Source organism: Paenibacillus gansuensis, assembly GCF_042684925.1.
Classification (GTDB): Bacteria; Bacillota; Bacilli; order Paenibacillales; family DY6; genus Paenibacillus_N; species Paenibacillus_N gansuensis.
On sequence record NZ_JBHUME010000011.1, the window covers coordinates 115,344 to 173,014 of the forward strand.

General features: G+C 53.4%; 47 protein-coding genes, 1 pseudogene and 1 riboswitch (2 of these 49 cut by a window edge). Of the genes and pseudogenes, 20 read left to right on the forward strand and 28 right to left on the reverse strand.

Going from position 1 to position 57,671, the window contains the following annotated elements:
* The 6 genes from ACFSUF_RS17870 to ACFSUF_RS17895 form a co-directional block, all read right to left on the reverse strand.
* Positions 1 to 802: the 5' portion of a hypothetical protein gene (locus ACFSUF_RS17870; RefSeq protein WP_377604976.1), read on the reverse strand. Its footprint begins 371 nt before the window's first position; 802 of the gene's 1,173 nt are visible here — the first part of the coding sequence; the start codon lies at positions 800 to 802; its stop codon lies beyond the left edge, outside the window.
* 113 nt (positions 803 to 915) lie between these two features.
* Entirely contained in the window at positions 916 to 2,430 is a 1,515-nt protein-coding gene (locus ACFSUF_RS17875; RefSeq protein WP_377604978.1) for a glycosyltransferase family 39 protein, read from the reverse strand.
* Position 2,431: 1 nt separating this feature from the next.
* Positions 2,432 to 3,244, reverse strand: a complete 813-nt coding sequence (locus ACFSUF_RS17880) for a glycosyltransferase family 2 protein (protein WP_377604980.1) — start codon at positions 3,242 to 3,244, stop codon at positions 2,432 to 2,434.
* A complete protein-coding gene (locus ACFSUF_RS17885; protein ID WP_377604982.1) occupies positions 3,241 to 4,713 on the reverse strand; it encodes an alkaline phosphatase family protein in 1,473 nt (490 codons plus the stop codon). Before ACFSUF_RS17885 ends, ACFSUF_RS17880 begins: the two co-directional genes overlap by 4 nt.
* Positions 4,710 to 5,642 (reverse strand): lysylphosphatidylglycerol synthase transmembrane domain-containing protein, encoded by a 933-nt coding sequence (locus tag ACFSUF_RS17890; RefSeq protein WP_377604984.1) that lies wholly within the window; start codon positions 5,640 to 5,642, stop codon positions 4,710 to 4,712. Before ACFSUF_RS17890 ends, ACFSUF_RS17885 begins: the two co-directional genes overlap by 4 nt.
* 185 nt (positions 5,643 to 5,827) lie before the next feature.
* On the reverse strand, positions 5,828 to 6,607 hold the full coding sequence (locus ACFSUF_RS17895) for a C40 family peptidase (protein ID WP_377604986.1): 780 nt from the start codon (positions 6,605 to 6,607) through the stop codon (positions 5,828 to 5,830).
* 443 nt (positions 6,608 to 7,050) lie between these two features.
* On the opposite strand from ACFSUF_RS17895, the gene ACFSUF_RS17900 reads away from it, so the two are divergent.
* Entirely contained in the window at positions 7,051 to 8,184 is a 1,134-nt protein-coding gene (locus ACFSUF_RS17900; RefSeq protein ID WP_377604988.1) for a conserved virulence factor C family protein, read from the forward strand.
* 15 nt (positions 8,185 to 8,199) lie between these two features.
* Positions 8,200 to 8,499 (forward strand): HNH endonuclease, encoded by a 300-nt coding sequence (locus ACFSUF_RS17905; protein ID WP_377604990.1) that lies wholly within the window; start codon positions 8,200 to 8,202, stop codon positions 8,497 to 8,499.
* A 96-nt stretch (positions 8,500 to 8,595) separates the two neighbouring features.
* On the opposite strand, the gene ACFSUF_RS17910 is transcribed toward ACFSUF_RS17905, so the two are convergent.
* Positions 8,596 to 9,306: a phosphatase PAP2 family protein gene (locus tag ACFSUF_RS17910; protein WP_377604992.1), complete on the reverse strand. Its 711-nt coding sequence runs from the start codon at positions 9,304 to 9,306 to the stop codon at positions 8,596 to 8,598.
* Positions 9,307 to 9,581: 275 nt separating this feature from the next.
* A complete protein-coding gene (locus ACFSUF_RS17915) occupies positions 9,582 to 10,328 on the reverse strand; it encodes a YqcI/YcgG family protein (protein WP_377604994.1) in 747 nt (248 codons plus the stop codon).
* Between the two features lie 133 nt (positions 10,329 to 10,461).
* Here ACFSUF_RS17915 and ACFSUF_RS17920 point away from each other — a divergent pair, with 133 nt between their 5' ends.
* Positions 10,462 to 11,196 carry an MOSC domain-containing protein gene (locus ACFSUF_RS17920; protein ID WP_377604996.1) on the forward strand — a complete coding sequence of 245 codons (735 nt, stop codon included), beginning with the start codon at positions 10,462 to 10,464 and terminating at the stop codon, positions 11,194 to 11,196.
* Between the two features lie 37 nt (positions 11,197 to 11,233).
* Here ACFSUF_RS17920 and ACFSUF_RS17925 read toward each other — a convergent pair whose 3' ends face one another.
* The 3 genes from ACFSUF_RS17925 to ACFSUF_RS17935 form a co-directional block, all read right to left on the reverse strand.
* A complete protein-coding gene (locus tag ACFSUF_RS17925) occupies positions 11,234 to 12,355 on the reverse strand; it encodes a peptidylprolyl isomerase (RefSeq protein ID WP_377604998.1) in 1,122 nt (373 codons plus the stop codon).
* A gap of 887 nt (positions 12,356 to 13,242) precedes the next feature.
* Positions 13,243 to 14,499 carry an MDR family MFS transporter gene (locus ACFSUF_RS17930; protein ID WP_377605000.1) on the reverse strand — a complete coding sequence of 419 codons (1,257 nt, stop codon included), beginning with the start codon at positions 14,497 to 14,499 and terminating at the stop codon, positions 13,243 to 13,245.
* Between the two features lie 45 nt (positions 14,500 to 14,544).
* Entirely contained in the window at positions 14,545 to 15,300 is a 756-nt protein-coding gene (locus ACFSUF_RS17935) for a sulfite exporter TauE/SafE family protein (RefSeq protein ID WP_377605002.1), read from the reverse strand.
* A gap of 221 nt (positions 15,301 to 15,521) precedes the next feature.
* On the opposite strand from ACFSUF_RS17935, the gene ACFSUF_RS17940 reads away from it, so the two are divergent.
* Entirely contained in the window at positions 15,522 to 19,046 is a 3,525-nt protein-coding gene (locus tag ACFSUF_RS17940; protein WP_377605004.1) for a PAS domain S-box protein, read from the forward strand.
* A gap of 459 nt (positions 19,047 to 19,505) precedes the next feature.
* On the opposite strand, the gene ACFSUF_RS17945 is transcribed toward ACFSUF_RS17940, so the two are convergent.
* Positions 19,506 to 20,534, reverse strand: coding sequence for a thiazole biosynthesis adenylyltransferase ThiF (locus ACFSUF_RS17945; RefSeq protein ID WP_377605292.1), 1,029 nt, complete (start codon positions 20,532 to 20,534; stop codon positions 19,506 to 19,508).
* 309 nt (positions 20,535 to 20,843) lie between these two features.
* Here ACFSUF_RS17945 and ACFSUF_RS17950 point away from each other — a divergent pair, with 309 nt between their 5' ends.
* The 4 genes from ACFSUF_RS17950 (at position 20,844) to ACFSUF_RS17965 (ending at position 25,725) form a co-directional block, all read left to right on the forward strand.
* The gene (locus ACFSUF_RS17950) at positions 20,844 to 21,083 is read left to right on the forward strand and encodes a hypothetical protein (RefSeq protein WP_377605006.1); all 240 of its coding nucleotides are present in this window, start codon (positions 20,844 to 20,846) and stop codon (positions 21,081 to 21,083) included.
* Positions 21,068 to 22,894, forward strand: a complete 1,827-nt coding sequence (locus tag ACFSUF_RS17955; protein WP_377605008.1) for a CHASE2 domain-containing protein — start codon at positions 21,068 to 21,070, stop codon at positions 22,892 to 22,894. Before ACFSUF_RS17950 ends, ACFSUF_RS17955 begins: the two co-directional genes overlap by 16 nt.
* 93 nt (positions 22,895 to 22,987) lie before the next feature.
* Positions 22,988 to 24,682 carry a M3 family oligoendopeptidase gene (locus tag ACFSUF_RS17960; protein WP_377605010.1) on the forward strand — a complete coding sequence of 565 codons (1,695 nt, stop codon included), beginning with the start codon at positions 22,988 to 22,990 and terminating at the stop codon, positions 24,680 to 24,682.
* A 326-nt stretch (positions 24,683 to 25,008) separates the two neighbouring features.
* Entirely contained in the window at positions 25,009 to 25,725 is a 717-nt protein-coding gene (locus tag ACFSUF_RS17965; RefSeq protein WP_377605012.1) for a class I SAM-dependent methyltransferase, read from the forward strand.
* 93 nt (positions 25,726 to 25,818) lie between these two features.
* Here the strand turns inward: ACFSUF_RS17965 and ACFSUF_RS17970 are convergent, their stop codons facing one another.
* From ACFSUF_RS17970 to ACFSUF_RS17980, 3 genes are all read right to left on the reverse strand, one after another.
* Positions 25,819 to 26,397, reverse strand: a complete 579-nt coding sequence (locus tag ACFSUF_RS17970) for a DUF3895 domain-containing protein (RefSeq protein WP_377605014.1) — start codon at positions 26,395 to 26,397, stop codon at positions 25,819 to 25,821.
* Between the two features lie 14 nt (positions 26,398 to 26,411).
* Positions 26,412 to 26,672 (reverse strand): DUF1294 domain-containing protein, encoded by a 261-nt coding sequence (locus ACFSUF_RS17975; protein WP_377605294.1) that lies wholly within the window; start codon positions 26,670 to 26,672, stop codon positions 26,412 to 26,414.
* A 121-nt stretch (positions 26,673 to 26,793) separates the two neighbouring features.
* Complete coding sequence (locus ACFSUF_RS17980; protein WP_377605017.1) at positions 26,794 to 27,285, reverse strand: pyridoxamine 5'-phosphate oxidase family protein; 492 nt, start codon at positions 27,283 to 27,285, stop codon at positions 26,794 to 26,796.
* Between the two features lie 127 nt (positions 27,286 to 27,412).
* Between ACFSUF_RS17980 and ACFSUF_RS17985 the strand changes: the two genes are divergently transcribed.
* A complete protein-coding gene (locus ACFSUF_RS17985) occupies positions 27,413 to 28,600 on the forward strand; it encodes a M20 family metallopeptidase (protein WP_377605296.1) in 1,188 nt (395 codons plus the stop codon).
* A 1,435-nt stretch (positions 28,601 to 30,035) separates the two neighbouring features.
* On the opposite strand, the gene ACFSUF_RS17990 is transcribed toward ACFSUF_RS17985, so the two are convergent.
* Both ACFSUF_RS17990 and aspA read right to left on the reverse strand, forming a co-directional pair.
* Complete coding sequence (locus tag ACFSUF_RS17990; RefSeq protein WP_377605020.1) at positions 30,036 to 31,340, reverse strand: uracil/xanthine transporter; 1,305 nt, start codon at positions 31,338 to 31,340, stop codon at positions 30,036 to 30,038.
* Between the two features lie 175 nt (positions 31,341 to 31,515).
* On the reverse strand, positions 31,516 to 32,934 hold the full coding sequence (aspA, locus tag ACFSUF_RS17995) for an aspartate ammonia-lyase (RefSeq protein ID WP_377605022.1): 1,419 nt from the start codon (positions 32,932 to 32,934) through the stop codon (positions 31,516 to 31,518).
* 253 nt (positions 32,935 to 33,187) lie between these two features.
* On the opposite strand from aspA, the gene ACFSUF_RS18000 reads away from it, so the two are divergent.
* Positions 33,188 to 34,267: a M42 family metallopeptidase gene (locus ACFSUF_RS18000; RefSeq protein WP_377605024.1), complete on the forward strand. Its 1,080-nt coding sequence runs from the start codon at positions 33,188 to 33,190 to the stop codon at positions 34,265 to 34,267.
* 516 nt (positions 34,268 to 34,783) lie between these two features.
* Positions 34,784 to 34,827: riboswitch (PreQ1 riboswitch) on the forward strand.
* 12 nt (positions 34,828 to 34,839) lie between these two features.
* Positions 34,840 to 35,337, forward strand: a complete 498-nt coding sequence (queF, locus tag ACFSUF_RS18005) for a preQ(1) synthase (protein ID WP_377605026.1) — start codon at positions 34,840 to 34,842, stop codon at positions 35,335 to 35,337.
* A gap of 63 nt (positions 35,338 to 35,400) precedes the next feature.
* Here queF and ACFSUF_RS18010 read toward each other — a convergent pair whose 3' ends face one another.
* The 8 genes and pseudogenes from ACFSUF_RS18010 to ACFSUF_RS18045 form a co-directional block, all read right to left on the reverse strand.
* Positions 35,401 to 35,568 (reverse strand): hypothetical protein, encoded by a 168-nt coding sequence (locus tag ACFSUF_RS18010; protein ID WP_377605028.1) that lies wholly within the window; start codon positions 35,566 to 35,568, stop codon positions 35,401 to 35,403.
* A 59-nt stretch (positions 35,569 to 35,627) separates the two neighbouring features.
* The gene (locus ACFSUF_RS18015; protein ID WP_377605030.1) at positions 35,628 to 36,062 is read right to left on the reverse strand and encodes an organic hydroperoxide resistance protein; all 435 of its coding nucleotides are present in this window, start codon (positions 36,060 to 36,062) and stop codon (positions 35,628 to 35,630) included.
* Between the two features lie 105 nt (positions 36,063 to 36,167).
* Entirely contained in the window at positions 36,168 to 36,611 is a 444-nt protein-coding gene (locus ACFSUF_RS18020) for a Dps family protein (RefSeq protein ID WP_377605032.1), read from the reverse strand.
* A 35-nt stretch (positions 36,612 to 36,646) separates the two neighbouring features.
* Positions 36,647 to 36,916, reverse strand: coding sequence for a hypothetical protein (locus ACFSUF_RS18025; protein ID WP_377605035.1), 270 nt, complete (start codon positions 36,914 to 36,916; stop codon positions 36,647 to 36,649).
* 125 nt (positions 36,917 to 37,041) lie between these two features.
* Positions 37,042 to 37,212, reverse strand: a complete 171-nt coding sequence (locus ACFSUF_RS18030; protein ID WP_377605037.1) for a GapA-binding peptide SR1P — start codon at positions 37,210 to 37,212, stop codon at positions 37,042 to 37,044.
* Between the two features lie 260 nt (positions 37,213 to 37,472).
* Entirely contained in the window at positions 37,473 to 38,471 is a 999-nt protein-coding gene (locus tag ACFSUF_RS18035) for an aldose 1-epimerase (protein WP_377605039.1), read from the reverse strand.
* Positions 38,472 to 38,670: 199 nt separating this feature from the next.
* On the reverse strand, positions 38,671 to 39,180 hold the full coding sequence (locus tag ACFSUF_RS18040; RefSeq protein WP_377605041.1) for a tetratricopeptide repeat protein: 510 nt from the start codon (positions 39,178 to 39,180) through the stop codon (positions 38,671 to 38,673).
* Positions 39,181 to 39,192: 12 nt separating this feature from the next.
* Positions 39,193 to 39,600 (reverse strand): annotated as a pseudogene (locus tag ACFSUF_RS18045) (extracellular solute-binding protein); the annotation flags it as partial.
* 59 nt (positions 39,601 to 39,659) lie between these two features.
* Between ACFSUF_RS18045 and ACFSUF_RS18050 the strand changes: the two are divergent.
* A complete protein-coding gene (locus ACFSUF_RS18050) occupies positions 39,660 to 40,421 on the forward strand; it encodes an oxidoreductase (RefSeq protein ID WP_377605043.1) in 762 nt (253 codons plus the stop codon).
* A gap of 881 nt (positions 40,422 to 41,302) precedes the next feature.
* On the opposite strand, the gene ACFSUF_RS18055 is transcribed toward ACFSUF_RS18050, so the two are convergent.
* Complete coding sequence (locus ACFSUF_RS18055) at positions 41,303 to 45,166, reverse strand: fibronectin type III domain-containing protein (RefSeq protein WP_377605045.1); 3,864 nt, start codon at positions 45,164 to 45,166, stop codon at positions 41,303 to 41,305.
* Between the two features lie 241 nt (positions 45,167 to 45,407).
* On the opposite strand from ACFSUF_RS18055, the gene ACFSUF_RS18060 reads away from it, so the two are divergent.
* The 4 genes from ACFSUF_RS18060 to ACFSUF_RS18075 all read left to right on the forward strand — a co-directional run bounded on the left by ACFSUF_RS18060 (position 45,408) and on the right by ACFSUF_RS18075 (position 50,834).
* Entirely contained in the window at positions 45,408 to 47,474 is a 2,067-nt protein-coding gene (locus ACFSUF_RS18060; protein ID WP_377605047.1) for an alpha-galactosidase, read from the forward strand.
* Positions 47,475 to 47,625: 151 nt separating this feature from the next.
* Positions 47,626 to 49,350, forward strand: a complete 1,725-nt coding sequence (locus ACFSUF_RS18065) for a sugar ABC transporter (protein ID WP_377605049.1) — start codon at positions 47,626 to 47,628, stop codon at positions 49,348 to 49,350.
* A 129-nt stretch (positions 49,351 to 49,479) separates the two neighbouring features.
* A complete protein-coding gene (locus ACFSUF_RS18070) occupies positions 49,480 to 50,319 on the forward strand; it encodes an alpha/beta fold hydrolase (RefSeq protein ID WP_377605051.1) in 840 nt (279 codons plus the stop codon).
* A gap of 5 nt (positions 50,320 to 50,324) precedes the next feature.
* Complete coding sequence (locus tag ACFSUF_RS18075; protein ID WP_377605053.1) at positions 50,325 to 50,834, forward strand: serine/threonine protein phosphatase; 510 nt, start codon at positions 50,325 to 50,327, stop codon at positions 50,832 to 50,834.
* On the opposite strand, the gene ACFSUF_RS18080 is transcribed toward ACFSUF_RS18075, so the two are convergent.
* Positions 50,816 to 52,441 (reverse strand): response regulator transcription factor, encoded by a 1,626-nt coding sequence (locus ACFSUF_RS18080; RefSeq protein WP_377605055.1) that lies wholly within the window; start codon positions 52,439 to 52,441, stop codon positions 50,816 to 50,818. The genes ACFSUF_RS18075 and ACFSUF_RS18080 overlap by 19 nt on opposite strands.
* A gap of 36 nt (positions 52,442 to 52,477) precedes the next feature.
* Positions 52,478 to 54,220: a sensor histidine kinase gene (locus ACFSUF_RS18085; RefSeq protein WP_377605057.1), complete on the reverse strand. Its 1,743-nt coding sequence runs from the start codon at positions 54,218 to 54,220 to the stop codon at positions 52,478 to 52,480.
* Between the two features lie 133 nt (positions 54,221 to 54,353).
* On the opposite strand from ACFSUF_RS18085, the gene ACFSUF_RS18090 reads away from it, so the two are divergent.
* The 4 genes from ACFSUF_RS18090 to ACFSUF_RS18105 all read left to right on the forward strand — a co-directional run.
* Positions 54,354 to 55,313 carry an ABC transporter permease gene (locus ACFSUF_RS18090; RefSeq protein WP_377605059.1) on the forward strand — a complete coding sequence of 320 codons (960 nt, stop codon included), beginning with the start codon at positions 54,354 to 54,356 and terminating at the stop codon, positions 55,311 to 55,313.
* A gap of 17 nt (positions 55,314 to 55,330) precedes the next feature.
* The gene (locus ACFSUF_RS18095) at positions 55,331 to 56,209 is read left to right on the forward strand and encodes a carbohydrate ABC transporter permease (RefSeq protein ID WP_377605061.1); all 879 of its coding nucleotides are present in this window, start codon (positions 55,331 to 55,333) and stop codon (positions 56,207 to 56,209) included.
* A 6-nt stretch (positions 56,210 to 56,215) separates the two neighbouring features.
* Entirely contained in the window at positions 56,216 to 57,226 is a 1,011-nt protein-coding gene (locus tag ACFSUF_RS18100) for a serine hydrolase domain-containing protein (protein WP_377605063.1), read from the forward strand.
* Between the two features lie 363 nt (positions 57,227 to 57,589).
* Positions 57,590 to 57,671, forward strand: the start of a protein-coding gene (locus ACFSUF_RS18105; protein WP_377605065.1) for an MBL fold metallo-hydrolase. 740 nt of this gene lie beyond the right edge of the window; the window shows 82 of its 822 coding nt (coding positions 1-82); the start codon lies at positions 57,590 to 57,592; its stop codon lies off the right edge, out of view.

Consider the following 57,671-nt stretch of genomic DNA (forward strand, 5'->3'; position numbering starts at 1 on the left):
CTTCTTCCCCGCCGGACGAGTCCTCCCCCGGCTGAGCTGGTTGCTCAGCCGGTTTCCCTGCGTCCGGCTTCGCCGCAGGCGCTGGTGCAGGCTTGACGGCCTGCACCGGCTTCCGGACCGGCGCCGGCTTCGGTTCAGAAGCCGGTTTCGTCGCCGTCGTGCCGGAGCCTGCCGCCGGCTGCTTTACTTCCGGCTTCGGCTCCGCTTTCGCCTCCTTATAAGGGAACAGCGGCTTTACTGCAGCATAGATGGAGTCGATCTCACTGCCGAATGTTTTCGGGTCGGCGGCTTTCTCGCCTACTCCGAACAGCCCCGGATTGCCGAGTGCCTCCAATGCTGCATCGAACGAGGCATAAATGCCGGAGGAAGCACCCGGCTTCTTCGATTCCACATAGGTCTCCATCACCGAGAAGGTTCCACGCGCTTTAGCCAGCAGCAGCTTGGCCTGGGCATAATCCGAGATACCCTTCTTGGCGTAATCGAATCTGCGCTTCAGATTCATCACCAGCACGGCCTTGTAATTACCCAGTACAGCCTGCTTATCCTTGCTGCTTATATTCGCATCCAGCGTATTCGCTACCGAAGCGCCGAAGTGAGAAGAAATTTCCGCTCTACGGACCTTATACACTTCTGCAACCTTGTTCCAGTCCACAGGATTGTTGTCTAACTCGCTGCTTAACAGCTTCAGCGTCTCCGCAACATCCTCCTGATTCGGATCCCCGTAAGAGTACCCGAACGCTGTAGAAGGAAACAGAATCGTCAAGGCCAGCAAAAACGCCATTACCATATACCCGCGACGCATGAAGGATCCCCCAATTCATAATAGTCTTTCCATGTCATTTTTTCTCATATCCATGGTAATGATAATCAATCTCAATTAACCTGTCAAGAAAAATCTGACTATTTCTGTATGCTTTATGGAATCCACTCGTAAAGAACAATATAGTGATATACCGGGTCCACCAGTTGATTGGATCGGAATTCACGAATTTTACGGATATTCGGGGCCATATCGATGCCCTGCTCCTCAAATCCGCGTACGACTTCCCCCGTCAGTAAAATACGCGCTTCTTTGCGCTCTGCGGCCTCAGCTTTGAAAAAGTCCCAGGTAAATACTCTCTTGTGCTCAAACCCTGCCTGCAGGTATTTCATCACGCGGTCTTCTTCCCATGCAAAGACGAGAAGATTCCCCTCCTCCGCCTCCATCCGCTCCAGTTCGGCCGTCAACTGATAGGAAGCCGGTTTCTCCGTATACTGTTCGCGGACCAAAGCCGCTCCCGCCCCAAGCTGGCACACGAGGAACAGTGCTGCGGACGCGCCCGCGGCGGTTCTGACCCGCTGCCGGCGGGCTTCCGGGCGATGCTGCAGCCTGCGTAACAGCCATCCCCCGGCAAACCAGACGCCCATGACGACCACAGGCATAATATGGCGGGGCTTGTCTACGTTTTGTGCAAAATAGGCGTATGTCAAATACAGCCCCATGACGGAAAGCATCATCAGGTCTGGCATGTTTTGCTTCACTAAGGCCCGGTTGAAACTCGAATTCTTTCGGATCAGCAGCCCCCCCGTCAGTGCGCACAACAGAAACACGGCACTCCAGACGGATGAGCCGAGAACGCCGGCCCAGATCACATTAACCGCCAGCTGCACCAGCCTCTCTCCTAATCCGTACCCGGAAGAAGTAACCGCTCCGCCCCAATCGTTGAAATGTCCGCCCGTAAACTGAACGGCCAGCTTGAAAAAGGGCAGATACCCCCCCTCGGTATAAGCTAAACCGGTAATCCAGATCAGCTGAAACAGAAGGCCTGCTGCGCCCAAGAAGACAAGACGGACTGCTGCCCGCCCTGCGGTGCCCCTCTTCCATACCGTATAGGCTGGAAACAGCAAACCCGCCCCGAACGCTGCATAAGAGAGGCGCACCCCCATCAGCAGCCCGAACAAGAACAGCGGAAGCAGCCCGGCGGTCCATTTGCGGCTCTCCATTGCTGCAACGAGGCTCCATAAATACCACCATAGCACGGCGAGCGCTGTCCCTTCCGACATCGGTCCCGCCGCCAAGAGGCCATTGTAACTAAGCCCTTGCACGGCTAAGCATAGAAGGCCCGCACTAATTGGCGGAAGCTTTCTCCGGGCAAGCCAATACACCGGTATACAGGATGAAAGGCTCATGAGCACGTTGAATATGGATAACGCCCGCGCCGGATTCTCAACAAAGTTATGAACCAGCATGCCGCCCAGGATGAAATAAGGGTATCCCGGAAAATGCGGCTGCATCTCCAGAAGATCGAATCGGCTGAGTGCCATTGCAAAATCGACCGTATCCCAAGTCCCGGCAAAAGGACCCGCGTAACGAAACCTCCACGCATACATCGCTCCGAACGCCAATAAGACGGCCGCCGCGGCGCCCGCCTTCCCGATTCTTTGTTTCATTTTATAGAGCAACTTCAGGAATTTCCCTGTCACTGTCCCCAAGTCCCTTCAACCCGTCCTCCGGCCTTATGATCTCCCTGTCCATCACATGTGCCTGCTTATCGATTCTAACCTTGTGCGCCGGCTGCCGCATTTCCCGGATCATCGCAGGAAGTACGGCTTTGAAGTAGGCCCGGAATTTAATGAACGATTGTCCCTTCGTCCTTACCCGATAGCGGATCGGCACCTCTGCAAGCCGGAACCCTTTGCGCACCAGATTCAGCGTTAACACCTGGGCATAATTGTAGTCGTGCCGGATTTCCCCGTGCTGCAAAGCCTGGCGCGAGAAAGCCCGCATTCCGGACTGTCCGTCGCGGATCCAGCGCCGGAGCAGGAGGCATTGCAGCAAAGTAAAGGCATAGTTGCCTAACCGCCGATGCAGCTTCATCCCGTGAATCTGCCCTTTGAATCTCGATCCGAACACATAATCCGCAGTCCCGTCCAAAATCGGCTTCAGCAAGTCCGGGATTTGCCCTGCAGGGTACTCGTTGTCAGCATCGATCATGACCCCGATATCGGCACCCAGCCTGAGTGCCTCCCGCATGCCTGTACGGACGGCGTTACCCAACCCCCGGTTTGCAGGAAAGGAAAGGATATGGTCCGCTCCCGCCTCCCTTGCGGCCTCCTCTGTACGGTCCGTGGAGCCGTCATTTATGACCAGCACCTCGACGCGGATACCCGGCATGAAATGACGGGGAACTGCCCGGATCACTTCTCCGACCGACAGCTCTTCATTATGAGCGGGGAGAAATACAATCACTTTCTGCTGCTTCATGCCCGAACCTCTTTCCGGCGTTCGACCGCCTCTGCCAGCACCCGTCCCCTGCTGTGGCTGGGATAAGGAGCCCCCAGCAGATAGGCTAAAGTCGGTGCGACCGATATGAGGCTCTCGCGGGTTTCCACCCTCTTGCCTTTGGCGATGTCGGGTCCATATAGGAAGAACGGAACGAACCGCTCTCCCTCATCCAGATGTCCGTGCCCGCCGATACCGTCCGCTTGTCCATGATCCGCACAGATCAGAAGCGTCGTGTTGTCCATCATGCCCCGCCCCTCCATCCAACCGACGAATTCCTCGATCAGGCGGTCCGCTTCCTCGATTTTCACAATATATTCATCGTATAAGACACCCATGCTGTGTCCTGTCTGATCGGTACCGATCAACTGGGCCACCAGAAGATCCGGGTTCTGCTCGGCCATAATCTTTTTGGCCCGATTTATAATATTACGGTCGGCCAAGTCATTATGCATAACCGCCGTAACGCTTTCCACGTCATCCCCCATAGAGTCAATCAGATGGGCAATCCCCAGCAGGCGGCCTTTCTTCCCTACTTTCCTAAGCGAGTCGAATATGCTCTCCACCTTGATTCCCAGCTTCCACACCATATTGGACTTGATTCCGTGTTCGCGCGGATACGTGCCCGTAAACATAGAGGAGAAGCAGACGACGGTTCTGGCGGGATATACGGTTTCCATCAGCGTGTATTCCGTCCCCTCCAGGCGCAGCTTGTCCAAAAAAGGCGTATTGGCCGCATCATAGCGGTCCTTCCGCATTCCGTCGATGACGATCACGATTACCTTAGTGGAGATCTCTTTTCCGTCGGACGGCTTGTCGGCGGTGTAGCCCTCAGACTCCTTCGGTTTCCAGTCGAACAGATAACGGTGCAAAATCCAGCTGTACAGCCACACTCCCGCAGTGAAGGCGGCTGCAGTACCCACATTGGATGCTGTAAGGAACGACTCCTGGGCAGCAAGCAGGTACTGCGTTTCCCATAACCCAAGCAGCAGCAGGAATTTAGGCATTTGCTCGGCTGCGTTGCCGCTTGTGGAATCGCTGTTCTTCAGCACCAGCTTCCAGAACCTCGTGAAATTCATCCAGGATGTCCCGATGCGCAAGTGATAATAGAACGTCCCCCAGAAAAATACCGTAAAGAAATAGAACAGTCCCAATGCCGTAAAAGAGAGTGCCAGATGGTACTCGTTCCAAATGACCAAATACCCTAACAGGGGGAACCAAAGGTAGTTGCGGAGCAGCAGCGGAAAATCATACCAATAGTAGACAGCCAGCAAGGGCAATATAGAGATCAATCCGGACAATGCCGGCCCCCAAAAGCCGGCCTCCGTCCAATCCCCGGCATGAAATAATAAATAAGTGCCGATAACGAAAATAGGTGTAAAAGGTTTGCCTTCATTGAGCAGATTCCAACAGCGGGCAGCGATGATTTCAAAGCCGGAGGCTTTTTTCATAGAACAGTACTTCCTTTCTTAGATTGAAAAAGACGGTAATCCCTGAGCGGAAGAGGGCTGACCAGCCAAACGGCCAACCCCGCGGCGAAAGAGAACGCAAACTTATATCCATGAGACAGAAGAGCGGCAGCGTACGCCTGCTTCCCTTCCAATCCCGTCTGTACCAACGCAAAGCTCATGACCGCTTCATAGGTCCCCAGGCCGCCCGGCGTCATCTGGAACGATTGCCCTGCGATCGTTACGGCATTAACCCACACCGCTTCCAGTGCAGACAGCGATAATCCTGTAATCTCCACCGTTCCCAGCAGCACCCCTGCCTCGAGAACCCAGCTGGCCGCTGTCAGCAGGAAGAGCCCGATTCCCCTTGGCCCCCGGAAACTCCGGATCATAGACCAAAGAGCCTCGCCCGACAGGAATGAGACCCGCCCGGACCGGATCAGCAGCAGAAGGACGCTGAGAAATGCAATCCCTCCGGCAGCGCAGTAGCCCAGAAACCGGTAGGATAAGTCAAATCCGTACAAAACTGCCCCGCCAGCAGCCATCCCGCCCAGCACCAGGAGATCCAGCACCCGCAATACCACGGTGGATCTTAACGCTTCACCCCACGGAACCCCGTTGCGGGCAATATAGAAAACGCGGAGACCGTCCCCTGCCTTAACCGGCAACAAATGATTGAAAAGCAGGCTGTAGAGCAGCCCGCTCAGGCAGGCGCCAAACGACGCCTTCCCTTTCAAATACAGTTGCCAGGCCCACGCTCTTAACAGGAAAGCTGCCAAATAAGCGGCAGTCATGCCGGCCAGCCCTAACGGCTCACGTAAAGCTTTACGGAAATATGTATCAACCAACGATTTGTCAAAATAGCGAAAGGTAAGCAGCGCGGCAAAAGCCAGCACAGCCAGCCCCGCGCAACGAAATATCCATCTCTTCATGCCTGCATTATAAGGAGAATGAGAATCATTGTCAAAAGAAATTTGCGGGTGGGCAGCGATGAGCCAATAGGAAGGTAATGCGACTGTAGAATTAGGTAATACTAACCCTAACAACCGGAGCGGACCATTGCAACGAAAAAAGACGTTTCTTCATCAGAAGAAACGTCTCACTGTATCATACAGTGTTATGAACTGAACAGGTTATACCAAGGGAAACCATTCAATCCGGCGCCGTTGGCATCGTCCGCAGGCGCGGCTGGTGCTGTTTCGACTGGCTCCGGTTTAGCAGGTGCAGGTGCGACCGGCTCCGGTTTTGCAGGCGCAGGTGCCGCAGGTCCAGGTGTGGCTGGCGCAGAGCCGGATTCAACGGGAGAGGCGTTCTGCGCGGAGCTGTCTTCACCTTGTCCGGAAGACTGTACCGCCTCAGCGGGTTTTGACGTCTGCCGTTCCGAAACCTGCTGTTCCGGCAGCACCCGGCGGGCCGTCACATAGGTGTTGTCCCAAGTGCTGCCGCTGAATTGGGATACGGTTACACCGATCCCTACACGGTAGGTGTGCAGCAACTGATCGTTGCCGATATAAATTGAAACATGGTTCAATTCGCCGTCTTGATCCGTATCGGAAAAGACCAGGTCCCCCGGCTGCAGGGCATTTTTGCTTACGTGTACGCCTGCTTTGGATTGTTCGCGGGAGGAACGCGGAAGATCGATTCCATTTTGCATAAATACGTATTGGATAAAGGAAGAGCAGTCGAAACTGCTGGTGCTCATAGATTCTGCACCAAATTTATAAGGAGTTCCCAGGAACTGTTTCCCTGTGGCAATGATGTTATCGGCAGTAACGGAAGCCGTCGCAGCGGAAGCATGCGCCGCAGGCACGAAAGTCAGAAGACCCGCAGCTCCGGTAGACAACGTAAGGGCGACACCCAGCAGCAAGGCCGGCAGTTGAGTTCTCTTGTTGTTCATGAGTACCTCCGTCGTTTCGTAGTAAGTTTCGTTTTATTTGTTGATTTCACTGTATCACAGCTGACACACCCACCATTTGCCATGGCCTGCAGGTACCCTAGAGCGCCAACGGTTGATACCGCTTTATTAAAAAATGATTAGAATTTCCTTAGCACAGACTCTTGACATTAAGTGAAATTATAATTTTTAGGAATGCCCTCATAATATGCTGTCAAAGAGATCACCATAAAGGAAAAAAGGAAATTCAGCAGCCCCTTCCCACTGCATCATAGCCGTTTTGCTGAGCCGCGTGTCCCTAGTAAACATAGGCGCAGCCTGTACGTTATGCAGAAGTCCCCCTTTTGCTCGGCTTTTCTTTCCCTGAACGGGCGTTTACAATAGGAGCATAGACCACATGTAATGGAGCGTTGTTCCATTTATTATAAAGGAGGCTTTGCTCTACTATGAAAATCGTTTCCATTGAGCCGACACCGAGTCCAAATACAATGAAGCTGAATCTGGACGAGGCGCTGCCTCAAGGCGCCCGGCGCACCTTTACTCCGGATCAGGCATCTGCCGCACCTGAGCTGATCCGCCGGCTTTTGGCCGTCGACGGCGTAAAAAGCGTATTCCAGGCGGCGGATTTCATTGCCGTGGATCGCAGGCCTAACGCCGATTGGCCGGCGATTTTGGCCGCTGCCGGGGAGATTTTCGGCGGCGAAGGCGCCGCAGCAGCAGTCGGCGGATCCGCAGCGGACGCCGGTTACGGCGAAGTGCACGTCCTGCTGCAGACGTTCCGCGGCCTGCCGCTGCAGATCCGCGTACGAAGCGGCGCGCAGGAGGTCCGTGCCGCGATGCCGGAGCGCTTCTCGCAGGCGGTGCACCGCGCGGCCGGCGCGTCCATGATCACCGAGCGGGTGCTTGGCGATCTGGGCGTCCGCTACGGCGAGCTGCAGGAAGTCGCCGACGAGGTGCTGCGCGAGCTCGACGCCGCTTACCCGGACGAGCGACTGGAAGAGCTCGTCCAGCGGGCGCTGGAGCTGGGGCCGCAGGCTTCGGCGGAGGCGCGTCCCGCGCGGGCAAAGGCACTGACGCTTGCGGAAGCCGAGGCTGCCATGGCGCAGCCGGACTGGCAGAGCCGGTACGCGGCGCTGGAGCAGCTGAAGCCGAGCGTCGAGGCGCTGCCTTTACTCGCGGTCGCGGTGCGGGACGAGAACGTCTCGGTCCGCCGTTTGGCGACCGTGTACCTCGGCGATGTGCGCGTGCCGGAGGCGCTGCCGCACTTGTTCGCGGCGCTGCGCGACCGTTCGCCGGCCGTACGCCGGACAGCCGGCGACACGCTGTCTGACATCGGGGCGCCCGAGGCGGCCGGTCCGATGTCCGAAGCGCTGCGCGACGCGAACAAGCTTGTGCGGTGGCGCGCCGCGCGGTTTTTGTACGAACTCGGGGACGAGTCCGCGCTCCCCGCGCTGCGGGAGGCGGCTGAGGATCCCGAGTTTGAGGTAAGCCTGCAGGCGAAGATGGCGATCGAGCGCATCGAGTCCGGCGAAGAAGCGGCCGGCACCGTCTGGCAGCAGATGGCGAAGCGTCAAACCTAAAGGAGTGTGCGCGGCATGGAACGGACCGGCCTATGCGAGCTGTGCGGCCGTGAGGATGTAGAGACCACGAAACATCATCTGACGCCCAAAGAGGAAGGCGGCACCTTCCTGGGCACAGCAGATCTATGTATTCCGTGCCACAAACAGATTCATGCGCTGTATACGAACAAGGAGCTGGCGTTGAGGCTGAACACGATCGAGGCGCTTCAAAGTGACGGGCAAATCGCAAAGTACCTGCGCTGGATCCGCAAACAGCCGCCGGCCGTGCTAATCCGCACCCGCAAGTCGAACAGCCGCCAACATCCTGTGAAATGACACCAACACGGCTAATGCTCATCAAATGCACGAAATAATTCACATGAAAAACACCGTACACCCCTTTAATGGGAAGTACGGTGTTTTCGTGTCCGATTACACTCTCTTCATCCGGTTTTCGTCTGCTTGTCTCTCTCTACGGCTCCGCAGCTTCCGGTAAAACTGGATCGACAGCGCTACATAACATCCGCTGGCCAAAAAGCCGCCAACCACATCGCTCGGATAATGTACGCCCAGATAAATGCGGCTTACTCCAATGCCCGCAATCATCACCGCGCTGATACCGACAATCAGCACCCTGAGCCATACTGAAACGGCATGCTTCCATAATAAGTACGTGATTACGCCATAGAGCGTGAAGGCGGCCATGGAATGCCCGCTCGGAAAGCTGTAACCGGTAATTTCAATCAACCGGTTAATATCCGGCCGTGTCCGCCGGAAGGCAACTTTGAGAATGGTGTTCAGCAGCGCCGATCCCGCAGCGGTGCCCAGCAGCAGGATCAGTTCACGCCGGTGACCCAGGACATAGTACAAGGCTACGGCAGCCACCAGGGTAATCAGCGCTACGCTGCCGCCTGATCCGATAAATGTAAAGCCCTTCATGATTTCCGTAAGCCATGGTGCCTCCGTCCCTTGTACGGCCTCTATGACAGCATGGTCGAACCGGTAAAGGGAGGGCCTGTCGATCAATAACGCCAGCATAATAAATACTGCCGCGCAGGCAAAGCTGACCAGCAAAGCTGCAGTCAGCTTTGTTTTAGGTCCTGGATGCAAGGAGGGCTTCCGGGTAGAGTCCATAGAGTCCATTAGAGTTCGATCCTTTGTGTGTGTTGTGAGAAACCCATTTTGCTTTCCTGGTTCTATGATTATTATAAACAATTTTGTGTACTTCTGAACATCCACCGGAATGCGCTCCACAAACACCAAAACAGGATCTCCGCCGGTTTCCCGGCTAACCCCCATTAACTAGGCTTAACCGTAAGGATTTACTGGGAAGTTAAACCGCCATCGACGAGCTCCAGTAGAGTAAGTGGACTCATCCGATACATACTAAATAAACTTTGTGTTTGCTCCTTTCACTGTTATCCATTCGGTTTATGCAAATGAGCGAAGGGGCAGCCAGCTGCCGGCACGTCATCGTCTCCCAAAAAATACTGTTTCCACTCGAAATTATCCTCGCTCCCGTACAGGTTCAAGTCCGGATGGATGCCAATGTCGTCGTATTTGGCGGTTCGTTCCCGGATGCTGCGTTTGATTTCCTCCGCCCGTTCCGGTTGCGCGTTAAATTCCTGCAGCACCCAACGCGGCGTTACGGCAAATACGAAGTACGGGAAGTACCTGCTCTGCCTCAACCGGTGCGCGGGCGTTGCGCAGTACATGAAATACTGCTCACCGCCAAAGCAATATTCCCAGACATGGTGATTCGGGTCTTGCGGGATATGAGCAGGCCACTCGCTTTCATCCAGCCCGCTTGCCTGATCGAGGAGCCTCCAGAACAAAGAGCGGTATTCCTCTACCGAATATTGATCCGCTACCTCCGCAGGGGTGTGGAAAAAGACGATTAACGACGTATACTTTCCAAAGCTCCTGGACTGCACGCCGTACACTTTAAGTGCTTCAGCCAGTTCTTTCGCGGTTTGTTCAGAGCGCGGGTCGCTAACGTACGCATACCGGAAATGCCGGAGTTGAAATCCGATAGTGGCGGGGATACAGGGAAATTTATGTTTTTTGTCGGAAAGCCGTTGTGCAAATTGCAGGTATGCTTCTTTTTTCCAATCTGAATCATTCGTAAAGCTGCTGTGGATGGTCTCCGTATCCAAAATAGGCATTTGCGGTCCCCTCCTTTTATAACCAAAATATTACAGATGATCCGGATGGGTGAATGTCCTTGATGAATTGGGCGGCGGCCGGGGGCTGTGATATAATTCTGAGAAAATGAACCATGAAGGGGAACTATGCATCATGAACAAACAGGCAGTCGGGGACATCGCTCAAATTATGCGGTATCCCGTGAAATCTTTTGAGGGGGAGGCTTTGCAGGAAGCGGACGTTATGCACTACGGCATTTTGGGCGACCGCGGCCGGGCGGTTGTGGATCCGTCCCTGCAAGGCTGGGACCGTTTCTTTACAGCCCGGCAGGCGCCGGAGCTGCTCTCGTATAAGGCGGAGCTGGCGGCGCCTGCGGCCGGCGCAGAAGGGCTGCCCGACGTCCGGATTACCGGACCGGACGGGGCGGAATACCGCTGGGACGACGCCTTGCTGACGGCGGTCCAGCGGTATTCGGATCGTACGTTGGCTTTGGAAACGTACGATCCGAAAGAGGAGCACTTGCTCGGGGTAGATGCCGAGCAAGTGCTCCTGCTCAGCGACGCGTCTTTACGCGCGCTCGCCAAGCAGTGGGGCAAGAAGCTGGACGAAGTCCGCTTCCGCCCGAACCTGGTGGTGTCGCTGGATGAGGACAAGCCGCTCGCCGAGCTGGACTGGATCGGCAAACGGGTCCAGATCGGCGACACCGTCCTGCAGGTCAACAAGCGCTGCATGCGCTGCGTGATGATCACCATCGATCCCGACAACCTGGAGAAGGACCCCTCCCTCCTGAAAACGCTGAAGGATCAGGAGTTCTGCTTCGGCGTCTACGCCTCCGTGGTCGAGACGGGGCTGATCTTTGTCGGCGATCCAGTGTATGTAATCGACTAACATGGAAACAGCCGGCCCTATTCGGGCCGGCTGCCATTTATTTACCTACATCGAATTTTTCAATTAAACCGGGCAATTCTTTTTCTGTAAATCGCTGTAATAGCGCTTGTCCAAGGGACGCTTTCAACTTTGGTTTTACGGAGTCGAAAGATGTAACGGATCTGGATTCTACTTTGATGACATGATAACCAAATTGTGTTTCTACAGGGTCACCAACCGTTCCGATTGCCTGCTTTAAGACAGCTTGCTTGAACTCGGGAACCCAAAGACTCACATCGGCGTCAGCATACAAACCTCCAGTCTCTTTGGAGCCTGGATCATCAGAGAATTGTTGGGCCAGCTTAGCAAAATCTTCACCGTTCATTAGCTTCTGCTGCACATCCTTCGCTAAGGTAAGTGCCTCTTCTCTTGTACGAAGCGGTTTGCCTTCATTATTATTCAGTCCGATCAAGATATGACGAACAGATGCAATCGTATAATCATCTTTATTTGTCTTGATATTTTCCTCGTATTTAGCTTTTAACTGGGCTTCGGTTATAGTGGAATTAATACCATTCTGCGCCCCGAACCTGACAACTAAGTAATTCTGAAGGTCTGTTACTCTTATATTCAGGTTTTTCAAATCATTCTGAAATTTAGCATCCCCAAGTTGTACTTTCCAGGCGGCGATTTGTTGTATTGCACTTTCTTTTGCAGCGACTCGGTCGGCTTCTGACGCTCTGCCGAACAAAATTCTATCTTGAATTAATTGAGTGAGAACGCTCTTTTGATATTCCGGCTTGTCTTTTGATGCAGCATTGTCTGGGCTGAAAAGTAGTTGCAGAGATAAGAAGGTATCAAACTCACCTTTCGTTACCGTCCCGCCTTTATAAGTCGCCACGATACGCTTAGGATTATAGCCGATCCAAACCGTCTCATTCGCAGCGTCCCATTCAACCTTTTTCCCTAGAGCTTCACTAATGAAACGAAGGGGGACATAGGTAGATCCTTCATAAACTAAAGTTTTTCCGTTCGCAGGTGTTTTTTTGATGCCATCAAACATAAAAGTAAGATTTCGGAACGCTGCTTCCATATGACTGCTTGCCGCAAAAGCTGCTGTACCACTAAGTAATGAACCGATCGTTAAACCAACGATAAGTCCTTTGATCTTATCTTTCATAATCAATTCCCGCCTTTCAAAATGAATACAACTTAGTAAATTCACTTAAGGCAGAGTAAAATCCTTTTTTACTAGTGTTTACGGGAAAAATTCCGGTTGAATTACCTGCCCGTATTGACCGAGCCTTTGACAATCCACGCGGTCTATATACTATGTAACCGTTCGATGTTCAATGTTCGATGCGCTGGCCCGGAATGCAGCTGCGTTGAAATCTCATTTCTTCCTTGTCTCTTCCCTCGCCATTAAACTTTCGCGCATTAACTTCGCATTGTATTACCGCTACGGCCACGCACACCATACTCAACCGCACCCTACTTGTCCGTCCCCTACACAAAAATTCAGGAATTTATCTTTCAAAAGGTTGACATTTGCAATTTATTTGATGCCCCTAACTTAATCCATATTTCGCCTTATTACCTGGTATTAGGACCCTATATATTGTGTATCTGGCCCTCCGAGTCCATATTGTACCCATGTCCTCCTTTAGAAAGACATTTTTCCTACAATGTACACTTGGGGTAGACAAACTGACATCTCTTCTCGAAGCTCCCGGTTGTTGCCCATTGACCATTAGTAGAACCATGTTTTAACATCGTTTTTGACCAAAAATGTCCTCACTATATGGACAAATGGGCTTGTCGTGTTTCTTCAAAGGAGGACAAACAGGGGTATGTGTATCCACCTGAAGCGCCCACAAGATGTTGTATTAGGATTAACTCCTAGTACGTCATATATAGAATTAACTCCCTTAACTTTATGAGATAGGAATGTATTTTGTCCTTCAACACAGGACACTTGTCAGGTCACTTGAGGGTGGCCTGCGTCCGGGGTTGTCCGGCGTTCCGGCTATCTTCGCGGTTGTAGGCGGTCGCGGCGCTTCCCCCGGCTTAAGCTGAGAGGCCGGGACCCTGGGCGGATGCTAGCTTGCGCTCCTGGATGCGCTCGCCGCTCCGGTAGAACAGGATCGACACTACGGAGATGACCGCGACGGCGATGAATAAGGTCGGGCCGCCGTAGCCTTGGAGCAGGAAGCCGCCCAGCCAAGGGCCGGCGAAGTGGCCCAGCGAAGAGAACTGCTGGGCGCCGTAGTAGGTGCCGCGCATCCCTTCCGGGGCAATGCGGTCAACGAGTACCGTGCCTGCCGGGAACGTAAGGATTTCTCCCCATGTGAACACGATCATTGACAGAATCATTGCCCACCACGAGGATGAGAAAGCATAACCTACATCTCCTAATGCATAGAACAGGTTCCCTACTGCAATGGCCATTAACGGGGTGCGCTTCTCGGCCCATTTGGCCATCGGCAGCTGGAACACAATGACGGTAATGGCATTGATACTCATCATCCATGCAAAAAGCGCCGTACCGTCCCGAAAGTGATCCCCGATAAATTGGGACAGCGTCGAAGTCATCTGGGAATACCCGATGGCCACCAAAATGTTTCCAAGCGTAAGATACCGGAATGCCTTATCCAGCCGGATCACGTTCCATGCGGCCTTCAACGATGCCCCTTCCTTCTTCTCACCCTCAATGTCGCGAATTCCGAACCGGTTCAACAGCAGCTGAAGCGTTACGGCATACATTAGATAAAAAACCCCTGTAACAAGCCAAGGCAGCTTGCCGTTCACCAATGCGAAAGCGGCGCCCATCAGCGGTCCCACCGACACCCCGATATTGATCGCCATGTAGCGCAGCGAAAACACTTTGAACCGTTTCTCTTTCTCGGTGATATCCGCCATCAGCGCTTGGGATACCGGCTCATACCAGGACCGGCAAAGGCCGTTCAAAATGTTAAGCAGAGCCAGCAGCCAAGCAGCTGTGGAAAAAGCAAAACCGATAAATACGATCCCCCATAAATACACAGCCGACAGCATCACCAGGCGGCGTCCGAACCGGTCGGACAGATGTCCCCCGAAAAATCCGCCCAACGTTCCCGCTAAAGAACCTAAGCCGATCGTAAGCCCGATCATAAACGGGTCCATGTCTGTATATTTAGCCAGGTAGATAGCCAGAAACGGCAGACTCATCGAACTGGCCGCCCGGGCAAACACGGTGCCGGCAAGCAGCATTTGGACTATCGGATGAAACCCCTTCAGCGGATTGGACAGTTTCTTCATCGCCCGCCACCTCCCTTCCGTATCCATACTTCCCACTCCTTCACGTTGTTTACAACTGATTCAGGAAACCATTCACGCCATTAAATCATAAAGCTGTTTGCCGATCATCAGCACGGTGACCGTGAGAAAAAGAGGCTTCACATAAGCGCTCCCCTTTCGGATTGCCAGCTGCGAACCCGCTAGGGCTCCGACAATCATGGCAAATCCCATGGGGATGCCGTAAGCGTAGTTGATGTGGCCCAGGAAGGCAAAGGTGGCGAAGCTGGCCACATTGCTGCCGAAATTCAGCACCTTGGCATTGCCCGCCGCTTTGACGAAGTCAAATCCGGCTAACACGAATCCGAAAATGAGGAATGCTCCTGTTCCCGGCCCGAAAAATCCGTCATAAAACCCGAGCGCCAAGGCAAACGCGGCGGTCAATATCAGCACTCTTTTCGTTATATACACTTCTTTCGCTTCATCGGCTTTCTTTTTCCGGAACAAGGTGTACACCGTAATGACAATGAGAAGACCGACTACCAGCGGCCTGAGAAATTCGGAGGGAAGCAGTGTCACCAGATAGGAGCCCGCGGCGGAGCCGATCAGCGATAGGGGAAACAGCCAGCGTACGAGTTTCACATTGATTTTTCCAGAGTAAAAAAACGACAGCGAACTCGTCAAAGAAGACATCGAGCTCGCCAGCTTATTCGTGCCGAGCGCCACCGTCGGCGGCAGCCCCGCTAGCATCAGAGCAGGCAAGGACACCAGCCCCCCTCCCCCGACAACCGAATCGATAAAAGCCGCCAAAAACCCGGCAGCCATAAGAAATAGCAGCAAATCCCATTCCATAAAGCGCAAACACCCCTATATCGTTGTGGCTACAACTTTTTGACCATTTATTGAACAATGTTCTAAGTATAGGCTCTTTCGCCCTGCAGGGCTAGTGGAAACGGGACGAGATACACTGATCTTTGGGGAGGAAACAGGAGGCGGTTTCGCCGAAATGACCTAAATTACTTTTTTTTAGGATAACTGCTACACTAAGATAAGATTGGAAGGGGTGAATCTTCATGTTTCCATCATCAATCAACCATGTATCTATGTTTGAACATATATATCGTTCTGCGCCCATCGGGATTGCGATCGTTTCTCCGGAAAGCGGCGTGTGGACTCATATTAATCCCGCCTTTTGTTCCATGCTGGGATACACTGAGGAAGAGCTGTTAAGCATTTCTTATAAGGAAGTAACGTTTCCGGCGGACCTGGCAACGGACCATGAGAGCATTTTTCCTAACTTGTTGAGCGGAAGGCAGACTTCGTTCGAATTCGAAAAAAGATACCTGCACAAACAAGGGCGGCTGGTGTGGGCCTCTCTGTATGTCACGCTTGTCCGATGCGAGCAGACAGGGGAGCCGTTATTTTTTATTACGCAGGCTATCGATATTACGGACAAAAAAGCGGCGGAACAGCAGCTGTCGGAGGACCAAGAGCTGTATAACCTGATCTTCAAACATGCCCAGGATGTTATCAGCTACAGCACCCCGGACGGAATTACCCGTTATGTCTCGCCTGCCATCCGCAAAGCGCTGGGATATGAACCTGAAGAAATGGTGGGGAAAAATACGCTCGAGCTGTATCATCCCGACGATAGGGCTGAACTGGAGCGGCGTGTGTTTATGGACGATGATGTGGTTCTATCCAGACTCCGGCATAAGGAAGGACATTATGTCTGGTTTGAAACTGTGATTAAACTGCTGCGAAATGAACAAGGCAAGCTGGAAAAGGTGCTCGGCATCGGCCGCGATATTACAGATCGTAAAGAGTACGAAGATAACCTCGCGGAAGCCCAGCGGATCGCCCGTATCGGCTCTTGGGACTGGGAGCTGGCGACAAACCGGTTTTCAAGGACGGAAGAAATGAACCGGTTGTTCGGTTACACGATTAACGAAGGCCCTGCGGAATACAACACGTTTATATCGAGTGTGCATCCGGATGACAGGGAAGGTGTGACCGCCAATCTTAAGCAGCTTATGGCGGGATGCTCCACGGAGCGGCAATTCCGCATTACGCTGCCGGACGGTGACACCAGAATGATTTACTCCCAAGCTAAGCCGGTTATGAATGAGACCGGTGAAGTGATCCGCTTGGTCGGGACCGTTCAGGACGTTACGGAACGCCGAATCATGGAAGAGCGCCTGAAAGAAAGCGAGAAACACTTCCGGCTGATCTCGGAAAACTCTCTGGATTTTATTTCTAGACATTCTGCCGATCCAACGGCAGAATATTTATATGCCTCTCCCTCCTGCCTGCCTTTCTTGGGCTATCAACCTTCCGAGCTGGTTGGAACGAGCGCTTTTGATTATTTTCATCCCGAAGACGTTCAGCTGATCCGGGATTATTTGACGGCTAACCTGGCCGCTCAAGGAATGTATATAGTAACGTACCGGATCCGCCATAAAGACGGCCATTACGTCTGGTTTGAGAGCACAGGACGTTATATTCACGATGAGCACACGGGAGCGGTTACGGAGATTATCGCCGTCTCCAGGGATATTACGGAACGTAAAGAAGCGGAGCGCCGCCTCCAGGAGAGCGAGCAGCGTTATAAATCCCTCTTCGAGCATAATCCGTCGAGTGTGTATTCTTTTGATATGAACGGGGCTTTTACTTCGGTCAATGCTAGCCTGATCAGGATGATCGGGTATACGGAAGAGGAACTGATGTCTACGTCTTTTGAAACATTCACCGATCCGGCCGATATGGACAAAGCATTCCATCATTTCGAGCTGGCTAAAAAGGGAGTTCCTCAAAACTACGATTTAGCTATTCTTCATAAAGCCGGACACCGCATCGAGTTGAACGTCACAAACATCCCCATTGTGATCGACGAGCAGGTCGCAGGGGTTTACGGCATAGGATTGGATATTACCGAGCGCAAAAAGTACATTCAACAAATCGAGCAATTGAGCTATGAACACTCGCTGATTCTGAATTCGGTGTCGGAAGGGATTTTCGGCTTGGACCGGAACGGGAAAGGAATGTTCATCAATCCGGCCGGGGCCGCTATGCTCGGATATCCCCCGGGGGCCGCTGCCGGCAGAAGGCATCTTGGGGCGATTCAGCCAGCGCGGGCAGACGGAAGCCCTTACCTCTCAGAGGAATCTCCGATGATGCGGACGATCAGGGACGGATTGCCGCGTTCCGCCAGAGAAGAAGTGTTCTGGCGGACGGACGGTTCCAGCTTTTTGGTGGACTACCGGGTCACTCCTATTATCGACGGCGGGGAGATTCAAGGGGCCGTCGTTGTTTTTAACGATATTACGAACGAGATGGAAATTATGAAGGCCAAGGAATCGGCGGAACGGGCGGATCATGCGAAGTCGGAATTTTTGGCCATGATGAGCCATGAACTCCGCACCCCGATGAACGGCGTGATCGGCATGATGGATCTGCTGATGAGCACTCAGCTCGATGAGGAACAGCTGGAATATGCGGGGATTGTCCGCAGCAGCAGCGAGGCTTTGCTCCGGATTTTGAACGACGTGCTGGATTTCAGCAAAATCGAAGCCGGCCGCCTGGATCTCTCCCATGAGCCCGTCGACTTGCGGCAGCTGACCGAATCGGTTACGGATCTTTTCACGAATCGCGCCTCGGACAAAGGGATCCGGCTAAGCGTCAAGTTCTACGATTCCCTCCCTCCGGCCGTACTGGGGGATCCGGTCCGGATCCGGCAAGTACTGCTGAATCTGGTAGGCAACGCTATGAAATTCACCGAAAGCGGTGAGGTTCAAATCACGCTGCGTCCGCTGTCGGAAGCCGGCGGTACACGGCCGTACTTTGTAGAGTTTGCAGTAGCGGATACCGGGATCGGCATACCTTCGGATAAACTTAGCCATCTGTTCCACTCGTTCTCACAACTGCATCCGGCCATCAACCGGAAATACGGCGGTACGGGACTCGGTCTTGCCATCTGCAAGAAGCTTGTGGAACTGATGGGAGGCACCATCAGCGTAGACAGCGTGGAAGGTGAAGGCTCCACGTTCCGGTTTACCGTGCTGGTGAGCGATGCTTTGCTCGGGCAGGACGAGGGCGGCGGGGGTACGAATGAGGCTGTTGTGGGAACACCGGGTATTGCAGGTAGTGCAGGTAGTGCAGGTTCCGTGGGTTCCGTGGGTTCCGTGGGTTCCGTGGATTCCGTAGACCGCGGGCCATTGCGGATTCTGGTGGCAGAAGACCAGCCGACCAACCGGACACTCATTCACCGGATTCTGTCTCAGCTGGGATATTCGGCGGATATGGTCGAAAACGGAGCCCAGGCGGTGGAAGCCGTTAGGTCGCAACCGTACGATCTGGTTTTCATGGACGTGCAAATGCCTCTGCTTGACGGCATCGCAGCTACGGCCCGCATCCGCGAGTCGCTGCCGGACGGACACCTGCCAACTATCGTAGCCATCACTGCTTTTGCCCGGCAGGAAGACCAGGATACCTGCCTCAAAGCAGGCATGGACGGCTATATCAGCAAACCCATCTCTATGGAAGAAGTCAAACGGGTGCTGGACGAATGTCTTGCATCAGGCAGGGTTGAGCACCTGTAAGAAGAACGCCTGACGGCGTCCTTGGCTAACAAGGTACTGTCGAGCGTGGGGAAAAGGGTGTGCTTCCAGCCGCTGCAGTGAGAATACGAAGCCAAGTCAATTAGGAGCTTTGGTAAGAATGCTGGCAGCATTTCACCTCTTTTGGTAACCACTTTCGTTAATCGGCTGTCCGATTCCCTTATTTGAAGCTATTTTCCGTAGCCAGCCAATAAATCAACACTGATTTTCCTTATTTCGTCGTCACCCGTGCAGCGTAAAGAAAATCAGTGTTGCTTGTTTTGTCATCCATTAAATCAGGGCTAAATTAAGGTAATCCCGCAGCAGCACAGCGAAAAACAGTACCATAATGCTTCAAGATCCCGCCAATGACGGCCACTTTCGGGCTCCCCTAATTTTATACTTTCTTATCTTTCAAAAAAGAGGTACCGGTGATACAGCGACCGGGTACCTCTTTTGGGTTTAGCCCAGGTACCGGTGATACAGCGACCGGGCCGTGGCGGTGTCTTTGGTGCCGTGGATCAGGACACGGCCATCCTCAAAGATAGCGAGGCGCTGGTCACCTACGGTGAACGAGACGAGGTAGGGGTTGCGCTCGACGCGGCCCTCGCTTAGCCGCGAGAGCGACGCCGCCACCTCGTCCAGATTCCGTCGGACGGGGTGAGGCGGTCGGATCTGCACGGTGTCGCGGCCGCACAAAACGGCCGTGCGAGTGTGGTTTGCCGCCGCCAGATGCGGGTACGACGGCCGCTCGCCGCACGAAGGGCACGCAGGCCGGCGGACGCCGCGCACGTCGATGGCGGCGTACTGGTTTTGCCACAAGTCGAAGGAAACGAGCTTGTGGCGCAGCGCTTGACGGTCGCCCGAAAGCAGCTTCAGCGCTTCGGCGGCCTGATGGGCGACGACCATCTGCACGGCGGGCCCGATAATGCCCGCCGTATCGCAGGTCGCCCCGCCCAGGGGTACCGATTCCAGCAGGCACTGCAGGCAAGGGGTTTCCCCGGGGATCACGGTGAACGTCAGGCCGTAGCTGCCGACGCAGGCGCCGTAAATCCAGGGGATGCCCTTCTGCTGCGAAATATCGTTGAGCAGCAGGCGCGTCTCGAAGTTGTCCGTCGCGTCGACGATAACGTCCACGCCCTCCGTCAGCGCTCCAATCTCCTCCGTCGTCACATCCGCCACAACCGGGCGGATGGTGACGGCGGAGTTCACCTCGCGCAGACGGTTCGCCGCGGCCAGCGCCTTCGGCAGGCGCTGCCGGGCGTCTTCCTCGCAATACAGCTGCTGGCGCTGCAGATTGCTCCACTCCACGTAGTCCCGGTCCACAATCGTGACCGTGCCTACGCCTGCGCGAACGAGCGCCTCGGCATTGCCTGTGCCGAGGGCGCCCGCGCCTACAATCAGGGCATGCGTCTCCCCGAGACGCCGCTGCCCTTCCTTGCCGATCCCGGCAAACAGCTCCTGCCGGGAATACCTGCCGCTCCGGTCGATTTCGCTCCCGGAGCCCGCTCCTGCTTCGCTCTCCAGACCGCTGTTCCCCAACTCGCTTTTCTCCGACCCGCTTCTCTCCAACTCGCTTTTCTCCAGCCCCCGATTCCCCGGCAGGCTTCCTCCCCGCTCTCTGCTCATGCCGCGCATTCCTTTCTGTCATCCGTATTTTTCCTCTGCTTCTACTCTAGCCCCCTTTTCTTTTGATTTCAATACGCCCTTGCTTTCCACCAAAATTCGCCAAAATTCTTACTGCCACCACGAACAACTAATGGTAAAATAGTCACAGTTTCCACGAAAGGGAGTAGGCCCATGGTATGGACCACGATACTTAACAATGAACACCTCATCATCACAGCAGACAAAGAACAAGGCATCATTATGATCGAAACAAGCAGCGGGGGATACCGGCCAAAGTATGTCACGCTTCATCTGAATGAGGCAGAGATCGATGAAATGATGTCAGCGTTGTCCGCAGCCAAACAACATCTGATCGCCCCAGCCTCCCCCAATAAAAAACAAGGACGTGTTTTTCCATGGATCCCAAAGTAAAACGCATCGCCCTCTGGGGCAACGTCGCGGTCGCCCTGCTGTGCTTTCTCTTGTTCAGCAAGGACGTGCTGCAGGTGTTGGACCGGGCTTTATACAGTTTTAATATGCAAAAGGCCGCCTCCCATCAGCCCCACGAGGATATCGTCGTGGTCGGGATTGACGAGGAGTCGCTGCAGGAGCTGGGAACGTTTCCTTGGAGCCGCGATGTGTACATTCCGTTTCTGGAGTACCTGAATCAGCCTGAGGCCAAGCCTAAAGCGATAGGTTTTGACATCATGTTCAACTCTCCTTCCCAGGACCAGCCTGAGAACGATCAGGCACTTGCCAAGGCGCTGGCACAGTACGACAACGTCATTTTCCCTTCCTACGGGGATACGGACCATGCATCCTCCCGGACTTCCACGGCCCAAAGCAGCCGGCTTTTGCAAGTAGACAAAGTTAACCATCCCCTTCCCGCCTTCTACGACGTGACGCAGCATGCCCATATCAATGCACTCCTCGACTCTGACGGCATGATCCGCCGGACCTGGCTGCAATTGCAGACGCCGGACGGCCCGTTGGACTCTATGGCTCTCAAGGCTGCTTCTATGTACGGAGCGGACGTAAAGCATTATCTGGACTACCGCAGCAGCCGCACCGCCAAAGGCGAAATCGCCATTGATTACGATGCGGATTCCTATGATTTTACGACCATTCCTTTTGTTTCTGTGTTGAACGGGGACATTCCGCCGGACGTTTTTAAGGACAAAATCGTCCTCGTAGGCTTCACTGCCGTAGGCTTCGAAAACGATAACGGCATCACCCCCCTCGAACAGGAAATGAAGCTGGTTTATGCCCACGCCAACATTGTCAATCAGCTGCTGCACGGGACTTATATTACTTTTATCAACCCTTGGTTTACCCTGATGCTCATGCTCCTCCTGTTCAGTTTCATCATCTGGGTCACCTGGCGGCTCAAAACAATATACAGCATGCTCACCCTGTTCGCCTTGGCGGCGGGCCTGCTATTAATCCAATATCTCACCTTCAGCGGGATCCGCTTCTACATGGACAGCATCAGTCCGCTTGCGGTGCTGTTTCTGGGATATTTAACGAACGTGGCGGTCAAGTCTTTTTTCGAAACCAAGCAGCGCCATTTCATCACCAAGCAGTTCGGGCGCTATCTCTCTCCGGATCTGGTCAAGCAGATTTCGAGCAGTAACATCGAGATTCAGCTTGGCGGCATTACGAAAGAGCTGACGATTTTGTTCCTGGACATCCGCGGGTTTACCACCCTGTCGGAACGGCTGAAACCGGAAGAAGTCGTCGATTTTCTAAACACCATGTTCAACCTGATCACCGAAAAAGCACTCGTAAACCGCGGCACCATAGACAAATTCATCGGCGACGCAGCCATGATTCTGTACAACGCACCGCTGGATGTCGAGAACCACGAATACTGTGCGGTAAAGACCGCTTATGACATTCAGCGGGGGATGGAACAAGTACGCGGTGAAATCGAGCAGCGCTATGGCGTAACCATCAGCGTCGGCATCGGTATCAACACGGGAGAGGTCGTTGTCGGGAACATCGGCTCCTACCTCCGGGTCGACTACACGGCCATCGGCGACAACGTCAACATCGCGGCCCGAATCGAGTCCAACACTGTGGCCAATCAGGTACTCGTATCCGATTCAACCTATGAACGCACCAAGGACATGTTTGAGTATAATTGCATCGGAGAGCGCATGATGAAAGGCAAAACCGTACCGGTCAAATTATATGAGGTACTCGGGCTCAAGGACTGCCAACCCGGGAACAAACAACTGTAACGAAACTCAACTGTTCTGAGCTCCCCTCCTTCCTGTATACTAGAAATATACATAGACTCATTGACCTATGGTCTAAAAAGGAGCTGAGTTCCCATGAAGTTTCAGGATTTCGTGTATGAACGTATCGATTTCCCAGAAGTGGAAGAGAAATTCAACGGGCTGCTGGCGCGGTTTGCCGCAGCGCCTTCGTTTCATGTGCAGGACGAAATTATGAAAGAAATCAACGCGCTGCGGAGCGAAGTGGAATCCATGGCCGAGATCGTTCAGATCCGCCACTCGGTGGATACGAACGACGAGTTTTATAAAGCGGAACAGGATTTCGTCGATGAAACCGATCCACATTATCAGGGGCTCATAACGAAATACTACGAAGCGCTGGTCAACTCCCCTTTCCGGAGCGAATTGGAAGCCAAATGGGGCAAGCAGCTCTTCACGATTGCAGAGTTCTCCCTGCGTAAATTTTCACCGGAGATTGTGGAGGATCTCGTTCAGGAAAACAAACTGTCAAGCGAGTACTCCAAACTTCTGGCCTCCGCCAAAATCCCTTGGGACGGGCAGGAATTGAACCTGCAAAGCATCATTCCCTATACCCAATCGACAGACCGGGAAATCCGCCGCAAGGCATCCGAAGCCCGCTATGGATTTCTGGAGGAAATCGAGCCGCAGCTGGATGAGATTTATGATCAACTGGTCAAAATCCGCACCCGGATCGCCCACAAGCTGGGTTTTTCCAACTTCGTCGAGCTCGGTTATGTCCGTATGAACCGCTCGGATTACGACGCAGCCAAAGTCGCCGTGTTCCGCAAGCAGGTCCAAGACCATATTGTGCCTGTTGCCACAAAGCTGAAACAGCGCCAGCAGGAACGGATCGGTGTAGACCGGCTTCGCTATTATGACGACGATTTCGGCTTCCCGTCAGGCAACGCTGTGCCCAAAGGCGATCCGGACTGGATCGTAGAGCAAGGCGCCCGCATGTATGCGGAGTTGTCCCCGGAAACGAATGAATTTTATCAATTTATGGTGGACAATAACCTGCTCGATCTCGTTACGAAGAAAGGCAAGCAAGGGGGCGGCTACTGCACTTACATCAGCAAGTACCGGGCCCCGTTCATTTTTTCCAATTTTAACGGGACTTCCGGGGATATCGATGTGCTCACACACGAGGCAGGCCATGCCTTCCAAGTGTATTCAAGCCGCGACTATCAGGTGCCGGAGTACGCCTTCCCGACCTATGAGGCATGCGAAATCCACTCCATGAGCATGGAGTTCATCGCCTGGCCGTGGATGGAGCTGTTCTTCCAGGAGGAAACGGACAAATACAAGTTCATCCACCTCAGTTCTTCCCTGCTGTTCATCCCGTACGGTGTGGCCGTGGATGAATTTCAGCACCGCGTGTACGAGAATCCGGAGATGACTCCGGCCGAGCGGAAACAAGTGTGGCGCGAAATTGAGCGGAAATACCTGCCCCACCGGGATTACAGCGATATGCCTTATTTGGAACGCGGCACCTTCTGGCAAAAGCAGGCGCACATTTTCCGCAGCCCGTTCTACTATATCGACTATACGCTAGCCCAAATCTGTGCCTTCCAGTTCTGGAAGCGGTCGAACGAAAACGCCGAACAAGCTTGGCAGGATTACCTTCGCCTTTGCCGCAAAGGCGGAAGCTTGTCCTTTACCGAGCTGGTTGAAATCGCCGGTTTGATTTCGCCTTTTGAGGAAGGATCCATTTCCTCTGTGATCGGAAGCATTGAAGAATGGTTGAACGGCGTAGATGATAAGAACCTCTAGGCCCAAGTTGAAATAGAGTGAATCAGTTGAACTAACCAGGAAATCCGTTTCATGGCCTGCTTTGGAGCTGCCTATAAGGCCATATGCCGTTACTGTTGAGGATGTTGTTGCATCGGATGAAGGACCGGACAGAGAGGAAGCGCTACTAAGGTGGGCTCATCATGTTTTGGAAACGTGGGCGCATCAGCACGAATGGGCCAGAACAGCATGTCACCGTTATTTAAATGAATTGAATCCGCGCGCAAATCTAACTTATTTTGGAAATCATGCGTTCCCTTGCCCCGTTCTGGTTAAAAACATAAAAACGGATAGGATAGGTGAACGCCATGAATACACGCATAGAACGAATCCGAAGAGAAGAGCGCGAGTATCATGAACAATGCTTTGAGAATTATAAATTGTATCAAAAAGGTTCCTGGCTCCACAAACCCGTAGCAGCCGTCATGAACCATGCGGAGCTGCTGGATGCCGCCAGGCCGTTGACCGTGTTGGATCTGGGGTGCGGCGTTGGACGCAACAGCATCCCTCTTGCAGAAATCGTTCAGCCCGCAGGCGGAAAAGTCATTTGTGTGGACCTTTTGGACACCGCATTAGATAAGCTCGAAGAGTATGGTGAGAAATACGAAGTGGATGACGCGCTGGTTACCGTTAAGCAGGATATCAGCGACTTTACCATTACACCGGGAACGTACGACTATATCATCGCCTGTTCCAGTTTGGAGCATGTCAGATCTGAGGCCGCACTGCACAAGGTGCTGCAAGCGATGGTAGAGGGTACCCGTCCCGACGGGATCAACTGCGTCGTAATGCATACGAACATTGAGGAGTACGATATCCCCAGCGGGGAGCGGCGGGAGACGTTTTTTGAGGTCATCAAGACGCGCGATTACGTCCTTAACCTGCTGAGCCGGATGTACGACGGCTGGGAGCGGCTGCATTTGCATGAGGAGCCGCTGGAACTGGAGATTACCCGGGGTGACGATCCGGTGTTGCTGAAGGCTGACTCCGTCACGATCGCTGTGCGGAAACACCGGTTGGCCTAATAATGGGAAACAATTAAAAAAACCCAAACTGCCTGCGGCGGTTTGGGTTTTCTTGTTGTTCTCCGTGCTGCTGTTCAGGTTTCGGCCGTCACTTTACTCCAGCCAGCGGTAATGGCGGTCGCTGGGGTCCTGGGACATCAGCTCGCAGCGGCCTTCCCTGCAGAGCTGGTCGAGGTACCGGCAGACGTCGGCGAAAATGTACGGCTTCTCCGTAACATAACGCTTGTCCGGCGCGCCGTGCTTTTTGATGAGCGTCTCGCAGACGGCGCGGACGCTCGTCTCTTGCTGGCGGAGCTCCTGCACGACCGCGTGCTGCAGGTGCTCCGAGAGGCCGGGCCGCATGGCGGCGCTTCGGCCGGCTGTGCTCGCGGTGCCGGGCGCTGCCGGCGGCACCAAGAGGTCCCAGCCGGCTGCGGAGCCGCCGCTTAGGCCCGCGCCCGCGGCGCCGGGCGCCGTGCCAGCGGCGTTCGCAGCTTCCGGCGAGCGCGCCGCCCCGGCGTAACCCGGGCTGCCGGCGCGGCCGATCCCGCCGCTGGCACCGGCCGCTCCGCCGCTTCCACCCGAACCGGAATTGCTGCTCCCCGATGCCTCGGAGCCCTCCTCCGCCTGCTCGCCGAACAGGTCAAACAAGTCTCCCTGATATAAGTCTTGTTCTTTCTTTTTGCGTGTCATGCTCCCGTCCTCCCCTAACCTTCAATCCATGAAATCATATAATAAACCTCAATGACGTTGATGACAAGCAGGAAAGGGATGCCATATTTAAATGAAGGATGCTGCGTTTTATGCCGATACATCCTCATCCCTGCCCATACTCCCAGCGCGCCGCCAAAGGCTGCTACCGTAAACAGCCGCTTCTCGGGAATGCGCCAGTTTTTGCTGCGGGCCCTCTGCTTGTCCGCGCCCATCATGGCGAAACCGGCAATATTCATAACCGCCGCGATAACCAGAATCAGTTCCATTTTCCTTTACCCCTCCCGCACAAAAAGGAAGCACCCGCACGGCCGCAGCCTGACGCTTGCGCTTCCACTCTATCTTTAAGCTGCTCTTCTATATAAGCTGCTCTTCCTTTTATGCCAATCCGGCTTTCTTGTTTACATATTCCTTCAATCGGCTCCGGTCACCCGTAAACTCCATGAACGGAACGCCAAAGCCGCAGCTGGTCTGAACGGAAGCCACATCTATGGCAAAACCCTGCCGCAGCACACGCGGATCCGCACCCGGAAAATGACGCTCCAACCAAGGCTTGAACTCTTCGCTGTCGTTGGCTACAACCCGCCCCCGGCCATAAATACGCAGAATCAACGGACTCTCGCCGAAACTGCACCACATCAAAGTAATCCGTCCATTTTGCTGTACATGTAGTGCTGTTTCGTTCCCGCTGCCGCCGTAATCGACAAAAGCCACTTCCTTAGGCCCGATAATACAAAAGGAATCGTCATATCCTTTAGGCGATACATTCACCATTCCCCCGGCGGTTGGCGCGGTCGCTGTAAAATACATATTTTGCTGCTGAATAAACTGGATGTGCGTCTCGTTGAGTTCGTCAAAAAACTTCCCCATCCCACTCATCCCCCATCAGGCTTTCAGTATTTACAGGTTACCAGTGAACACATTGAACTTCAAGAATCAATTTGCTATTGTGGAGGTACATAATAAGAAAGTAGGCAAAAAGATGGATAACACCGCGATCAAAGAACGGATCTCCGCTTTTATAGAATCCCATCGGGATGAGTGGATTTCGGTCAGTAAACAAATATGGAACAATCCCGAACTCGGTAACCAGGAGTTCGAGGCGATGAAGCTGTTGACCGGACTGCTGGAGCAGTACGGTTTCAATGTAGAACGCAAAGTGGCGGGACTTGCGACCGCCTTTCGCGCAGAGTTTGACAGCGGCGTGCCCGGGCCGACCATAGCTTACCTGGCGGAGTATGACGCCTTGGCCGGACTGGGCCATGCCTGCGGCCATAACATTATCGGCGTGATGAGCAGCACAGCCGCCATCGCGCTAAAAGAGACCGGCGCGGTTCAAGCCGGGAAAGTGGTGGTGTTCGGCACGCCGGCGGAAGAGACGAACGGCGCCAAGGTACCGATGGCCGAGCAAGGCTTCTTCGACGGCGTGGATGCGGCTATGATGGCGCATCCGTACAAGGCGTACGAGCGAAGCGGCTCGTCGATGGCAATCGAAGCGCTGCAGTTCAGCTATCACGGCAAGTCCGCGCATGCAGCTGCAAATCCGCAGGACGGCATCAATGCGCTGGACAGCGTGCTGCAGCTGTTCAGCTCCGTGAATGCGCTGCGTCAGCATGTGACGCCGGATGTGCGCATTCACGGCATTATCTCCCACGGCGGTATTGCGCCGAACGTGGTGCCCGACTTTGCGCAAGCGCAGTTTTACGTGCGCGCAGCCGAAAAGGCGACGGTACGCCTCGTCGCCGACAAAGTGCGCCGGGCCGGCGAAGCAGCCGCCGCGGCGATGGGCTGTACGCTCGAAATTTCCAATTACGAGCTGAGTTATGACAACATGATCACCAATCAGACGCTGTCCGGTCTGTTCACCGATAACATCATCGCCATGGGCGTGGACCCGTCCGAAATCCAGTCGGGGCTGGACCACGGTTCCCTCGACCTCGGGAACGTGAGCCACATCGTCCCGGCCGTGCACCCTTATGTGCGTGTACCGGATTGCCCGTACGACCTGCACACGCACGAGTTCCGCGAGGCCGTAGGCGGAGACCGCGGCATGTCTGCCCTGCTCTTCGGCGCCGCGGCTCTTGCCCGCACCGGCAGTGACCTTTTCGCCGACCCGGCTCTCTTACAAGCCGTTCAGCAAGAGTTCGTCCGCCACAAGGCAGCAAGCTCCACCACCTCAACCTAATTACCTGTGCATCCCTTGCCAAGGCCGTCCATTCATTGGGCGGCTTTGCTTTATTCCCATCCCCCGGTTGGCAAATCCCCTCTCCGCTTCCCCATAACATTGTACGTGTTCATTTCCGTGTTCTTTTCCGTATTCATCTCCATGTTCATTCCCTGTTTATCTACGTGTTCATTCCGTGTTCATTCCGTGTTCATTTCCGTGATTATCTCCGTGTCCAGTCCTATGTCCATTCCATACATCTTCAATTTCATTTCCGGTTCTGTTCCCATTACCATACCTAATCCAATTGCCGTTTCAGTTTTTATGTCCGTTTCTAGTCCGTTTCCATGTCCTTGTCTATGTTCGTTTCTATTTCCATCTCGATGTTTGTTTCCGTGTCCGTGACACATGCACAAATTGGCCAATTTGTCTTTCAAAAGGTGGACATTCCTGTTTTTATTCATTCTATTAACTAACTCCACATTTTGGATTAGTACCAAGTGTTAGGACTCAACATATAGTATCTTCTACTACCAAACCCATAAAGGTACCCGTGTCCTCCTTTAGAAAGACATTTTTTGAGTTTTGTACATCGAGGATGGACAAGCTTACATTGCATTATCGTAATTCCCGTAATTGCGGGTCAACTTCAAAATAAACGTAAAATCTACCACTATTTTCGTCAAAATGTCCGTGCTGCGGGGACAAAACAGCCCTTCATGTTTTCTAAAAGGAGGACATGCAGGGGTACCTATACTCCTCACTAAGAACCACCATATATAGTATTAGAACCAACTGCTATGACGTCACATATAGAATTAATGCTACTAACTTTCCAATATAGGAATGTCCACCTTTTGAAAAACATTTTTATGCTATTTGTGCGCTCCACAAGGACGGTAAGGAGAGTGCTGTTTGCTTACTGTGTTCAGGATCGTATTTGCTTACCGTGTTGGCAGCCGTTCTGTGAATCGTGTTGCGGACCGTTTTTACTACTGTGTTGGGTGCCGCTTAGCGTATCTTGTTGGGAATTGTTTTGTTTACTGAGTTGGGTGCCGTTTGGCGTATCTTGTTGGGAATTGTTTTGTTTACTGAGTTGGGTGCCGTTTGGCGTATCTTGTAGAAGGACTATTTTGCTTTCATGTTGGGAGACATTTTTCTTGGCGTGTTCTGGATCTGCTAGTGGAGTAGTGTGTATGCAGGGAGTGTTTGTATGAGTTTTGGAGGATAGTTTGAAAGTGGAGGAATAGCAGATGCAGAACCTGGTCTTAGGCTCTGCATCTTGTGGGAAGGTGAGGCGAAATGATGTGGTGTGCAGTGCAGTAATTGCGGTGAATTGATTTGCAATGAATGTAAGGCAGTGAATGTAAGGCAGTGAATGTTTTAATGCGGTAAATTGTTATGCAGTAAATTCCAATGCAGTGAAACGGGATAAAGTTAATCTAGTTAAAACAGGTCAGGTTTCATACTGCTCCCAGCGGATCAGGTTTTCCAGGGCTAAGGAGAACAGGACGCCGACAAGGAGGCCGTTGCTGAGCAGCGGGCGGATGTAGCCTGGGAAGCTGGCGAAGACGGAAGGGGCCAGGGTCATCAGGGACATGCCCACCAGTACGGGGGCGGCGATCCGGTAGATGGTCCGGTAGTTGTAAGAGACGCCTTCGACGTTGCGCAGGGCGGAACCCAGCAATTGAAGGTACGCAGCGAACAGCACGGCGTTCCCTACGCTGATGGGCAGCGAGGAGAAGAAGTGGCCCAATGCCGGCACGATGCCGATCAGCACGAACAAGGCGGCTCCCAACAGGAATGGGGCCCGGCTTAGGATGCGTGTGGACAGCAAAAAGCCCAGCGATGACGAGTACGGCGCGTAAGGTACGGCTCCAAAGACGCCTGCAGCCGAACTGATCAAGCCGGTCCAGATCATGGAAGCTTTGTATTGGCCTTGGGTCATTTCGCGGCCCATAATCGGCTCGGCTCCTTTGATGCTTGCAATATTATTCGTCATGTTTACTACGGCCGCCAATACAGCTGTGACCATGACCCCCAAGTCCACCGCCGGACTCCCCCAGGGAAACAGTTCAAAGATTCGGGCACTTGCGGTGCCTGCCGCTCCGGCAGCGGGTTCGGGCGCACCCGGCAGAAACACGACATACAAGATCCAGCCGATGATGATTCCGATCAAAATGGAGAAGTTGCTGATCATGCCGCGCCCTTTTAGACTAATAAAAACAACCAGTGCGACAAGAACGACTGATAATCCGGCCTCGGCCGGGTTGATGGAAGAGCGTCCTGTCAGGCCCAGCATGCCTTTGAAAAAGATGGAGCTTAATTGAAATGACAGGAGGAACAGGAAGACGGCCATGACATTTCGGGTGAAGAGCCTTGAAAGGACTTTGGTGAATCCCAGTGCACCCAGCACAGCCACCACCAGCCCTCCTATCAAAATGCCCAGAGACAGCGATCCTCCCAGCACTTCCATGGAACCGCCTGTAGAGGCTGTTGCAGCCGCTAAGCTCAAAATAAGACTCCACCACAAGCCGGACTGTCCCTCCATCAATGGAAGCCGGTGGCCAAACAAAGCCTGCAGCAGGCAAGCCGCTCCGGTCAGAATAAAGGAAGTCCGCATAGCGGACTCAATATCCCCTGCGGGGAGCTGGAAAGCGGCTCCCACAGACAGAGGGATGACGATCGTATTGGTAAACATAAAAAACAGCCACTGAATGCTGCCTAGCAGCAAAGCGGAGTTGGGATTGTTGTTGTTCATAGCTTGCTCCTTGAGTGGAACCTAGGTGTTATTGGCTGTACCGCATTATCAAAATCAAAAGAACTTGCTTCAATTCTGCGGTAACAGCCTGTAGCAGTCTAATCCATTGGAAACAGTCGGCGATACAGCCTGTAGCAGTCGGCACCAATGGATGCAACCGGCAGCCTGCAGCAGTCTACTCCATTTGAAGCAGCCTTTCGCCTGAGATGCCTGGTGTGGTCATCTGGACAGGGTCCAAAATTTCGTTGACCTCCGCAGCGGTCAAAATCCCGCGTTCAATAATCATTTCTTTGATGTTGCCGCCGGTAGCCAGCGCTTCCTTGACCAGTCTTGCCGCCACTTCATAACCCAGATGCGGGTTTAAGGCCGTAACGATACCGAAGCTTTGGTCTACGTACGCCTGACAGCGCTCGTTGTTGGCTTCAAGACCGGCAATGAGGAAGCGGTTGAACACGTCCAGGCCGTTATCCAACACTTTCAGCGACTGCAGCAGGTTAAACGCGATGACCGGACCCATGACGTTCAGTTCGAACTGGCCGGCCTCACAGGCCAGACAGATCGTATGGTCATTACCGATGACCTGAAACGCCACCTGATTGACCACTTCCGCCATGACGGGGTTCACTTTGCCCGGCATGATGGAAGAGCCTGGCTGACGCTCCGGCAGAATCAGCTCCGCCAAGCCAGCGCGCGGCCCGGATGCCATCATGCGGATGTCGTTGCATATTTTGGACATGTTGACGGCACATACTTTAAGCGCTGCGGACAGTTCCACGTAAGCGTCCGTATTCTGGGTGGCATCCACGAGATCTTCGGCCTTACGGACAGGCACGCCGAAGCCTTCGGCCAGGTGGATAATGACTTTTTCTATGTATTCCGGCAAAGCATTCAGTCCGGTACCCACAGCTGTTGCCCCCATGTTGACGGTCAGCAGGTTATCAGCGGACCTGCGGATACGGTCGATGTCGCGCGAAAGCACTTTGGCGTAAGCGCCGAACTCTTGTCCCAGACGAATGGGAACTGCGTCCTGGAGATGGGTCCGCCCCATTTTGATGACGGCATCGAACGCTTCTCTCTTGGTTTCAAACCCTTTGAACAGCTCCTCCATGGTGGCAAGCAGCCGCTGCGTCATCCGGTACGCCGCTAGTTTCAGGGCCGTCGGAATCGCGTCGTTGGTGGATTGGGACATGTTCACATGGTTGTTCGGGCTGCAGTGGAAGTATTCGCCCTTTTGCTTACCGAGCAGCTCCAGCGCCCGATTAGCCAACACTTCGTTCATGTTCATATTGATGGAGGTGCCCGCTCCGCCTTGAATGGAATCAACGATAAACTGGTCGGCTAACGCGCCGTCCGCCACTTCCTCCGCGGCTTTAATAATCGCTCCGCCAATTGCAGCGTTCAGCAGATGAGTATCCATGTTGGCTTGGGCAGCCGCCTTTTTAACTATAGCTAAAGAATGCACCAGTTCAGGATGAACTGGGACGCCCGTGATCGGAAAGTTCTCGACCGCCCGCAGCGTCTGGATCCCGTAGTAAGCGTGGGATGCGACTTCTTTTTCACCTAAAAAATCCTTCTCAATTCGTGTAGTTGCCATCACTATTCTCTCCGTTTCGCGGGACAAATTGGCTTCCATTACCACTACAGCATAGCAAGGTTTGAACGCCAGCCGCAAGTGAAACCTTACATGTTTTGTAAATATTTTCATTCCCTCTTCCTAGTATATGGAACTTGCAGTTTTCTTACTCTGGCATTAGGGGAAGCGGCGGGCTTTCAGGGAGATTTTGCGTTATACTATGGGCATGCGGTTACATATTTCCCTAACCAGGGTTCAGAAGGAGTTGGCTCCCATGAAGGAAGATACGCTTCAGCTTTTCAAAACATTGACGGAAACACCGTCGGTTTCCGGGCATGAGCGCGAGCTTCGCGCTTTTGTCGAGTCCCAGCTTTCGCTGTATACGGACGAAATCGTGCATGACCGGATTGGCAGTGTGTTCGGCGTGATGCGCGGGAATGAAAATGGCCCCCGCATTATGGTGGCCGGGCACTTGGACGAAGTCGGTTTTATGGTGTCGGCCATTACCGATAACGGAATGATTAAGTTCGTCACGCTTGGCGGCTGGTGGAACCAGACGATGCTTGCGCAGCGGGTCGAGATTATCACGAAAAAAGGCCGTGTGGTCGGCGTCATCGGCTCTACACCGCCGCATCTGCTGGATGAAGCGACGCGCTCAAAGCCGGTCGATATCAAAACGATGTACATCGACGTAGGCGCCGACAACAAGGAGGACGCGCTGTCGATGGGCATTCTGCCGGGGCAGCCGATCGTGCCGATATGCCCGTTCACGCCAATGGCCAATCCGAAGAAGATTATGGCCAAGGCGTGGGACAACCGTTACGGCGTCGGCCTCGCCATCGAGCTCCTGAAGGAGCTCCATGCGGACAAGGCGACCCTGCCGAACGTGGTGTATTCCGGCGCGACTGTCCAGGAGGAGGTCGGCCTGCGCGGCGCGCGCACGGCGGCGAACCTGATCCAGCCGGATCTGTTCTTCGCCCTAGATGCCTCGCCGGCGAACGACGCCACCGGCGACAGGAACGCGTTCGGGCAGCTAGGCAAAGGCGCGCTGCTCCGCATTTTTGACCCGACCATGATCACCCACCGGGGCATGGTCGAGTACATTCTCGATACGGCGGAGACGCACAGCATCCCGTATCAGTATTTTGTGTCTGCCGGCGGCACGGACGCCGGTCAGGTGCACCTGCACGGCCAAGGCGTTCCGTCGGCCGTAATCGGGATCTGCTCGCGCTACATCCACACAGCTGCGTCGATCATGCATGTCGACGACTATGCCGCTGCGAAGGAACTGCTGGTGAAGCTGGTGCGCGGCGCTGATGCTACGACGTTCCGGACGATTTTGGACAATCGGTAGGAACGGCGACGAATATAAGAATTTCATGAACGGCCCGCTATCGGCGGGCTGTTTTTATGTTGCGCACCCATGTTTGCCTCCCCGCTCTAAAATGGATTAACCTCAGATTTCTTTCTCCACAGTCCGCTCACTCCCCATAATTCGCGCCAGGAAAGTAACCAATTACTTTATTCTGCATCCCCTTTACCTTAAAACAGTCCATTTACACACACCCGCCATTGCAGTCGACCATAATTTTCCTTATTCTGTTCCGGTCGCTACCGATAAAGGAAAATCAGTGTCGTTTAAAACGTAATAACTCCAAATTACTAGGAAATAGCGTACTCCAACAACAATATAGCGAAAGGGGTTACCATAAGCGGCACCAAGTGACCTTATTGTCAATCCCAGAAAACATAATTTCCTTCCAACTGTTACAAACTAATCAATACACACAAACTGTACGATATGAGGTATAATGGTTGGTGCTCTGCATGGGCTGTACCGTTTGTATGATGCGGTTGGCACATCCCATTCGGCGCTGAGGTTCGAAAACTCCCTCACAAAAAAACTAGATGAAAGAGGTAATATACATGGCAGGAAGACAACCGTCCGAGATGAAGGACGTAACGCTGCTGGGCGATCAGCAGGTGAAATATGTGTTCGAATACAGCCCCGACATTCTGGAGTCATTCGACAATAAGCATCCGTACCGGGATTATTTTGTGAAATTCAATTGTCCCGAGTTTACCAGCCTGTGCCCGATCACGGGACAGCCGGATTTTGCGGCCATCTACATCAGCTACATTCCCGATCAAAAAATGGTCGAAAGCAAATCCCTCAAACTGTACCTGTTCAGCTTCCGCAATCATGGCGATTTCCATGAGGACTGCATGAACATTATCATGAACGACCTGATCAAACTGATGGACCCGCGCTACATCGAGGTTTGGGGCAAGTTTACCCCGCGCGGCGGCATTTCGATCGATCCGTACACCAACTACGGCAAGCCGGGAACCAAGTACGAAGAAATGGCGAACTACCGGATGATGAACCATGACCTTTACCCGGAAAACGTGGACAACCGCTAATTTGCCTGTCCTCTCCGGTCACAAAAAAACCCGCTCCTGTTCCACAGGGGCGGATTTTTTCATTTACTGGTACGTTTTGATCTCATTCGGCTTGTCGCCGCCGTCATTGTCGATCATGGCCTTGCGGTTGTCGTTATCCTTTTGCTGCATCTGTTGGGCCTGCAGGCTGTTCACCGGCGTTTGTTCCAGGTCTTTGACCGTGTTTTCTAGATTTTTATCCGGAGGGGTCATATCAAAATAGCTCCTTTTACGCTGTTTGGCGTGTAAGATAGTTTCCGGTGCATTCTGCCTTAAAACGAAACCGAACGCTGCTCCGAAGCACGAATCGTCACGTCAATGTTGCCCTCTGTTGCCCGGGAATAAGGGCACACTTGGTGCGCAGCGTGAGCCAGCTCTTCGGTTTTGGCTGCATCCACGTTCGGAATATATACGTTTAACTCAGCGCCCAGCTTGAACGCTTCTCCATTTTTGTACAAGGAGACTTGGGCGGTAACCTGCGTACCGCTGATCTTCATACCTTGTCTTTGGGCAACCAGTGCCAAGGCGCTTTCAAAACAAGCCGCATATCCCGCCGCAAACAGCTGCTCCGGGTTCGTTCCCTCGCCGCCGGAGCCGCCGAGTTCTTTTGGCATACCCAGTTTCACATTCAATTTTCCGTCATCCGATGCCGCGTTACCTTCCCGTCCGCCTACTGCGGTGGCCGTAGCCGTGTACAATGCATTCATTGTTACATCCTCGCTTTCCAAAATAAAGTAGTTTATCTCTCTGGTATATACCCTTTTTCCAATCAAACTAACAACCATTGCGGCTTGGCTGAACGCCAGCTGCTATTATTTGCCCAAAAACGATCTCAGCATCCAATTATGCTTTTCGACCCCGGAGTAAATGGCCAACAGCATGTCCGCCGTGACTTCATCGCCCTGTTCCTGAGCGGCGGCTTGTCCTTCTTTGGACTGGCGAATGACCATGTCGAAATCTTCCACCAGATTCGCCACCATGCTCTCTGCCTGCTCATCCCCCTGCGCTTCCTGGATCTGAGACAGCTCCAGCACGCCCTTCATGGTTGCGACCGGCTGCCCGCCCAGCGTCAATAAGCGTTCGGCCAATTCATCGATATGCATGGAAGCCTCATTGTACAGCTCCTCAAATTTGGCATGCAAAGTGAAAAATTGCGCGCCTTTCACATACCAATGGTAATTGTGCAGCTTAATATACAGTACACTCCAGTTGGCGACCTGCTCGTTCAGAATCCCGGTTAACCCGTTCTTCGTCAACGTCGTTCCTCCCTTCGGAAGTAAATTTACCCAAATTATTGTATCCTTACAGTTCTAAAAACATGCGGACCGGCCAAAGCGGGCCACGGGATTTTCTGCAAGCTGCTGTTACGCCTCCTCAATTCCCTGCGGACCAGGGAGGAGAACACCATACTGACTGCCGTAGCGATACCGGTCGATTGAAAAGAAAACTGGAAAGCATAGTAAACGGCAGTCCCAGCAATGACATCAATTAGAATGATCTGTTTCACTTTAGGTATGGAGACGACCATAAACACCACTTTTTGCTTTTTCCTCCGGCTCACGATTCCTGCCCCTCCCGTTTCCCTCGCTGTAAAATCCATTGTTCATTGTATGGGCGGGATGTGTTGTCCGATTCTTCTTTTGTCACGCAAGAAAGCGGCCCGAGGGCCGCTTTCTGCCATGATCCTTATTCCCAGTCCGGTTCCGGTTCAGCCGGTGATTGCGGGTTCCGGCACTCGGATTTGTCGCAAAATCCCGAGTACACGATCACTCTGTCCGTATCCAGTGTATCCACCATCGTTCCGCAGCTTCTGCAAACAATAACTCCCAAAGGTAATCTTTTTACAGGCTGACTCATTGCCGTTCCTTCACCCTCTCGAGAATGTGTTTTGCATGGAGTACTATATGTGTATTAGGTAAGCGCTTACGTTATGACGGTAAGTTTCGGATATCAACAACAAATGTCCTCTACGGGAGGACATTGCTGCTGCCTGTTTATCAGGTGAAAGTGTGCGCTGCAGCTTGACCGCCCTATTCGACAGCGCTGCGAACAAAAGAAAAAGAACCCGCTGGAGACAGCTGCCTTCAGCGGGTTCTTATATAATATTCAGTTCATTTCTATGCTTTCTTCACATACAAGCGGCTGGTAGATTCCCAAATCTCGCCCGGAGCCAGGCCGAACAGGCCGATCTCGTCTGCAGGAAGGTTGGATTTAGGCGCATTCACCAGGTTGATTTGAGGCTCGGGACAGAAGAAGCCTTCCGTTGCAAAGTTGTTCCAGATCATCCACTGCTTATACGAAGTTCCTACATCGTATACCAAGGTCACGCCGGCTTTTGTATCGGTCAGTTCCATGCGGTTGCGGCCGCCTTGAGCAAGTGCGGTGTAGTGATTGTCCATCGCCTCGTAGAACGGATAGACTCCTCCGTCGCGCATCAGGCTCTCATTTTCGGTCAGGGCTTGGTACTGCCCTGTTGGCAGCATGCGCTTGGACATTTCCCAACGTTCGCCGACGGTTAACTTCAAGCGGTAATCCTTGGCACTCGCGCCAGGTACGAAAGGTGCGTTCACGGAAGTGTGGAAGGCCAGCAAGCAAGGCATTTCCGTTTCGCCTTCATTACGTACAAGCACTTGCTGGGACAGGCCATCGCGGCTCAGCGAGTAACGAAGCTGCAGCGTAAAGCGGAAAGGAAGATACTTGTACACGCCGTGGTGCTCATCCACAGTTAAGGACACAATCACATAGCTTTCGGAAGCGCTGCTTCCGAATTCGTCCACAGTCCACGGAATGTCATGGACAAAGCCGTGCAGATGGTTGCCCGTTGCTTCTTCATTGACCGGAAACTGGAGAACCTGACCTTTCCATGGGAACTGCCCGTCTTCATAACGGTTCGGCGGAAACAGGACCGGAATCCCGTGAATGATCGGCCGTGCTTTGAAGGACGGCATCTCCTCTTCCGTCGGCTCATGCAGGAAACGACATCCGCTTTCGGTATCGCGGAACGCAATCAGGTTCGCCCCGATTTCCGGCAGGACCGCCGCCTCGTAACGCCCGTGCTGAAGCCAGACTGCACGCTCCCCTTGATATGTACCTTCGTAAGCTTTGTTTTGAGTCATGTCGGATCTCCTTTATATAGTTATTAGTATAATTGCAGTCCTTCTTGCACCAATTGCCCTGCCCTGGGCTCTAGTAACTAGAGTAGCACAGATCCCGCGGGCGCAACAATGCTGTAAGGAGGATTAGTCCTGATAAGCAGCCCTTATGTTGCGCTAGAAAAGATTAAACTGCCAAACCCATCAAGGGACGTAAGCTTGCTTACTCCGCCCTCTCATCCAAGTCCTCATTGTACGCCAAAATTCCCCGCTTAAAATACTGCAGCTTTTCATCTGTGGTTGTTTCCATCAAGTTGGTAATCAGCAGCTCAACACTTTCCTTGTATTGCCGGCTATTATACAGCGACATGGCGAGAAACACCTGGATCGCCCGGTTCTCCGGGAATTCTGCCCGGCCTCGGCGCAGGGTTTCCACTGCTTTGTCATAGAAACCCCAGTAGCGGTAAGTGCTCCCTAGTCCCATCAGGCACCGTTCCAGATCGGGACCGGAAAGTCCCAGCTCAAGCGCATGCTCGTAGTAAGGGATGGCTTCCCGCCCCAAGCCGGAGTTATCATGCGCAATGCCCGTCTGATAATGAATTTCCGCTGCATCCGGGTATTCCGACAGCAGCTGCAGTAAATGCGCCCTTACCTCGGCCAAAAGTGCCTGATCCTGTTCGGCTCTTCCTTTTTCCCGAAGCTCTATCAGCTTGCTCAAAGCATCTGTATGCATGTCCTCGTCTCCTTACTTGCTATGCATCTTAAACTCCAAAAACAGCTCGTTATAATGAGCGAGCATCCGCTTGCCGAGGTTCTCGTACACTTCGAGCTTTTCGGTCAGCTCCGAGTCCAGCATAAAGTTGATGAACTCGTGGGCCCCTTCGATATTGCGTGCCGTTTTCGGGATTACCATATTATCGAACCACAGGTTCGATCCCTCCTCCGGCACAACATAATCGAGCTTCTCGTTCTCGCCCATAATCTCCGACGCGTCCCCGGACCATACCAGTCCCACCGCTGCTTCCTCGTTCGCCAGCAGCAGCTTGATCTCGTCGCCCACAATCGCCTTCACGTTCGGTGTCAGGGCGTCCAGCTTGCGCTTCGCCTCCTGCAGATGCGCTTCCTTCGTATCATTCAGCGAATAATGAAGCGACTATACTCATTGATAAACTCCTTTTTCTATTGTTTCTATGCCGACATTATAACAGTTTTTTGCAAAAACGGGCACTTCGGCTCGCTTCAAACCAAATTCGGAGATACAATGATAGAAACTACTTACACTTAAGAAACAGGGACGGTGCGGCTATGAGCAAAATAGCGCTGATTGCGGGTGCAAGCGGACTGATCGGGCAGGAGCTGCTGCAGATGCTTTTGAATATCGGGGTTTATCGGGAGGTTATCGCCTTAGTCCGGAGGGAGCTGCCGCTTCAGCATGGGAAGCTGCGGCAGGCGGTTGTCGATTTTGACGGGCTGGACAAGCTGGACCGGTCTGTGCTGTCGGCGGACGATGTGTTCTGCTGCCTCGGTACGACGATCAAAAAAGCCGGCTCCAAGGAAGCGATGTACCGCATCGACGCGGAGTACCCGCTGGCTCTGGCCTGTGCTGCCCGCTCCGCCGGCGCATCGCAGTACATCGTCGTCAGCTCCATCGGAGCCGACGCAAACTCTTCTAACTTCTACCTGCGCACAAAAGGTGCTATGGAAGAAGGGCTTCGTGCGCAGGGCTTCGCGGCCCTGCACATCATGCGGCCCTCCCTGCTGCTCGGTGAGCGGCAGGAGTTCCGCTTTGGAGAGCGGGCGGCGGCGGTGCTCGCCAAGCCGCTCTCGGTCTTGCTGGCCGGACCGCTGCGGAAATACCGCCCGGTCCAGGCCAGTGTTGTGGCGCGCGCCATGCTTCACGCGGCGCAGCGCGAGCCCCGGGGCGTCTCCGTCCACGAGTCGGAGACGCTCCCGGCCCTGGCCGGGCGGGCTTAGGCCCGGCCTGGCGGGTTGGCCCGGGCGGCCTTGGGCACGCGGGCTGGGCCGGGCTCCGTGGCCGGCCCAGCGACGGCCTCAGCTCGCATGCGGAACAGGCCAGCCAGGCCCCCGCGACAGGAGCTAACCTCCAGCGGATGTTATGTCCGGACCACTCCTCTCCCATGGGGCTGTTAGTCCGTTCCTCTACATGCCGGGTATCCCATGGCATCCTCATAGTCCGTTCCTCTACTTCCCAGGTATCCCCTAGGTCCGCTCTCCCTCAATAGTCCGTGTACCGAAAGTAACCAATTACCTTATTCTGCACCCGAATTACCATAAAACTGCCCATTCCAGCCCACTCGTCCCTTCAAACGACCATGAATTTCCTAATTCTGCGCCTCTGACTACCGATTAAGGTAAATCTGTGTCGTTTACAGCTAGTTACTTAAAATATCAACTTTATAGCGTAATTCGGCGGCAGAATAGAGAAATTCATTACCATAAGTGATCCGGGTATCCCATGGCATCCTCATAGTCCGTTCCTCTACTTCCCAGGTATCCCCAAGGTCCGCTCTCCCTCAATAGTCCATGTACCGAAAGTAACCAATTACCTTATTCTGCACCCGAATTACCATAAAACTGCCCATTCCAGCCCACTCGTCCCTTCAAACGATAATTAATTACCATAATACGTCCTCGTGACGACCGAATATGGTAATTAATTGTCGTTTACAGCTAGATTACTTAAAATATCAACTTTATATCGTAATCCAGCGACAGAATAGCGAAACTCATTACCATAATGTGCTCGCAGCAGCTATCGACCCCCGAATATGCAGCATATCTACTAAACACAAAAAAGCCCGGCGCCGATATCGGCAGCCAGGCTCCATGACATATTACTTATCTTTATCCTTACCTTTCCCCTTCTTCTCTTCCTCTTTTAAATTCACGCTGACTGCTGCAGTAGCCGGGGACACATTCCCGCTCCGGTCAACCGCCTTGACGGTGAACGTATAGGTCCGGTGCTTATCCAGCCCGGTGACATCGTACTTAAGACCAGCGGCATCAGCCAGCTTCACGCCGTCGCGGTACACTTCGTAGCCGGCGATCCCGTCATTGTCTGAGGCGTCCTGCCAGCTCAGGCGAATGGCGCTTTTCCGGTCCGTCACGGTAAAGGCAAGGCCGGCAGGCGCTGCAGGCGGCTGCAAATCCGGCTCGTTGTGTACATACAGCTCATGAATCGACCACCAACTGCCGGACTCGCCGGTCTGCACGATCCGTACATAGCGGGCTTCTGCTGTACGGAAGGAAATGTCCGTTACGGTATTCCCGCTGCCCGCGGTAACAGGCTGGCCCCAATCCGTACCATCCGAGGAAACATAAATTTCATATCCCGGAGGGTAGTCTTTCGGCGATCCCGTCGTATCCAGCACAACCCGGTTGAACCGATGCAGTGACCCTAGATCCAGCGTGAACCATTGGCCGCCCTTCATCCCTTGGCCGGAACTCCAGCGGGATGCGGGGTTGCCGTCCCATGCATTGGCTGCCGGCGTACCGTCGCTCGATAAGGTTACCGCCGACCAGCCGATGCGCGGCAGGCGCGTGGAAACTTTCGTCTTCACCTTTAAAGGAACGCTAAGCTCCGACACATTCCCGGAACGGTCCCGCGCCGTTACAGTAAATGTGTACTCGGTATCTCCCTGCAATCCGGCAGCCACATACTCCGTACCTGCCAATTTTGCTAACAAGGCACCGTTTTGATACAAGTTATATCCCGCCACTCCCACATTATCCGACGCTGCCAACCAGCTTAACGATATGGATTCGCCGGTCTGCGCCAAAGACTGCAGCCCCGCTGGCACTGAAGGGGGCTCCACATCCGTAACCAGCGACTCCACCGACAGATTGTCAAAAAAAGCAAAGTTATACTGTGCCCCGAATGCGATCGTGCCGTAGGCAAGTTCCGAGGCCGCCGACTTGTCAAACAATAGCTGGGTCTGGTCTCCTTTGCGGCCTTCGATCCGAATCTGTCCATCCTTATAGGAAATGGTGAGATCGGCGCCATCTTTCAGCGAATACCCGCTCATCTGCCCCAGTTCGGTTTTGACACCGCCTACAATTGAGCTAAGCACCAGCCGGTTCGGCTCATTCCCGCCCGTTTCCAGCACATAAGTGTTGTCCGCGTCCTGATCCTGGAAGTAAACGCGGATCAAGTTCGCTTCCCCCGTCCCCCAAGCGTTCACACGGAATTTATAAGTAACCTGGCCGGCAAAAGAATCCCCGGAATAGACCGCCAAAGCATCGCCGCCCCAGTTTCCGGTCTGCAGCGCTCCGCCGCTTACCTCCGCCGAACTCAACGTCCATCCTTCCAAAGGAGCCTTGTCAAAATTCTGCTCATACCGCTTCAAAGCATCCACAGCCGGCGTAGTAATCGTCATCTCCGCAGGTGCGGACCGGTTTCCCGTACCGTCCACGGCTTCTACCCGGATCTGATAAGCGGTGCTCTTCGTCAGCTGTTTCAGTGCATACACCGTGTTCTCCGTCGTCCCCGCCAGCTGCCCGTCAACATAAACGTTATATCCCGCCACACCAAAATTATCCGTCGCAGCATTCCACGTCAACGTAGCATAACTTGTCGTCAGCTCGGCCGCCTGCAATCCGCCAGGCGCCGTCGGCGCTTCCGTGTCCGGCCCGGTCTGGCCGCTGTCTACCAGCACACTGACATTGTCGGCAAAAGACTGCGCACCCGCCGCGCTCACCCCGATACGGCCACCGGCGTAGGAAGCATCCTGGATGCCGTCGAACAGCACGGTCTCCGTCCCGGCGCGCGAACCTGTGACCTTAATAGCGCCTCCGGCCCCATAGGTCACCTGAATCACCGGCCAATCCCATTGGTTAATGGGAAATGAGCCGTTATAAGTGCCGAGCGTCTTCGCCGCGCCGCCCGTCAGCTTCACCAGCTCCACGGTATTCGCCGCACCGCCGCCGATCTGGACATAATACCCGTTCGCTCCATCCTCGCTCAGGTTAAAATACACCCGCGTCTTGCCGTTGTTATCCCCGGCATCCGTCTGCAGCGCCGCGCTGTACGCGTAATAGCCGCTGCCTTCTGCCGGCGCCGTAAACGTGCGCCCCGTATAGACCGCGCGGCCCTCGCCGCTCCAGCCGGTCAGCTTCAGCCGGCCGTATTCCAGCGAACTGCCGCTGAGACTCCAGCCGGAAGCCGTGTTCGCGTCGAAATTCTCCGCGTAGCCGTCGAACGTCTGCACGGTCACCGTTTCACCGAATTCCGAGCGATTCAAGTTTGTATCCTTTGCCCCGACTTTAAAGTTATAGACTGTGGCCTTTTTCAGCCCGGTCACCGTAAACTTGGTGTTCCCGTATGTTGAGCCCACCCGTTTGGTCCCTTGATAGATCTCATACTCCATGACACGCTCATTATCGGCGGACGGCTCCCAGCTTAACGTGACCGAGTTCGTCGTCCTGGCGTCCACTTTCAGGCCGCTCGGCACGGTAGGCGCTTCCGCATCCATCGCACGGAAATCCGGATCGGCCAGCGGTGCCCTGCGCTCCCCGCCCCCGCCAATGCGGTCCGGGGCACTGTTGTCGACAATCTGAAGCTTTGAAATCAGCTTCACCATGTCGTTGTAATACGCTTTGGCTTCTCCGCCCGCCCAATCTCCTTGATTGAACGAGTAGCCGTAATGCTCCTCAAACTCAAAGCGGGCTTCCCTCGCCAAGCTGAAACCATAAGCATCCCAGCCAGTATCGTCCGCAATGTATGCGCCGTAATCCTGAAGCGCGTGGAAGAACTTACGTCCGACCTCGCTGGTCAAACCAAGGCTTTCCGCCGTCTCACCCGGCGGAATGGCCAGCAAAGCGCCCATTTCCAGCTTCGGATTGGTGCCGTGGTAGTTGTTCGGAGCGCCGTTATCCGCACGGTCCGCAGGCCAGCGATACCCCGGGGTGGTATCGTTCACTTTATCGTAATGCAGGTAGTTGCCCCATACGTTAATCTTCAACGCGTGCCGGATCGGGTCCGGACCGGTCAGCTCTCCATGGCGGATCGAACCTCCGAAACCGGACAAGCCTGATCCCCAGTGGGTACCGTAAATACCGGTCCCGTAAATATCTTCATTCGGCATTTTCTGATAACCGAATACCGGCCCGCCTTCCTTATTCCGGCAAAGCGGCTCGATGGAAATCAGCGAACGCCCGTCGGGCTTCAGAAATGTCGATACATTATTAGGCGTCTCATAAATCCCCCCGGTCGTAATCGTATCCGCCACGACAAAGTCATCCGGAATATGCATAGACACCTCCCCTTCAGGCGGGTTCGTCTCCGTACACCGGTCCGTCCAGCCGCCCGGCGAATAGATCGGCCTTACCGGATCCGACTCCTGCGTCTTCATATGCCACTCGTCATCCGAATGTACATACCCTTGACCCGGCAGATTGGCCGGCTGATAATCTGCCCCGCTGCCGATCGGCATGTTCCAGATGCTGTCCTGCGAGAACGGCGCAAGCCAAGGATCCCGTCCGGTTCCCGCCGCTCCCGCTCCTCCGCCTGTACCCGGCGTCCCTGTAGCCGTCTGCCCCAATACAGCAGCATTCTCGGATCCGCCGCCCGGCCCGCCGCTATTTGGCGCCGTTTCTCCATAAGCGGGAATAGCCCCCGTCCCCAGCATAAGAACAGCTGCGATGGCTGCCAGCCCTGTCCTCCTAAACCCTCTACTATTGTGTCTTCCACTTTGGTTCATAAACGCCCTCCCGCCAATATTTATGTTACCGCTTACAGTATAAGTTCTCGGCATCTTCCCCTTATATAAAAGGATTTGGAGGTTTATAACATTTTCTGGATATCTCTCTATCACAACTCCCTCCCCCTCAAACTGACGAAGAGAATGCTATAAAACGAGAAATTGTATTATATCTCCCCTTCCGCTCTGCTTCTAAAATAAGAACATACCCAGTTATACAACAAGTTCAGGAGGAACTGCCATGAATACTTTATCTATTGAAAATGCAAAAATGCGATTGACGTTCGGGAGCGCAGCAAGCTCATTTCTTGAATACACCGTCAGCTCCAGCGGAAGGACCTATCAGCTGGGGGTACCGGTGTTTCAGATTGACGGGAAACAGCAGGTACTGGTCCCGACAAATCTGCGTCTAAGCGGCGACCCGGTCAAGCTCCGCAACGGAAGCACCGAGCACCGCATTACCGCCGAAGCCCACACAGGCAACGCCGAATACACTCTTCAATTGACGGTAAGGGTTACGCCCGGCAGCCCGGTTGTCCGCTTCAAGTACGCGCTAGCCGGTGCAAGTTTCCATCACCTTACCAAAACAGACGGAGCCGACGATCTAACCTACTTTACCTATTCGTTATCCGATCTTCCTCAAGCCAAAGAAGTACGCTTCTCCGAATTCATCGATATGGTGCACAGCTATTGCTTGTCTGAGCTGCAGCTGGCAGACCGCGACTTTACAAATGATCGCAGCGTCATGGGGCCGATGCTGGTCGCCGGCGACGATTCGCACACCCTGCTCACTGCTTACGAGCATGGATCCCAAGTGCCGGACGCCTTTTTGGAATACCGTCTGGACGGTGACCGCAATGTCCGCCTTTCCGCCGTCAAAGGCAACTACTTAACCGGTCAATCCCTCCACACGCCGTTCGAAACTGTCTGGTTCCAAATCGCCGCTATCGAAGGTGATGAGGACGAACTCGCCCGCGAGTACCGCGCTTTCATGCTGAACGGCATGAGTGAGAATACCGAGAGCCGCAAGCCTTACATTTTTTATAACACATGGAATCTGCAGGAACGGACCAAGCACTGGTACAAAGGCAAATTCCTGGACGCCATGCATCAAGACCGGGTCATGGAGGAAATCGAACGTGCTCACCGATTAGGTGTTGAGGTATTCGTAATCGATGCGGGCTGGTTTGAGAAAACCGGCGACTGGATCGTCAACCGCGAGCGTTTCCCGGGCGGCCTGAAGTCCATTAAGGCGAAACTGGATGAGTACGGCATGAAGCTCGGCCTATGGTTCGAACCTACATCCGCAGCGCTCTCCTCTAACATGGCGCACAAGCATCTCGATGCCGTTATGGGAAGAGACGGAGCCAAAGTTCCTCCGCGTCCCGTATGGGAAACGGAAGAAAGCTACTATATGTGCCTGGTGAGCGGGTATGCGGAGTCGTTTGCCGATGAATTGATCCGTCTCGTAAAAGAGGTAGGCGTCACCTACTTTAAATGGGACTGGATCTCCCAATACGGCTGCGACGATCCGAACCACTGGCACGGGGACGAAACCCACAGCCGCGAAGAGCGCAAGCAGTATTATGCCTTCATGATGGGCCGCTATATGTCGAACATTGTAGACAAGCTTTGCGCCGAATGCCCGGAGGCGATCGTGGATTTCGATGTGACGGAAGGCGAACGCTATGTTGGCCTCGGCTTCCTCTCGTCCGGCAAGTACTTCCTGATCAACAACGGGCCGTATTATCAAAATTACGACCTTCCGGGGGATTTGAACGACGGAAACGGGAACATCTTCTTCTATCCGGGACCTGCCCGCGGATGGATTACCCGTACACCGTTGAACTTGGACAAGTGGATTCCTTCGGTGCTGTACCTCACGCACTACTTCCCGGACGACCGCCATCAGCTGACCAGCATTGCGACCCTGGTGCTCGGGCATAACGGCATCTGGGGCGACCTGTCCGTCGTTTCCGACGAAGGCATTACGCACATGCGCAGATGGCTCGACCTGTATAAACAGGTGCGTGGCGACATAACAGCCAGTACAATAAAGTTGACCGGGACGGTAGGCGGCAGCCCGGAGATTTACGAAAAAATCAACCCGCACACCGGCCGGGGCGTCGTGTCCCTCTTCGCCGGATCGCCGGGACGCTACAGCTTTGTGACCGAGTACCCTGTGGACCGTTCCTTCGCAGCCAGTGAGGGAGCCGAGGTTTCTTTTGATGCGGAAGGACATGCCAAAATTGATGTAACCTTCAACGAAACCGGTGCCCGCATGGTCCTGTTCGGTGTGACGGAGTAGTGCGGGAGACCCTGCTTGAAAACGTTTTAATATATCAACATAGGACTATGAAAAACGAAATTGTTTTATATCGGACGGAATCCGGATTGAATTAAGATAAACGTAAGACATCCGATGAAGGTCATGCAGCATTTTAAAGGAGGAACAAACAATGAGGGGTTTCAAGAACAAGAAAAAGTGGTTGAGCACCGCACTCGTAGCATCTTTACTGGTCATCTCCGCCTGCAGCAACAACGCCGGCACCAACAATGCCGAGAACAAGGGAGCCGAGAACGGCGGCAAAACAAATACGGAGGCGAACCAGCCTGCCGAGAACACGGATCCGCTGGGCAAATACGCAGAGCCGATCACGCTGACTACCGCTAAAGTGTTGGAGGGCGACGTAAAGTTTAAAGAAGGAGAGAATATTGACAACAATGTTCTCGATAAGACGATTGAGAAGGATCTGAACATCAAGTTGAAGTACCTGTGGACTGCGGCATCCGCGCCGGAATTCACCGAGAAAGTCCGCTTGGCGCTGTCGGCCAATCAGGAATTGCCGGATATGCTGACTACGAATGATACGCTGTTGTTTGCACAACTCGTTCAATCCGGGAAGTACCAGCCTGTTGATGAGCTATTCGATAAGTATGCGATCGATAACTGGAAGAAAGCTGCTGAGGACTATCCGGAAACATGGGCGGGCGTAACCATCGACGGCAAAAAGTACGGTCTGCCTACCTACAACATGATCGGCCGCGGCAACTCCATGTGGATCCGGGAAGACTGGCTGAAGAAATTAAACCTGAAAGCTCCGGCTACGATCGAGGAACTGGAAACGGTGCTGGATGCATTCACCAATAAAGACCCTGACGGCAACGGAAAGAAAGATACGTTCGGTACGGTCATCGGCCCGAAAAACGCAGCCGTGAACACATCCTGGCTAGGCTCGGCTGACGTTGCGTTTAATGTTGACGGCGTCATTTCCAACGATAATGCCTGGTTTGAAAACGCGGACGGCAAGCTGTACCAACCCTTGTTAACCCCAGCGGCAAAGACAGGACTGCAGCGCCTGCAAAACTGGATGAAGAACGGCTATATGCCGAAAGACAGCGGGATTTACGATGAAATGAAAGCCGGCGAGCTGTTCACCAAAGGCCAGATAGGTGTGGTCTTCGGAGCCTACTGGCTGTCGATCTGGCCTTTCCCGGATCTGTTGAAAAATGTGCCCGGCTCCGAGTTTAAAGCTTATCCGTACCCGACAGGAAAAGACGGCACGCTGAAAATCCCGAGAGAAAATCCGACCAACGGCAATATCACTCTGATCAAAAAAGATGTGGAACATCCGGAAGCTGTCATCAAGTACATGAACTGGTTTTACAAAAATTATTTGAACGCGGACAAAGGCTCCATTTATGAATACGGACTGGCCAAAGGGTATGACTGGGATGAGGTAGACGGCCAGCCTACAAATGACAAGAGCAAGCTGCCGAACTATATTGACGCCGTGCGGATCAGCGTTCAGAAAGACTATACGCTGCCCGGCCTATGGGTAGACATGCTGAAGAAGTTTACGTCCGGCGGTAAACCGGAAACTCCGATTGAAGTGAAGCAATTCGGCGGAGAAGACGCGAACTCCCTGGCTGCGGCTAAAGTTCTGCTGGATTACCTCGACAAAGGCATTCAAGTTCCATCGGTTCAAGGCGTACCTATAACCAAAACGATGCTGTCCAAAAACTCCATGCTGGATAAAATCCGCAGAGAAACGATCTCCAAAATCATTTACGGCGAAATGTCCGTGGATCAATACGATAAGTTCCTCGAAGACTATAATAAAGCCGGTTATGGCAAAATTGTAGAAGAGGTAAACGAGTGGTATGCGAAGAATAAACAGTAATCGCCAGCTTACCTGAACGTCAGAAAAATCCGCCCCTGCAAGGGCGGATTTTTCATTTATTGAAGACTACCGTTTTCCTCTTATGGTAATGTGGTAATAGTAGTGAGGAGTTACAGGAGGCGTATCATTTTGAACCAATCGATCATTGCCCGCAATCATGTAAACATAAGCGGCAAAGGCAGCCAATATATATTATTTGCGCCCGGGTTCGGGTGCGATCAACAGATGTGGCGTTTTGCCGCACCTGCTTTTGAGGAAGATTATCGTGTCGTATTATTCGATTATGTGGGGTCCGGCAAGTCCGATCTGAGCGCCTACGATCCCGAACGTTACAGCGGCTTGTCCGGTTATGCCCAGGATGTGCTGGACATTTGCCATGCCTTGGATGTGAAGGATGCCATCCTTGTTGGGCACTCCGTCGGCGCCATGATCGGCATTCTAGCCTCTATTAGAGAGCCCTGGCGTTTCAGCCGGCTTGTGCTGATCGGCCCCTCCGCCCGTTATATCAACGATATGCCGAATTACATCGGCGGTTTCGATAAGAAAGACATTGACGAGCTGATCCATCTGATGAAAAACAACGACATGGGCTGGTCCTTGTACCTCGCTCCTGCGGTGATGGGAAACCCGGACCGCCCGGATCTGTCTCTCGAATTACAGCAAAGCTTCTGTGCGATCGATCCGGTGATAGCCCGCCGATTTGCGGAAGCTACCTTCTACGCGGATAACCGGGCGGACTTGAGCAAGGTAACGGTGCCGGCGCTTATTCTGCAATGCAGCCAGGATGCCATTGCACCGCTGGAAGCAGGCGAGTATGTCCACAGTCAAATGGCCGGCAGCACGCTCCAACGGATGCAGGCCACCGGCCACTGCCCGCATATGAGCGCGCCGGAGGAAACGGTAAGCCGAATCAAAGAGTACCTTACCCGTACCTCCCCAACAGCTTCATCTAAGGAAGGTGAACTATAGCAATCATGGATGAACGTATGAAATACGCTCCCTGCGGGTATTTTTCGATGTCCGGGAGCGGCGAAATTCTGGAAGTGAACGACACCCTACTTTCCTGGCTGGAAGCCAACACGGACAGCGTAAGGGGCATCCTCTTTGAATCGCTTTTGTCCCGCTCCAGCCGGGTTTTCTTTCAAATTTACTATACCCCGTTAATCAAATTGAACGGGAAAGTGGAAGAGATGTATGTAACGCTTAGATCCATGAATGAGAAAGATGTCCCTGTGCTCCTGAGCGCAGTGATCCGGGAACGGGACGGCAAGCCGGTGACCGACGGCGTCCTTACTTTGCTGCGCCGGCAAAGCGAATATGAAACACAGGTTGCCGCCAGCAGCAAAGCTGCCGAGCGGGCAAGAGAAGAACTAAGGATGATCCGGGAGAAGCTGTCCAGCACGAAGAAGGAGTTGGAAGAGCTGAAAACCCAGTGGAACACTCACCAATCTTCTAAACCGTTAAATCACAAGGAATTGCGGTAATCCTGCGGCGTGACGCCGAAATGTTTCTTGAACATTTTGATAAAATAAGACGTATTCTGGTACCCGAGCAGTTCGCAGATTTCCTGAATCTTGTAATGGGTGTTCTTCAGGAAATAAGCGGACTTGTCCATCCGGATCCGGTACAGGTAATCGCTTATATTTTCGCCCGTTTCGAGCTTATACAGCTTTGACAGATACCCCGGGTTCAAATATACATGATTGGCGATCGCCTGCAGAGAGACATCCTCCGAGAGCTTCTCCTCCATATACTGCTGAGCCTGCTTAATGATAGCCGTATTGGCGGTTCTGCTTTCCAATTCCAGTTCTTCGCGGATATGCTGCAGGCCTCCCAAAGCCCATTTGCTGAGCAGCTCGACCGAACGCCGCTGATTCCCCTCAAGCTCCAATTCCTTTAAACCTACTATATCGACCAGCTGTTTGCCGCTTTTGTGAGCAATGTAATTGTACGCGGACACGATGGAATAATACACTTCGTTGGCATGTTCTACCGAGTCGCTCCATCTCTCGGACAATTCCGCAAAAATAGCTTGCAGTTTCTCCTCCGCCTCCTCCCAGCGCCCGCCTTCCAGAAGCTGAATCAGCATGGGGGGCTCATACAGCCGCTGCAGGGATTGGACCTGGAGGCTGCGGGAGAACAGCTCTACCTTTTTGACAAATCCGTACTGGCCCCGGGCAATTTTGCGCATTTCCAGGATCATCGTGTCGTACACTTCCGCAACCGAGTCGGGAAAAGCGCTCCAGTCGCTCAGCAGTACCGTGACGGTGCCTTTCAGATACTGTTTCACACTGCTTTGCAGCTCGGCAGCCTTGCCCTCCAGCAGCTGCCTCACCGAGGCCGGTTCCCTCTCGGGGCTGCCGCCTCCCTTCTCCTTCAGCAGAAACGTTAAATACTCGTGGCTGTCCTTGCAGAACCACAGTTCGAAACTCTCTCCCAAAATCTCCTCGGCGATGTTGAGCACCGCATATTCCAGCAGATGAATGCTCGATTTATCGTAGGCAAGAAATTCATCCTCCATCCGGATCAGGAGCATACAATACGAATGGCCCGGGGCCAGCGGGATTTCCAGCAAGGAGAGCCTCCCTTCCAGCGCTTCCCTTCCGCCCGCTTTGCTTCCCTGCAGCAGTTCGCTCAACAGATTTGCTTTCAGCAATGGCAAGTTTTCCTTAAGCGTATAAGCGGCGCGCTGAAACGAGGCCACTTCCTCCCATTCCGCAGACAATTGGTCAATCAGCTTCCGGACCGAAGCGATCAGATCCTCATTGCTTACAGGCTTAAGCAAGTAATCCGATGCGTCAGACTGCAGCGCTTGCTTGGCATATTCAAATTCCGCAAATCCGGTAAGGAGGACGCACTTTGTCCTGCTTTTCAGCTCTTTGATCTTCCGGAGGAGTTCCAGCCCGTTCATTCCCGGCATGCGGATGTCCGTCAGGACCAAATCAATGCTTTCGGTCTGAAAAATATCCAGCGCCTCATATGCGGAGTAAGCTTTAAACACCGCGCTGACGGACAAGTCGTTCCATGGAATTCGCAGCGCCAATGCGTCTACTACCGATGCTTCATCGTCTACGATCATCACTTGATACATATCTCCACCCACTCCTCGTCTCACTCGTTTCCCGCTTTATTGTCCCTCTTCCGAAGTAGGGTCTGTCCAATGCAAAATGAATCTCATGCCGCCCTCCGGATTCGCCTCCAACGTAAGGCCTGCCCCTTCCCCAAAACGGTAGGACAGCCTCTGGTGAACGTTCCACACGCCGTACCCAAGCTCTTCGTCATGGGGTCCGCTCATCTTCTGCTGAAGCTCCTCAATGGCTTCGCGGGTCATCCCGATGCCGTTATCTTCGACCAGAATCCGGTTTTCCCGCCCTTTCCTGATCCCGGTTATGCGGATGAACCCGTCTCCAAGCTGCGGTTCGATGCCGTGAATCACGGCATTCTCCACTATCGGCTGCAGAGTAAGCCGCGGGATTTCCAGCCCCATCATCTCCTGGGGAATATCGATGTCGTATTCCAGCCGCTGCATGCGCAAATTCTGGATCACCAGATAATTGCGGACCAGCTTCAGTTCCTCCTCAACCGTCGCCCGCTGGTTTTCATTCCGTGTCGTATACCGGAAATATTCACCCAAATTCAAGGACATCGCCACGACGGCCTCTTCCTCTTTTAACGTGGCCATATTCATGATGTAGAACAAACAATTGTACAGAAAATGCGGATTGATTTGGGATTGCAGCTGCTTCAGCTTGGCTTCCTTGGACTGGAGCTGCTCGGCATAAACCTTCTCGATCAGATGCTGGGTTTCATCCGCCATATAGTTAAAGCTGGAGAACAGATAATCGAACTCACTGCCGGTTGTGCGCTGCACCCGTACGGAATAATCGCCGTGCCTCATACGCCGCACCGCCAGCAGCAGCTCCTTGATCGGCAGCTGCACGTTCCTGTACAGCCATAAGGATCCCAGCGTCCCCAGCAGCAGCAAAGCCGCTATGGAATAGTAGAACAAATTCGTATTTTTCGTTATCGGGGTCAAAATCTTGTTAATCGGCACCACATCGATCAAATACCATCCCAGGTTGTTGGATTTCAAGGCATTGACCATGTACGCCTGTCCCTCGATGTCCACAGTCCGGTTCCGGAACTCATCGAGCGGCTTTCCGTTCAGATAGGCTACTAATTCCTTCTTATGGGGAAGCGGCGCAGCCGACCGGGAAATCGGGGCGTAGTCCGGGTGATACAGAAAAGTTTCCCCCGCCTTATCCTTGTTGAAGTTAAACAGCATGTCCGACAGGATCGTGTCATGAAAAAAGGCTTTGGTCACCTGAAGCAGCTCATCCGGATCCCCTGAGTAATTGTCCAGCTCGTAGTGGGCGAACTGGTACCCGTTCTTCGGATCGCCGCCTATCGGCTCGTAATGCCACAGTTCTTTGCGGCTCTGACTGACGATACTGCGCAGATTGAAGGCTTCGGGAAGGACTGCACGGCCCGGGACAATGAGTTTGGCTTGAGGATAATAGACCGCGATCTGATTCTTCCATGGGCTTGCCAGCTGCTGCAGCCGGAGTTTCTGTTCCACTGCATTCAACGAAGAGATTTCGCTGTATGTCGAAAAATTGTTTTTGGCCTGCAGCGACTGAACCGAATAATCTCTGGAAAGCACCGAAGTCAGCACCGCCATCTGGCTCGTATTCGTCTCGATCTGGTTCATAAAGAACGTTAAACGGTTGTAATTCAGGTCCTGAATCTGCGTTTTGATCAAGTTGACGCTCGTCCAATTCGAATACCCGTACAGCAGCCCCACCGGAAACATCAGCAGAAACAATAAAATCAGGAGTTTTGCAAAAATGTTCAATTTCACCTGCGGCATTCCGTGCCCCCCAAACTTGTGAACAAAACGTTATAGATCACCAAATTGTACGATATAAGTCCCTGACTGATCCATCTAAAATAAAAACATAGACACATTATACATCGAAGTTTACAGAAAAGGAGATCATGCTATGAATACGATGGATATGGCCGCAAAGCCGTCCCTGCCTCAGGCATCCATTCAATCCACGCGCCGCAGCCTCAAGCGCAAAAACAATATGCTGTTATATCTCATGCTGGTCCCGGCAGCCGTACTTACGTTCCTCTTCGCCTACCTGCCCATGGCCGGCCTGGTTATGGCATTTCAGGATTATCAGGCATGGCTTGGTTTCACGAAGTCGCCCTGGATCGGGCTGGAGCATTTCCGCACGATCTTCAGCCTCCCGGACGCCATGCAGGTCATCACGAATACGCTGATCATCGCAGGCTCCAAAATCATCGCCGGTATGATCGTCCCGTTCTTATTTGCGCTTCTTCTCAATGAGGTGCGCGTTAAATCGTTCAAGAGCACCGTGCAAACGCTCGTATACCTGCCGCACTTTCTGTCTTGGGTTATTCTCGGCGGCATATTGCTGGACCTGCTATCCCCTTCCGGAGGTCTGGTAAACAGATTCATAGGCCTGTTCGGCATCGAACCGATTTTCTTCTTGGGCAACGGCGACTGGTTCCGGTTTACGGCTGTCGTCAGCGATGTATGGAAAGAGTTCGGGTTCTCCACCATTGTTTATCTGGCTGCGCTCGCGGGCATTAACCCCGCGCTTTATGAAGCTGCCGAGGTGGACGGGGCTTCCAGATGGAAGCAAACGATGCACATTACCATTCCCGCCTTGGTCCCTATGATGATGGTCCTTGGCACCCTGGCGCTCGGAAATGTGCTCAATGGCGGATTTGACCAAATTTTCAACTTGTACAGCCCGGTTGTTTACAGTAAGGCGGATATTATCGACACCTACGTGTACCGGATGGGAATTGAGAGCGGACAGCTTGGCTTCGGCGCCGCCTTCGGGATGTTTAAATCCGTTGTCTCCACGGTTCTGATCGTCGTTTCTTACCGTCTGGCCTACAAATACGGCAACTATAGAATTTTCTGACGAAAGGAGTGCCCTCTATGTACCACAAAACGACTGCATATCGGACATTTACTGTATTTAACTCGCTGTTCATCGGGCTGTTAGGCCTGTTGTGCATTCTGCCTTTGATCCACATTCTCGCTGTCTCGTTCAGCGATAAGGCCTCGGTAAACGCCAATCTCGTCAATTTCTGGCCCGTCGGATTTAATCTGGACGCTTATCAGAAAACGATTTCCAATCCTGTCTTTATCAGCGCTCTCTGGAACTCCGTCCAGCGGGTCGTGATCGGAACCGCACTCAGCATGGCCGTCATCATCCTGGCGGCGTATCCTTTGTCTAAAGATTCTTCGAGACTGAAAGGGCGCTCGGTATGGGCCTGGTTCTTCGTATTCACGATGCTGTTCAGCGGCGGCTTGATTCCGACGTACATCGTGGTCTCGAAGCTGCATCTGAACAATACGGTATGGGCTTTGGTGCTGCCCGGAGCCGTCAGCGTATGGAATCTGATTCTGCTGATGAACTTTTACCGCAATGTCCCTAAAGAACTGGAGGAAGCAGCCGACATAGACGGGGCTAATCAGCTGCAGACGCTATGGAACGTATACTTGCCGATCTCGATGCCGTCCCTCGCTACGCTGACGTTATTCACTCTGGTGGGACATTGGAATTCCTGGTTTGACGGGTTGATTTATATGAACCGGCCTGAGCTGCACCCGCTGGCTACCTACCTTCAGACGATTGTCGTAGAGCAGAACCTGAGCGACATAATTACGAACGTTAACGATGCAGCGAAGCTCACGCAGCGTTCGGTGAAAGCGGCCCAGATCTTTATCGCCGTGGTGCCGGTGCTGCTGGTGTATCCGTTCCTGCAGCGGCATTTTGTCAAAGGGATGGTCCTTGGGGCCGTGAAGGAGTAAAGGTTTATGCAGACATTATCCATGTTGGAATCCTTGCTGGGGGAACGTTACGGGGTTTCCGCCGCATCGCTGCTAATGGTAAGGCAAGGAAGCGTGCGGTACGCGGAGCTGGGCGGAACGGAAAGCTTTTCCCCGGGAGCTTCACCTATTACGGTCCAGACCCGCTTTAACATCGGCTCGGTAACCAAGCCTGTAACCGGCGCGCTCCTCATCAAACTGGTTGAATCGGGTAAGGTTGCGCTTCATGATCAGGTACAGAAGTATATTCCCGAATTTCTTCATCCCGGGATCTCCCTGCTTCATCTGCTGACGCATACAGGAGGATACAGCGGAGATTTCCAGCTGGCCTGGCCGTCTCAAGGAGCCCGGGATAAGTACATGAAGACGATTTATGCCATCGATCAGCTTGCCTTTCAGCCTGGAACCGCCAATCAGTACTTTACGTTCGGCTATTCCATCCTTATGGATGTGATTGAGCGGGTGACGGGAAGAAGCCTCGAGGCATTTGCCCGTGAGGTGCTGTTCGGGCCTTTAGGGATGGACCATACCACGTTTGATCCGGGAGTCCCGGCCCTGCTGCCCCTGCATCAGGAGACGCTGGAGCCGGAGCTGTCCCTTGCCGGGCTGGACATAACCGGTGACAGCGGCCTGTTGTCCACTGCAGCGGATTTGGGGCGTTTTGGTCAAATGCTGCTGGACCAAGGAGTGTGGCAAGGCCGCAGCATATTCTCTGAAGCAGCCGTATCTCTGATGTTTAGAGAGGTGACCCCAGGCCGTACGCCTGTGTTCTGGTTAAAAACGGACCGGGATCTGCATCACACCACGAACGTGGACGTTCACCGCTGCTTCAGCGATCTGGCATCGCCGCAGGCCGTTGGGCACAACGGCTTCAGCGGGTGCATGTTCTTCCTGGATCCGGCTGTATCGGCGGTCGGCGTCATTCTCACCAACGGCCGCCGTTTCCATGCGGACGGACGCAATTATGCCCGATTCAGCAGCCGGATGCTGTCGATGTGAGGAAACTTTCCGGGAATAAAAAAAGCTGCCGTCAGGCCTCACAGGCCTGCGGCAGCTTTTTTTGCTGCTTTTTGTTAGATGAAAGTACGAGCGATAATTACCAAAAGGATGAATAACACCAAAATAACACCAGTGCTAGTTCCCAATCCGCCTACACCTGCACCTACATTTCCTCCGTAACCCATTCTCACCCACAACCTTTCACCCAAGGAATGTTTGTTGTTACACCATAATATACGTGTTCGAATGGTCCAAGGAGTGTGCGAATGAATCGGTCGATACACACAAATAAAGGTATGCCGGGACATACTTCTGGGTAAACACATAAGGTCAGGCGTTCACCCAAAAGGAGGTTGTCACGCGATGGAGAACAGCTTTGAACATACCTTTTTCCCTATGACTTCTATAACAAGCGGGATCGGTAAAGAGATCGTACCGGATGTCT

Bases quoted from the DNA above. Each gene is read 5' to 3' on its own strand.
- ACFSUF_RS17875 (WP_377604978.1), bottom strand. From the start codon at position 2,430: ATGAAACAAAGAATCGGGAAGGCGGGCGCCGCGGCGGCCGTCTTATTG.
- ACFSUF_RS17880 (WP_377604980.1), bottom strand. From the start codon at position 3,244: ATGAAGCAGCAGAAAGTGATTGTATTTCTCCCCGCTCATAATGAAGAG.
- ACFSUF_RS17885 (WP_377604982.1), bottom strand. From the start codon at position 4,713: ATGAAAAAAGCCTCCGGCTTTGAAATCATCGCTGCCCGCTGTTGGAAT.
- ACFSUF_RS17890 (WP_377604984.1), bottom strand. From the start codon at position 5,642: ATGAAGAGATGGATATTTCGTTGCGCGGGGCTGGCTGTGCTGGCTTTT.
- ACFSUF_RS17895 (WP_377604986.1), bottom strand. From the start codon at position 6,607: ATGAACAACAAGAGAACTCAACTGCCGGCCTTGCTGCTGGGTGTCGCC.
- ACFSUF_RS17900 (WP_377604988.1), top strand. From the start codon at position 7,051: ATGAAAATCGTTTCCATTGAGCCGACACCGAGTCCAAATACAATGAAG.
- ACFSUF_RS17905 (WP_377604990.1), top strand. From the start codon at position 8,200: ATGGAACGGACCGGCCTATGCGAGCTGTGCGGCCGTGAGGATGTAGAG.
- ACFSUF_RS17910 (WP_377604992.1), bottom strand. From the start codon at position 9,306: ATGGACTCTATGGACTCTACCCGGAAGCCCTCCTTGCATCCAGGACCT.
- ACFSUF_RS17915 (WP_377604994.1), bottom strand. From the start codon at position 10,328: ATGCCTATTTTGGATACGGAGACCATCCACAGCAGCTTTACGAATGAT.
- ACFSUF_RS17920 (WP_377604996.1), top strand. From the start codon at position 10,462: ATGAACAAACAGGCAGTCGGGGACATCGCTCAAATTATGCGGTATCCC.
- ACFSUF_RS17925 (WP_377604998.1), bottom strand. From the start codon at position 12,355: ATGAAAGATAAGATCAAAGGACTTATCGTTGGTTTAACGATCGGTTCA.
- ACFSUF_RS17930 (WP_377605000.1), bottom strand. From the start codon at position 14,499: ATGGATACGGAAGGGAGGTGGCGGGCGATGAAGAAACTGTCCAATCCG.
- ACFSUF_RS17935 (WP_377605002.1), bottom strand. From the start codon at position 15,300: ATGGAATGGGATTTGCTGCTATTTCTTATGGCTGCCGGGTTTTTGGCG.
- ACFSUF_RS17940 (WP_377605004.1), top strand. From the start codon at position 15,522: ATGTTTCCATCATCAATCAACCATGTATCTATGTTTGAACATATATAT.
- ACFSUF_RS17950 (WP_377605006.1), top strand. From the start codon at position 20,844: ATGGTATGGACCACGATACTTAACAATGAACACCTCATCATCACAGCA.
- ACFSUF_RS17955 (WP_377605008.1), top strand. From the start codon at position 21,068: ATGGATCCCAAAGTAAAACGCATCGCCCTCTGGGGCAACGTCGCGGTC.
- ACFSUF_RS17960 (WP_377605010.1), top strand. From the start codon at position 22,988: ATGAAGTTTCAGGATTTCGTGTATGAACGTATCGATTTCCCAGAAGTG.
- ACFSUF_RS17965 (WP_377605012.1), top strand. From the start codon at position 25,009: ATGAATACACGCATAGAACGAATCCGAAGAGAAGAGCGCGAGTATCAT.
- ACFSUF_RS17970 (WP_377605014.1), bottom strand. From the start codon at position 26,397: ATGACACGCAAAAAGAAAGAACAAGACTTATATCAGGGAGACTTGTTT.
- ACFSUF_RS17980 (WP_377605017.1), bottom strand. From the start codon at position 27,285: ATGGGGAAGTTTTTTGACGAACTCAACGAGACGCACATCCAGTTTATT.
- ACFSUF_RS17990 (WP_377605020.1), bottom strand. From the start codon at position 31,340: ATGAACAACAACAATCCCAACTCCGCTTTGCTGCTAGGCAGCATTCAG.
- aspA (WP_377605022.1), bottom strand. From the start codon at position 32,934: ATGGCAACTACACGAATTGAGAAGGATTTTTTAGGTGAAAAAGAAGTC.
- ACFSUF_RS18000 (WP_377605024.1), top strand. From the start codon at position 33,188: ATGAAGGAAGATACGCTTCAGCTTTTCAAAACATTGACGGAAACACCG.
- queF (WP_377605026.1), top strand. From the start codon at position 34,840: ATGGCAGGAAGACAACCGTCCGAGATGAAGGACGTAACGCTGCTGGGC.
- ACFSUF_RS18010 (WP_377605028.1), bottom strand. From the start codon at position 35,568: ATGACCCCTCCGGATAAAAATCTAGAAAACACGGTCAAAGACCTGGAA.
- ACFSUF_RS18015 (WP_377605030.1), bottom strand. From the start codon at position 36,062: ATGAATGCATTGTACACGGCTACGGCCACCGCAGTAGGCGGACGGGAA.
- ACFSUF_RS18030 (WP_377605037.1), bottom strand. From the start codon at position 37,212: ATGAGTCAGCCTGTAAAAAGATTACCTTTGGGAGTTATTGTTTGCAGA.
- ACFSUF_RS18035 (WP_377605039.1), bottom strand. From the start codon at position 38,471: ATGACTCAAAACAAAGCTTACGAAGGTACATATCAAGGGGAGCGTGCA.
- ACFSUF_RS18040 (WP_377605041.1), bottom strand. From the start codon at position 39,180: ATGCATACAGATGCTTTGAGCAAGCTGATAGAGCTTCGGGAAAAAGGA.
- ACFSUF_RS18055 (WP_377605045.1), bottom strand. From the start codon at position 45,166: ATGAACCAAAGTGGAAGACACAATAGTAGAGGGTTTAGGAGGACAGGG.
- ACFSUF_RS18060 (WP_377605047.1), top strand. From the start codon at position 45,408: ATGAATACTTTATCTATTGAAAATGCAAAAATGCGATTGACGTTCGGG.
- ACFSUF_RS18065 (WP_377605049.1), top strand. From the start codon at position 47,626: ATGAGGGGTTTCAAGAACAAGAAAAAGTGGTTGAGCACCGCACTCGTA.
- ACFSUF_RS18075 (WP_377605053.1), top strand. From the start codon at position 50,325: ATGGATGAACGTATGAAATACGCTCCCTGCGGGTATTTTTCGATGTCC.
- ACFSUF_RS18080 (WP_377605055.1), bottom strand. From the start codon at position 52,441: ATGTATCAAGTGATGATCGTAGACGATGAAGCATCGGTAGTAGACGCA.
- ACFSUF_RS18085 (WP_377605057.1), bottom strand. From the start codon at position 54,220: ATGCCGCAGGTGAAATTGAACATTTTTGCAAAACTCCTGATTTTATTG.
- ACFSUF_RS18090 (WP_377605059.1), top strand. From the start codon at position 54,354: ATGAATACGATGGATATGGCCGCAAAGCCGTCCCTGCCTCAGGCATCC.
- ACFSUF_RS18095 (WP_377605061.1), top strand. From the start codon at position 55,331: ATGTACCACAAAACGACTGCATATCGGACATTTACTGTATTTAACTCG.
- ACFSUF_RS18100 (WP_377605063.1), top strand. From the start codon at position 56,216: ATGCAGACATTATCCATGTTGGAATCCTTGCTGGGGGAACGTTACGGG.